The following is a 54181-nucleotide window of genomic DNA, read 5'->3' as shown; positions in this document are numbered from 1 at the left end:
CGCCGCAGCCGCCGGCATCGCTGCGCGTGACGACCGTGACGCCGCTGTCGCTCTGGCTGTTCGGTGCGGCGCCGGCGCCGCGCGCCGGCCTCGAGATCGAGCTGATCGTCGTCGATGCGGATGGCCGTCCGACGACGAACGCAGTCGTACAGCCGCGCCGGCTGCGAACCGACGCGAGCGGTTTCGCGGCGCCGATCACATTCCTCGCCGCCGAGGCCGGCGAATACCTCGTCCGCGCCCGTATCGCCGACGGCCCGCGCACGATCGAGGCCCACAGTCCGCGCCTGATCGCCTCGCCGCCGCCGGCGCGCTGAGAGGTCGCGCGCCGCGCGGCCACTTGAAACCTGTCGCACACCTGCAGCGCGCCGAGGATGCCGCCATGCGTCAGACGAGCACCGACCCCGGCATCGGCCGCCAACTTCCGTCGCGGCCGTTCACGCTTATACTCGGGCACAGGTACACGTGTGAGGAGCGGCGCGTGTCGACCGCCGGAATGTCCGTGGAGCAACCTGCGTCGTCGCGCGAACTCGCCGACCGCATCCGAGCCGGCGATGCGCGGGCCGAGCGCGAACTCTATCTGCGCTACGCGCGCGGCCTGCGCTTCCTCGTGCGCCAGCGCGACAATGACGACCAGCTCGCCCAGGACGTCGTGCAGGACTGCTTCCGGATCGCGCTGCCGCAACTGCGCAGCGGCCGGCTTGAAAATCCCGACGCGATCGCAGGCTTCCTGCGCAGCATCACGCTGAACCTGCTGTCGGAATACCAGCGCGCGGGACGCCGCCGTCCGGAGGACGACTTCGACGAGGACGCGGGCGACCTGCCGGTCGACGACAGCGCCGGCCCGCTCGAAGTCACGACGCGCAGCGAACGCCGCACGCTGATCCGCGCGCTCATCGCCGAGCTGCCGGTCGAGCGCGACCGGCAACTGCTCTGGCGCTACTACGTGCTCGATCAGGACAAGCCCGCACTCTGCACTGCGCTCGGCCTGACGCCGGCGCACTTCGACCGCGTGCTGCATCGCGCGAAGAACCGGTTCCGCGAGCTCGCCACGGCGCGCGGACTGGCCCGACCCATGGACGAATCATGATGCCGAACGCCACCGACGCCATTCCGCTGCTCGCCGCACTGCTCGCGCAGCCGGCCGAACGGCAGCGCCTGATCGCGCGCTACCTGCGCGGCGACATGGACGCGGGCATGCTCGCCGCGTTCGAGGAACGATTGCTCGACGACGCCGGCCTGCTCGACGAGGTCGAAACCGAAAAGGTGCTGCGGCAGGGACTGCGCGAATCGCCGCAGGCACTCGCCGCAACGACGACGCACCGCTGGCAGCTGCCGCTGAGCATCGCCGCGAGCGGCCTGTTCGGCGCGCTGCTCACCTACGCGCTGATGTCTGCGCCGCCAGCCGCACCGGGCGCACAACGCATCGCCGTCGCGCAGCTGCCCGCGACGCGCGGCGACGCGATTCCCGCCGACGCCGAAATCACGCTCGACGCGAGCGCGCGCCAGATCGTGCTGCGCGTTCCCGCGACCAACGAAGCCGGCCCGTTCCGCCTGCGCATCCGCGACGGCGCGACGCTGCTCGGCAGCTTCGACGACCTCAAGCCCGACGACAGCGGCCAGTTCGACGTACTCGTCGCGCTGCCGACCCCCGCAACGACACGGCTCACGCTCGACCTCGAAGCCTGGCGCGACGGCAGCTGGCGCCAGCGCCCGACGCGCACCTTGCAGCTGCGCAGACCGTAGTCGGATTGAGCCGCTGGCGAAGCCCAACGTCACGGTGATTCCGCGACGAAGAACCCGTGGCGAAGGAGAACGCTTGAAGCATCGTTTCAACGACAGGGCAAGCGATTCCTCCGCCAGACGTCCGCCGGAAACGACACCGCGATGCCGGGGTTCGCCCGTCGGGCCCACCGCCGGGCAACGCGCCGCCTATTTCTCGAACGCCGCGAAACCGGCCCAATAGTACGGATGCGCCGTGCGGCTGCGCTGCGCGAGCGCGTTCTGCGCGGCGGCGACGGCCGCGGCGGGTTCCGCGCCGTTGGCGAGTGCGTCGTAGAACGTGCGCATGAACGCGGTGCCGATCTCGTCGTCGACGCTCCACAGCGGCGCGACGACATGCTCCGCGCCGGCGACGAGCAGCGCATGCGCGAGACTCGCGCCGGTGCTGCCGGATTTCGAACTGCCGCTCGCGGTGTCGCAGGCGCCGAGCACGACGAGGCGCGCGCGCACGTCGGCCAGCATCAGATCGTGAAAGCTCACGACGTCGAGTCCGCGTTCGGCGTCGTCGGCCGCGACGAGCAGCGCGCTCAGGCCGGGCTCGTCGCGGCTCGCGAATCCATGTGTCGCAAAATGAACAATGCCGCCTTCGCGCGCGAGCGCCGCCAGCGTCCGGCGGCGCGTGAACGCGGTGCCGAGCCAGACCTCGGCCGGCCCATCGGGCCAGTTCGCCGCGATCGTGCGCGCTTCGAGGCGGCTGCCCGGCAGTCGCGGCAGGCTCGCGGCGCTGCGCGCCGCCGCCGAAGCGGCATCGACAGTGGGATCGGCGAAGGCCTGCAACGGCAGGCCGCGGCAGCAGGCCGGCGCTTCCGGCGCGCCCAGATCATCGATGCGTATCACTGCCGGAATCGCCGCGGCCGAGCCGCCCAGCAGCAAGGCCGGCGGCAGTTCCGCGAGCGGCCCGTCCGCAAGCAGGTAGTGGCGCGCGCCGTCGGCGACGCGCACGCCGTCGAATCCGGCGGCGGTTCGCACGGCTTGCGCAGCGACTGTGGTCGCACCGTCGCCGTGCGCCCGGTCCTGCACCGCGTGCAGCAGCGCCGCCGCCGCATCGCGCAGCTCGACCGCCGTACCGGCGGCCTGCTCGGCGAGACCGTCGCGGCGCAGCGTCCAGGTGAACACGCGACGCTCGCCGACGAAGCTGACGACGAGTGCATCGCCGTCGCGCAGCTGCTGCTGCCACGCGCGCAGCAGCGCGGGCGCATCGGCGACGCGCGGGCCGGCCTGGGTGCGCGCGTCGATCTGCTGCGCGCGCGCGAACAGGCCGGGCGCGGCCGAGACTTCGACGACGCTCTCGCGCTCGCGTATGCCCCAGCGCTCGCGCACGCGGTCGTTGACCTGCGCGAGCAGCGCGGTCTGTTCGGGCGTCGCGGCGAGCAGGGCCCGCTCGCCGCGGCGGGCCGCGAGATGCAGCGCGGCGATTTCGCCGAAGCGCGCGACGGCGGCCGCCGGCTCATCCGCGCGCGACAGGTCGAGCAGCCGTTCCAGGCTGCGCCGCGCCTGCGCGAGATAGCTCGTGCGATGCAGCGGATAGCTCTGCAGACTCGCGACGCGCAAGGCGCGCTGCACCGCAGTTTCGTAGTGGCGCCGTGCGGCGGCCCGTTCGCCGCGCCGCTCCGATATCTGCGCCTGCAGCGCGTCGAGATCGGCGAGGCCGAGCACGTCGTCGGCGCGCTGCGCCGCGCGGCGCGCCTGCTGCACGCCGGCTTGCGCCGCCGGCAGCGCGTCGCGCGCGAGCGCACGGCGCGCGAGCGCGATCGTCAGGCGCTGCCGCTGCACATAGGACGGCGCGTCGCCGAGCGCGCTCTGCGCGGCAGCGATCGCCTCGTCCAGCGGCACCGAAGCGCCGTCGGTCAGCGCGATTTCCGCGCGCAGCAGATGCAGCTCCGCCGCGGCCCCCTGTCCCGCCTTGCCCGCTTCGACGATCGCGAGCGCCCGCGCGATCGTCGAAGCGGTCTGCTCGGGCAGCTCCGCATTGCGTTCGGCATCGGCGAGATTGCGCAGTGCGAACACGGCGTTGTTCCAGTAGCCGCCGCGCTCGTAGGCCCGTGCCGCTTCGCCGAGGAACTGCCGCGCGCGCGCAAAATCGCGCAGCAGCAGATACGCGATGCCGAGCTGCTGCAGCGCGTTGGCGCGATACAGCGGATCCTGCAGCCGTTCGGCCAGGCTCAGTCCTTCGAGGTAGAACCGGATCGCCGCGTCGAGGCGTCCGCGCGCGCGCGCGACATCGCCGGCGACGAGTTCCGCGATCAGCTGCGGGCGCACGAAGCCGCCGGCACGCGCCTGCGCGAGCGCCGCCTGCACGTCGGCATCGGCTTCGTCGTAGCGGCCGAGCCGCTCGTAGGCATTGGCGCGGTTCGCACGGCTCAGCGCGGCTTCGGAAGGATTCGCCGCGGCGGTATGCAACGCGATCGCGTCGTCGAAACAGCGCACGGCCTCGCGCAGCCGCAGCAGATGCCGCACCGTGAGGCACAGGTCGTTCGTGACGTTGCCGACCAGCGTCGGATCGGCCCGCACGACCGCCTCCCCGCGCAGCGCGCGAAACGCGCGCTCGGCACCGACCAGATCGCCTTCGCGGCGCAGTTGCTGCGCCGCGCGATGCCGCGCGATCGCGCTTCTCAGGCGGTCGCCGATGTCGCGCCAGGCCTCGGCCGCAGCGACCGCATCCGCACGCGCATCCGCGGGCCGGCTCATGCGCGTGTACGCGAATCCGCGCGACTGCAGCGCCTGCGCGGCGAGCCAGGGCCAGCGCCGGCGCACGGCATCGCTGCGGCCGACGACGACCAGCGCGCTCAGCGTCGCCACCGCCTGCGCGCGCGCGAGGTTGCGGCTCTCCGCCTCGAGGCCGCCGTCTTCCGCGCGCGCCGAATCGGCTGCGGCACGCGCCAGTAGCCGCAGCGGCGCGAAATCCCAGCGCGTTTCGGTACACAGCAGCTGCAGGCGGACGCGTGCGCGCGACGTGCCCGGCACGACGGCGACTATCGACCACTGCGCATTCGCGTCGCCGTCGCTTTCGGCCGCCTGCCACGCACGGCCGCTCGGCGCCAGATCCCAGTCGCGCGACGTGGTGCCGAGCATTCGGCGGATCGTCACGTCGACGCCGAGTTCCTCGACGAGCAGCACGCCCGGGACGGCCGGCAGCGCGAGCTTCGCCGGCACGGCCAGATCGGACTCCGCCGCCGGCTCGTCGCAACGGATCGCCATATCCAGCGCGGTACCCCGCGCCGGTGCCGCAGCGCAACCGCATGCGACCACGAGACCGCGCAGCAGGCAGCGAAAGCGGCAAAGGAATGACGTGGCGCGCATGCCGCCACTTGTACCAAGTTGATGCGTACGACAACAGCCGGTCAAGACTGTTGCCGCATCCCACCCGAACTACCCGGAACCGAGGATTCCGCACAATCGGGTTCGAAGCGCGAAGCGGGAGCAAACCTCCCGCCCCTCGCTTCCACGTCCTTTTCCTCGCTTACGGATACTGTTCCTGCTTCTTCATCTTCTTGTGCTCGTCCCATTCGCCGCGCGACACCTTGCCGTCGCCGTTCGTGTCGACCTGGGCCAAGGTCACGTTCTGCGTCGTCGTACCGCGCTTGAACTCGTCCTTGTCGAGCATGCCGTTGCCGTCGCTGTCGACCTGATTGAACACCGGGATGTGTTCGCCGGTCGGCGTCTCGTCGCGGCTCAGCGGTTTGTTCTCGTTAGGCGCGGCGAATGCCGGCGCCGCCGCGAACAGCGCGGCAACGGCAAGCGCGAGCAGGGTCTTCGTCGTATGCATGAGTCTCTCCTTGCGGGTGATGACGCCATAGCGGCGAGACCCGTCAGCAGGATGCGTGCCGTGCGCGGACCTGCGCGCACGCGCGCAATTGCATCGACGCACCGTGCACGATAAGCGGTCTCCGGCAGCGCGCATGCAGGCTGCAACAGCGTGCGCGGCCGTGACGCGGCGCGAAATTGCTACAGCCGATTGCAGATATTTCCGTCCGTTCCGTCCCGATCGCACGCCGGCGCAGCAGGCACTGCAGCCTGGCAACGCGATGTCCGCGCACGTCGTATACAAGTGGCACGCGTGGCATATGTCTTGCTCCGACCGAGCGTCGCTTCAGTGGCGGCGCGATAAAAATCCGATCAGGAGAGAACCCATGCAACGATACGATCGCGAGCGCGAACTGCGCTCCTTCCGCGGACGCGACAACGAGTCGCGCATGTACGACCCGCGCGGCAACTACCGCAACGAGGAACGCTGGCAGTCGCAGGCGCAGCCGCAATGGCGCGACGAGGAAGGACCGAGTGCGAGCTATGCCGATCAGGGCGACTGGCGCGAGTCCTATACCGGCTACGACGACGGGGAAGGCTATCGCTCGGACTTCGCCCAGCAGCGCTACGGCCGCGGCCAGAACGTCGGCTTCGGCCGCGACTACGACGAACGCAGTCACGGACCGCGCGGCAGCTACGGCGCCGGCCGCGATTACGGCAGCGGCAGCGGCCAGTACGGCAGTTCACCTTATGAAGGCGGCCGTCCGCTCTACGGCGAAAATTCGCGCGGCGGCTGGTCGAACGACTCGATCCGGCAGGGCTATTCGAGTCCGCGTTCGTCCTACCAGGGCGGTCAGCGGCAAGGCCAGCGCAACTACGGATACGGTCCGTCGCAGGACTACGGCCGGGATCTCGGTCCGTCCTACGCGCGCAACGAACCGGCTTACGGCCGTCAGACCGGCGGCGCCTGGCGCGACTACGACGACAGCGGCCAGGGCTATGTCGGCGGCTACGGCAGCGATCTCGGCTACGGCGGCCAGCGCGAACGCAACACGAGCTACGGCCAGACGGGTTACGGCCAGCGCGACGACAGCCTCTACGGCGGCGGCAATCGCTTCGCCCAGGGCGGCGCGTATGCGGGCGATCGCTATGCGCAGGGCGCGAACTACGGCACCGGCCGCGAAAGCAGCTACGGCCGCGGCTATGACGAACTGCAGAACCAGCGCGGGCGCGGACCGAAGAACTACATGCGCTCCGACGAGCGCATCAAGGAAGACCTGAGCGAGCGACTCTCCGACGATCCGATGATCGACGCGGGCGACATCAACGTCGACGTGAAGAACGGCGTCGTGACGCTGAGCGGCAGCGTGGATGCGCGTCACCTCAAGCACCGCGTCGAGGATATCGCCGACAACTGCGGCGGCGTCAAGGACGTGGAGAACAAGCTCACGATACGCAAGGCCGGCACCGGCCAGAACCTGTCGGGTTCGCCAGGCGGCGGCAGCACGAGCGCCGGCTCGCGCAGCGACGAGAGCGGCAAGAAGCACTAGACGCGACGGCGCCGCGGCGCTTCGTCGCCGCGGCGCTCAGCGACCGTGCAATGCCATGAGTTGCGCAACGAGCCGGTCGCCCGCGTGCGCGCAGCGTTCGGCAAACGCCGCGGCCTCGTCGGTGCGTCCGCGTTCGAGCAGCGACTGCACCACGCTGGCCTGCAGGGTCAGCGCGTTGACCGTGTTGTTGATGTCGTGCCAGCACTGCGCGCCGAGCCAGACGCCACGCAGTGCCCGCGCCGGTCTCGCATGCAGCGCGAGCACGAGCGCGAGCGACTCGGCAAGCCGTTCGACGCAGACGCCGACGGCTTCCCAGCGTTGCGGCGCGCAGCGCACGTCGATGCGCACGAGCGCGAGACCGTCGTCGCCGCGCTCGACGGTGTGGTCGCGGGCATCGTGCGGATCGCGTGAGGCCGGACGTTCTACCGCACAACCGAGCGACGGTGCGGTCGCGCGCACCGCCGCGCCGTCGCAGAGCAGGCCGACGAAACGCGCCGCGCGGCGCATCGCGTGCTGCGGCTCGGCCAGCGCACGCATGCTGCGCAGCGGTGCGAGCCGCAGCCGCGCGATGCGCTCAGGCGTCAGCATCGTCGCCGTAGCGCGCGAGATGGTTGTAGATCGTCTTGACGCTGATGCCGAGCGCTTCGGCCGCGCGCGCCTTGTCGCCGGCATAGTGCTGCAGCGTTCGCAGCAGCATCTCGCGCTGCATGCGGTCAAGGCGCGAGCCGACCGGAAACACGAGGCAGCCGGCCACGTCCGCTCCCGCCGACGCCGCGTTGCGCAGCGGCGCCAGCCGTACGAGATTGCCGTCGCTCAGAATGAAAGCGCGGTGCACGGCGTTGCGCAGCTCGCGCACGTTGCCCGGCCAGGCATAGTCGACGACGCCGCTCCAGGCATCGGGCGCATAGCGCTTGTCGGCACCGTAGCGCTGGTTGAACTGCTGCAGCATCGCCTCGCCGATCAGCGCGACGTCACCGCCGCGCAGCCGCAGCGGCGGCAGTTGCAGCACGAATTCGCCGAGCCGGAAGAACAGATCCTCGCGCAGCTGTCCCGCCGCCATGGCCTCCTCGGCGCGCCGGTTCGTCGCGGCCACCACGCGCACGTCGAGCGCATGCTCGGAATCGCCGCCGACGCGGATCACGCTGCGTGTCTCGAGCACGCGCAGCAGATGCGCCTGCAGCGCCGGCGGCATCTCGGTGATCTCGTCGAGCAGGATGGTGCCGCCCTGGGCCTGTTCGAAATAGCCGCGATGCTGGCGCACGGCGCCGGTGAAGCTGCCGCGCTCGTGCCCGAACAGATGGCTCGCGAGCAATTCCGGCGCGACCGCGCCGCAGTTCACGGCGACGAACGGACCGCTGCGCCCGCTGAGGTCGTGGATCGCGCGCGCGGCCAGTTCCTTGCCGGTGCCGCTTTCGCCGACGAGCAGCACGTTCGCATGGGTCGGCGCGACGCGCCGGATCTGCCGGTACACGGCACGCATCGCCGGCGAATCGCCGACGAAGTCGCCGCAGCCGGAGACCTCGTCGCCGGCGGAGTACTGCGCCGACCAGACCGACTGCGCCTGTTCGAGCAGCGCGTCGAAGCGCGAGCGCTCCAGCGGTTTGACGAGGTAGTCGCTGACCGGCAGCCGCACTGCGCGCGCCGCAGTCGCGATCGACGCGTTGCCCGTGACCACGGCGACCGGCCCGCGTGATTCGCCGATCTCCTCGACGAGATCGAAGCCCGAACCGTCGGGCAGGCACAGGTCGACGAGGATCAGGTCGAAACGCCGGCGCTGCGTTGCGATGCGTGCCGCATCGAGACTGTGCGCGCCGCAGGATTCGAAATTGCGCAGTTGCGCCAGCGCCGTCGCCGCTTCGACGAAGCCTTCGTCGTCGTCGACCACCAGCAGGCTGGGCCGGCTCGAATGATCCATGCCGTCGTCCGTCGCTCTCCGGCAGACGAGTCTGCGCGCGCCGCGATTAAGAACGCGTCAAGCCGGCACTGCTGCGCGACGACAGGGGCGTGAAGGCGGACTCTGCGTTGGTATATCTGTTTATTTCGGGAATCGGGAACCGGAGCCGCCAGAGGCGAAGCCGTCTCCGCGCGCGCGAAGGAATCGATGCATCCGTCCCGCTCGCACGATTCCCGATTCCCGATTCCCGATTCCCCGCCCTACCCCCAGACTTCCCCCATCACTCTCGCGAAATTGCCGCCGAGGATCTTCTCGATGCGCGCATCGGAATGACCGCGGCTTGCGAGCAGCGCGGCGAGCGTGTCGAAGCGGTCGGGCGTGTTGAGGTCGGGAATGAACAGATAGAGGTCTTCGGGACGACCCTTCTCGAAGATGCCGTCCTCGACCATGTTCCGGATGAGTTCGCGGTTCTCTTTCTCGAAGGCCGGGCCGCGCTCGATCGGCGCGACGCCGAGGTCGGTGCCGATGCCGACGTGGTCCTCGCCGCAGACCTTGATCGCGTGCTCGATATGCCGCACGACGTCGATCGCCATCGGCTGCGTGTCGGTGCGCAGGTAAGGCCAGAAGATGATGCCGGCGACGCCGCCGCGGTCGGCCATCGCGCGCAGGTCGGCGTCATGCACGTTGCGCGGCAGGTCGGCGAGCGCGCGGCAGCCGGTGTGGCTGATCAGCATCGGCCGCCGGCACGCGGCGATGCCCTCGGAGATCGTGCGCGGCGAACCGTGGGCGAGATCGACGACGACCTTCTTCGCTTCCAGGGTTTCGACGACGCTGCGCCCGTAGTTGCTGAGGCCGGCGTTGCCGCTTTCCATGCAGCCGTCGCCGACGAGATTGCGGCGGTTGTGGGTCAGCTGGATCACGCGCACGCCGAGATCGCGAAACAGCGCGATACGGTCGAGATCCTCGCCGAGCGGCTCGGTGCCCTGGAAGCCGAGGATCACGCCGGTGCGTGCGCCGCGGCGCTCGAGCGTCAGGTCGGACTTGCCGCGCACGAGGTACAGGTGTTCGGCATGACGCTCGGCGATCGCGTTCCAGCGCCGCACCGTGTCCTTGGTGCGCTCGAACTGCGCGTCGTCGAGCCAGAAGCGTCCCTGCGGCGCCGCCGTCGTCAGCACGGCGCCGAGTCCGCACAGACGCTGGATCGCCAGCTCCTTCGCGGTCGCATCGGCGTCGTCCTCGGTGAAGATGACGCCGAAGGCGGATGCGCCGTCGATCGAGAACGTCTTCGCGTAAGGCGGCCATTGCGGCTTCTTCGCGCCGGACCCCGGCTTCTCCTGCGGCGCCGCAGCAACGCCGAACGCGGCCGACAGGCCCGCGACTCCCGCTCCGATCAACACGTCCCGCCGACTGACCATGCTCGCTTCTCCATTCTTGGCTGATGACTCGCGACTGGCCGGCGCCGCGCGGCGCCGGGATCGCCGGATTCTGCCGAAGCGAAGAAAAATACGAAAGATGCCGTAGACGCACGCGCCGATGCGGCGCGTCGCTCCGCGGATCGCCGGCGCGCCGCTGCGGAATCCGCTCGTGGCCACGGCGGATCCCCGCGCAGGCGGCCAGGCCGGCGCCCGCGGCGCATCCGCGTCGTTCCCGGACGCTGCGGACGCCGCAGCGCCGCCGCCCGTGATTTTCCGCAATGCACAACGGAACATCTGGACAAGTCACGAACGAGGACGCGACCCGCCCCATTCTCCTAACGTCTACGTACGAAGCGTTGCGTAATTGTCGCGGCGCTTGCTAGGCTCCGCGGCGCTTCCTTCCCTGCGGAGCTTCCCCGTGAACGAGACACTTCTGTCGCTGCGCCGCGCGATCGGCGTAGCCCTGGCCTGCGGGATCGTCAGTGCCGCCGCCGCCGAACCGCTGCAGCTGCAGCGTCGCTTCGAATCCCCGGCGGCTGTCGCCAAACGCACATCCGACGCCAAGGCGCTGCTGCTCGCGCTGCATCCGGAACTGACGGCCGGCGCGCTGCAGCCGGCCGGCAGCCGCGGCCGCGTCGAGCAGTTCCGCCAGACGGTAGCCGGCATCGAGGTCTATGGCGCGCGACTGACCGTGCTGCGCGATGCGCAGCGGCAGCCGCGCACCGCCGGCGGCAGCTACAGCGACAAGGCCGCCACGGCCGCACTGCCCGCCTTCGCGCTCGACGCGCGCGCCGCCGTGCAGCAGGCGCTCGACGGTCTCGGCATCGATGCGATCGCAAGCGCCGCAAAGGCCGACGGCAACGGCTACCAGCGCATCACGCTGCAGTCGACCGCCGAATTCCGCGCATTGCGGCCCGCGCGCGCAAAGCCGGTCTGGTATCCCGCGAACGACCGCCTGATCGCGGCCTACAGCGCCGAGGTCGTGTTCCAGCGCCGCGGCGACGCGCGTCCGACCGCATTCGCGCTCGTGATCTCGGCCGAGGACGGCCGCGTGCTCAGGCGCAACAGCCAGATCCACGATCTGGAACCGTTCTCCTACCGCGTGTTCGCCGGCACCGACGGCTTTCCGTATGTCGATCCCTACGGCTACACGAACCCGCATCCGACCGGCGTCGCCGACGGCTGGCGCCCGGTGGTTCCCGCGCCGATGAATCTCGTGACGCTCGGCGATGCCGGCACCGGCGATCCCTGGCTCGCCGACGACGCGACGCAGACGCGCGGCAACAATGTCGATGCGTTCTTCGCGGCCGAAACCCTGGTCGACGGCGAGTGCTACGGCGACGAACAGATGGAATTTGACGCCGAGGTCGGCGATTTCCGCGCGCAGACCAACGGGCCCCGGCGCTTTGACTACGCCTATGACGCGACCACGACGCTGACCGACTACCAGCAGTGCCTCGATCCGTCGGTGCCGATACCGACCGGCGATCCGGAACTCAACGCGAAAATCGTGCAGGGCTTCTATGCCGGCAACTGGCTGCACGACTATTTCCACGGCCTCGGCTATGACGAGTCCGCGGGCAACAGCCAGGCCGACAACTACGGCCGCGGCGGCATCGCCGGCGATCCGCTGATCGTGCTCGCGGCACAATTCTCGACGTATACCTATGCGCCGGCCGACGGCGAGAGCCCGGTGCTGACGCTCGGCTTCAATCCGCAGACGCGCACGCGCCGCGACGTCAGCGGCTTCGACCTCGGCGTCACCGCGCACGAATGGGCGCATACGATGTTCGGGCGGCTCACGGTATCGGGTTACCACGGCCAGCCCGGCGCAATCAACGAAGGCACGGCCGACTTCGTCGGTCTCATGGTCACGGTGCGCGAGCAGGACCGCCATGCGATGCCCGGCGAGCCGGACTTCTCGGCCGCCTATGCGGTCGGCGCCTATATGAATCTCGACTACGACTTTCGCGCCGACGACCTGCCCGCGGCCGGCTCGCCGGGCTATCCCGACAACAGCTACTACCACGGCATCCGCCGCTATCCCTATTCCAGCGACTTCCGGCGCAACCCGCTGACCTTCCGCCATATCAGCCTCGATCATCCGGTGCCCGCCGGCAGCGCGCCGTTCGACTGGAAGGCGCGCTCGCTGCTGAACGCGGAAATCCACACGGCCGGCGAAATCTGGACGACCGCATTGTGGCAATGTGCACGCAACGTGCTCGCCGCCGCGCCGTCGCCGCAGTTCGAGACGCGCAAGCGCGATTTTCTCGGCTGGCTCGTCAGCGGACTGAAGCTGTTTCCGACCGACGCGACGTATACCGAAGCGCGCACGGCCGTGCTCGCGGCGATCCGCGCCGACAGCGAAGCCGACTACCGACGCTGCCGCAGCGGCTTTGCCGAACGCGGCATGGGCGCCGGCGCGCTGTCGCCGCCGCGCGACTCGTTCAGCCTGCGCGGCGGCGTGGAGAGCTTCCGCGACCTCGAGCGCGCGCTGTCCGTGGTCTCGGTCCACCTGCGCGAGATCGGCGGCGACGCCGACGGCGTGCTCGATCGCGGCGAGAGCGGCGAAGTCGTGGTCACGCTGCGCAACAGCGGCTTCTCGGCGCTGGACCGCATCACGCTCGCGGTGCCGCCGATTCCGGGCCTGTTCGACCTGCCCGACCGCGTGTACCTGGAAAACATCGCGCTCGCGCCCGAGGAAACGCGCGAGTTCGCATTGCCGTTCCGCGTGCGCACGCATCGCGACGCGATCACGCTGCCGGTGCAGGTGTTCGCCTGGGACAACGCCCATCCCGAGGCCTTCGCGCTGACGAGCCGCGCGTTCGCGGTGAACTACGACCTCGTGCGCGACCGCCATGTCGACAGCGCCGCGCACGCGGCGACGTTCCGGCACGACTGGATCCGCGGCTTCGAGGACTACCCGCACGGCTGTGCGCTGTACATCTGCACTTATGCCGAAGGCGACCGGCTCGCCGACGTGCTCGACTGGCAGCGGCAGCGCTACGACGGCCGCTGGAGCTACGTCATGGGCGACGCGCAGCTCGCTGCGAACACCTGGCTCGCGACCCAGCCGTTCACCGTGTCGGCGACCGCGCCGCTCGAACTGCAGCTGCAGCACCACTACGACTTCGAGCGCGCGACGACCGTGCCCGGATACGGCCGCATCGAGATCCGCGTCGACGACGGTCCGTGGCAGAGCGTCCAGCCGCTGCTCGTCGCCGGCAACGGTCATTACGGCGGCGTGTCCGGCGGATGGCGCGACGAGACGCTGCGCTTCAACGCGAGCATCGCCGGCCGTCGGGTGCAGCTGCGGCTGCGCATGAATGTCGCGGGCACGTTCCGCGCGAACGACATGCACTGGGCGATCGCGCGCACCGAAATCCGCGGTGCGACGCAGGCGATGTTCTCGCGCGTCACCGGGGACTAGCCCGGGCCGGGGCGGTGCTCCGAACAGAAACCGGAGGGAAGCAGGTCGTAACTGGAGAAGGCGCGCATCAATGCGACCTCCAGTTACTACCTGTTTCCTTGCCCGATCGTGCGTTCCGATTGCCCAATCCTGCACATGACTTTCACCCGCCCGTCATCGAAGTTGACGGGCGTACGGAGCGGCGTCCATGCTTGCGCGGTCGACGACCGTGGCAGCACGCGATGCTCGATTGCGCCGCGGCTCGACTGCACATCCACCGAGCCACCTATCGGCAGCATCGGGAGCACACATGGTCAGCCTCACGCTCAACGGCAAGGCTCAGCAGTTCGACGTTCCCGACGACATGCCCCTGCTCTGGGTGCTGCGGGACATCGCCGGTCTCACCGGTACCAAATTCGGTTGCGGCATGGCGCAATGCGGCGCCTGCACGGTCCATGTCGACGGCACGCCGCTGCGGTCCTGCGTGATGCCGGTCTCCGCGGTCGCCGGCAAATCCATCACGACGATCGAAGGGCTCGCCGCCGACGCGAGTCATCCGGTGCAGCGCGCCTGGGCCGAACTCGACGTCGTGCAGTGCGGCTACTGCCAGTCGGGCCAGATCATGTCGGCCGTCGCGCTGCTCAAGGCCAAGCCCGACCCGACCGACGCCGACATCGACGCCGCGCTCAGCGGCAACATCTGCCGCTGCGGCACCTACCAGCGCATCCGCGCCGCCGTGCATCGCGCGGCCGAACTCGCGAAGGGCTGATCGCTCCGCCGCATTCACGTTTTCCAACGAGGCTCGCATGAACGCTCCCGTTTCGACGCGACTGTCTTCGCGACGCGATTTCCTCAAGACCGCGGCACTCGGCGCCGGCGGACTCGTCGTCGCCTTCTTCGTGCCCGGCGCGAACCGTCTCGCCGGCGCCACCGAAGCGCCGGCGCTGTTCGCGCCGAACGCGTTCCTGCGCATTACGGCCGACGATCGCATCACCGTGCTGCTCGCGCATTCGGAAATGGGCCAGGGCATCTGGACCGCGCTGCCGATGCTGATCGCCGAGGAACTCGACGCCGACTGGAACCGCATCACGGTCGAGCATGCACCGGCCGCGCCCGATTATTTCGCGGTCGGCATGCCGATGCAGTTCACCGGCGGCTCGTCGTCGACCTGGACCGAGTTCGAGCGCTATCGGCGCGCCGGTGCGACCGCGCGCGCGCTGCTCGTCCAGGCGGCCGCGACGAAATTCGGTGTGAAGGCGAGTGCGTGCCGCACCGAGAACGGCGAGGTGATTGCCGGCGACAAGCGTGCGCGCTACGGCGAGCTCGTCGTGGACGCAGCGAAACTCAAGGCGCCCAAAGAAGTCCCGCTGAAAGACGCGAAGGACTGGAAGCTCATCGGCAAGCCGACCAGGCGTCTGGACACCGCCGAGAAGATCGACGGCCGCGCGAAGTTCGGCATGGACGTGCAGTTCGACGGACTGCTGACCGCCGTGGTCGCGCGCTCGCCGGTGTTCGGCGGCACGGTGACCTCGTTCGACGCGACGGCCGCCAGGCAGGTGCCCGGCGTGCGCGACGTCGTCCAGGTGCCGAGCGGCGTGGCCGTGATCGCCGATCATTTCTGGGCGGCCAAGCGCGGCCGCGATGCGCTCAAGGTCGACTGGAATCTCGGCGCGAATGCGAGCCTGAACACCGACACGATCCGCCAGGACTACGCGAAGCAGGCCGGCGGCGAAGGCCTACCCGCCGCGAAAGCCGGCGACGCGGCGGCCGGGCTCGCGAAGGCCGCGACGCGCATCGAGGCCGAATTCGCCGTGCCGTATCTCGCGCATGCCGCGATGGAACCGCTGAACTGCTCGGTGAAGATCACGGCCGACGCCTGCGAGATCTGGACCGGCACGCAGTTCCAGACGCTCGACCAGGCCGTCGCCGCGCGCATCACCGGACTCAAGCCCGAGCAGGTCACGATACACACCATGTTCCTCGGCGGCGGCTTCGGCCGGCGCGCGACGCCGACCAGCGATTTCGTGGCCGAAGCGGTCGAGGTCGCAAAAGCCGCGGGCAAACCCGTGAAGACGGTCTGGACGCGCGAGGACGACATGCGCGGCGGCTACTACCGTCCGGCCTTCGTCCACCGCGCGACCGTCGGTCTCGACGCCGCGGGCAAGCCGGTGGCCTGGCAGCATCGCATCGTCGGCCAGTCGATCCTCGGCAATTCGCCGTTCAAGATGATGATCAAGAACGGTATCGACGCGACCTCGGTCGAAGGCGTCGCCGACTCGCCGTACATCAAGGACATCGCCGACCATCGCGTCGACCTGCATTCGCCCGAACTCGGCGTGCCGGTGCTCTGGCTGCGCTCGGTCGGGCACACGCACACGGCCTTCGTCATGGAAAGCCTCGTCGACGAACTCGCGAAGGCCGCCGGCAAGGATCCGCTGGCCTATCGGCAGGAGCTGCTGCAAAAGCACAAGCGCCATCTCGGCGCGCTGAATCTGGCCGCGGAGAAAGCGGGCTGGGGCTCGGCGCTGCCGCAGGGCCGCGCGCGCGGCCTCGCCGTGCACGAATCGTTCGGCAGCTTCGCCGCGCAGGTCGCCGAGATCTCGATCGTCGACGGCGCGATCCGCGTGCATCGCGTGGTCTGCGCGATCGACTGCGGGATTGCGGTGAACCCGGCCGGCATCGTCGCGCAGATGGAATCGGGCATCGTGTTCGGCCTCAGCGCCGCGCTGCACGGCAGGCTCGACCTGAAGGACGGCCGCGTGCAGCAGTCGAACTTTCACGACTACCGCGTGCTGCGCATGAACGAGATGCCGCAGATCGAGGTGCATGTCGTGCCGAGCACCGACAAACCCGGCGGTGTCGGCGAGGTCGGCGTGCCGCCGGTCGCGGCGGCCGTCGCCAACGCGCTGTTCGCGCTGACCGGCGAGCGCCAGCGCGAGCTGCCGCTGCGTGCCAAGGCCTGAGGAGAACGCCATGAACGCCCGTCTTCCCGTGCTCTGTGCGCTGATTGCCCTGGGTCTGAGCGGCTGCGGCGGCAGCGGTCCGAGTCCGGCACAGCGCCAGGCCGCCGTCGATGCGTTTGCGACGGTGCAGAAGGTGTTCCAGCATCCGCGCTGCCAGAACTGTCACATCCCGGGCGACGCGCCGCTGCAGTTCGACGCGGGCCTGCCGCATCAGATGGGCGTCGTGCGCGGGCCGACCGGACACGGCGCGCCGGGCCTGCCGTGCTCGACCTGCCACGGCGAGGCGAACGCGCCCGAAAGCTACGGTCCGAATGCACCGCCGGGCGCGCCGCACTGGGCGTTGCCGCCGCCGGAGCACCGCATGGTCACGATAGGCCTGAGCGCACCGGCGCTCTGCAAGATGATCCAGGACAAGAACGAGAACGGCGGACGCGACTTCGCCGCGCTGCTCAAGCATGTCGGCGAAGACAAGCTCGTGCTGTGGGGCTGGAACCCCGGCGGCACGCGCGCGCCGGTCTCGGTGCCGCATGCGGAGTTCGTCGCGAAGTTCAAGCTCTGGGCCGACGCCGGCGGGCCCTGCCCGGCGAGCTGAGCGCGCGCGACCGTTGTCGGATTCGGCGCCTTCGTGCGTCTAGGACAGAACCGTCCACGACCATCAAGGTATCCGCATGCGCAATTCCCTGCTCCGGCTCGCCCTCGGACCGGCCCTGCTGCTCGCCTGCGCGGGCGCCGGCGCGCAGCAGACCGTCAGCGGCGGCAGCGGCGTCGACTATCAGCCGTCGGTGCTGCGCGCGGCGAACGGCGACATCGTCGCCGCGTTCGAACGCCTGAACGCGAGCGCGTTCGGCGATCTCTGGATCACGCGCTCGGCCGACGGCGGTGCGAACTGGTCGACGCCGGCCCCGATCGTCGCAACGAGCGCGAACGAGCGGCATCCGGCGCTGCTGCAACTGCCGAACGGGTCGTTCCTGCTGTTCTATCTCAAGGGCACCGGCGCGACGTCGACCTACCGGCTGTATCGCGCGACCTCGCCCGACGGCGCGACCTTCACGGAACAGGGCCAGCTGGCACTCGGCTGGGCCACCGGCGGCGAAGTGAACCCGCACGTGATCCGCCATCCCGACGGCACGCTGACGATGACCTACCAGCGCCTCGGCAGCGGCAGCTACGTGGCGCAGTCCGCCGACGACGGCGCGACCTGGGACCAGCTCAAGACCGTGCTCGCGTCCGGCAGCCAGCTGCCGCGCATCGCGTTTCGCGCGAGCGACGCACGCTATCTCGCGACCTATCAGGTCGGCTCGTCCTCGCTCGACGTGTTCGCCAAAACCACGACCGACGTGCGCGACTGGAGCGCCGCGCCGGCCACGCTCGAAAGCGACGGCGACAACCACGACTCGCTGCCGGTCGTGATGCCCGACGACCGCTTCGCCGTGTTCTACATCCACGCCGACGGCAGCCAGTACGACATCTACTCGCGCCGCTCGGCCGACGGCGTCGCGTTCGAACCCGCGCTGCCGCAGGAAATCAGCGCCGGCGCCAGCGACGTCGAGCCGCACCCGCTGGTCGGCGATTCGGCCTCGACGGTCGATCTGTACTGGGGCCGCGAGGCGCCGGCCGGCTCCGGCGACTACGACATCGTGCATCGCAGCAACGCCGTCGTCGCCGACGCGATCTTCGCCGGCCGGTTCGAGTAGCCGGCGCCGGCCTCGAAAAAACTTCTCCATAGCTTGCGTAGTGCACAGGCATACTTGTGCACGCCCGCCGGCCGGCAACTGTTCGTCACGCTGCCTGCACTATCGTACGGTCGCACGGTTGCTAGAATCGGGCCGCCCCTCAGGGACACTTCCGACGGCATCCGGAGCGGAGATGAATGCGGGCATCGACATCGGCCTGATCGGCAGTGCCGCCATGATCCGCGCCGCCAGCGGTCTCGTGCGCAGCAGCGGACGGCTGCTCGCGCTGGGCGACCTCAGGACGGCGCTGCGCGCGCTGCCGGCCGTCGCCTGCGACCTGCTGCTCGTCGAGGCCGCCGATCCGACCTCGCCCGACTATGCCGATCTCGGCGATATCGCGCCGAACACCGCGTGGATCGCGCTCGACCACGGCGACGACGTCACGCGCGGCCGGCGCTGGATCGAGATCGGCGCGTCGGCCTGGCTGTCGCTGCCGACGCTCGACGCCGCCACGCTGCAGCGCGTCATCGCGCAGACGCTCGCGCTGCGTGCCGGCGTCAACGCGATGCGGCTGCAGCGCGACGACCTGCAGGCGGTGTTCGACTACGCGCCGCTGCCGATGTGGGTGTACGACCGCGTGACGCTGCGTTTTCTCGCGGTCAACGACGCGGCGATCCGCAGCTACGGCTGGTCGCGCGAGGAATTCCTGCGCATGACGCTGTATGACATCCGTCCTGCCGAAGACCACGCGTCGCTGCAGAACGCGCTGAGCCAGCGCGACACCGACTTCGAAAGCACCGAGGTCTGGCGCCACCGCAGCGCCGACGGCCGCGTGTTCCTCGTCGAGCTGACCTCGCGCGAGCTGCGCTACGCCGGCCGCGAGGCGCGCCTGGTCATGGCGCGCGACGTCACCGTCGAGCGCCAGGCCATCAAGACGATCGAGACCAGCGAGCGGCGCTTCCGCGACCTGTTCGAGCAGAGCCTCGGCCTGATCTGTACGCACGACTTCGACGGCGTGCTGCTGTCGATCAATCCGGCCGCCGCGAACGCGCTGGGCTATCGCGTCGTCGAGCTCGTCGGCCGCTCGATGCTCGACGTCGTGCCGCCGCCGCTGCATTCGCACTTTCTCGAATACCTGCGCCGCATCGCGCGCCACGACGCCGACTCGGGCCTGTTCTACATCCAGCACCGGGACGGCAGCCAGCGCGTCTGGGAATACAACAACCGCGTGCTGCACGACGAGCACGGCGCGCCGTTCGTCATGGGCTACGCGCTCGACATCACCGACCGGCGTCTCTACGAACACCGGCTGCGCGAACAGCAGGCCGAGCTCGAAGCGGTCAACGACGCCTCGCCGATCGGCCTGTTCCGCGCCGACCTCGGCGGCGCGTTCCGCTACGTCAACCGCGCCTTCGAGCGCATGTCCGGCCAGCGCAGCGACGAGGCCGCCGGCGAGGGCTGGCTCGCGGCCGTGCATCCCGACGACCGCGAGCGCGTCGCCGACGCCTGGCGCACCGCGGTCGCGGCGCGCGCGCGCTTCCAGTCGCGGCACCGCCTGCGTCCGGACAGCGGCCAGACCGTCTGGGTATCGGCGCTCGCCGCGCCGCTCGTCGTCGAGGGCGAGATGACCGGCTACACCGGCAGCGTCGAGGACGTGACCGCGCGGCATCTCGCCGAGGAACAGCTGCGCCGCAACGAACAGCGTCTGCGCACGATCGCCGACGCGATGCCCGCGATGATCGCCTACGTCGATGCGGGCCTGCGCTTCCAGTTCGCGAACGCGGCCTACGAACAGGTCTACGGCGACGAGCGCGGCCGCATCGTCGGCCGCCACGCGCGCAGCGTGCTCGACGATGCGACCTACCGCCGCCGCGAGCCGTACCTGAAGCAGGCGCTGGCCGGCCAGCGCGTCGTGTTCGAGGACGAGGAACGCCGCGGCGGCAACTACACCTGCCTGGAGATCACCTATATCCCGCAATGGGACGACGAGCGCCGGCAGGTGCTCGGCATCCATGCGATGGCGCAGGACATCACGCGCAAGAAAGTCGAGGAGCAGCGCTGGATCCAGGCCGCCGAGCAGGACAGCCTGACCGGACTCGCCAACCGCGCCGGCTTTCTCGTGCGCCTCGAACGCGCGCTCGTGCGCAGCCGCGACCAGCACTCGATGCTCGTCGTGATGTATCTCGACATCGACCGCTTCAAGCAGGTCAACGACACGCACGGCCACGCGGTCGGCGACACCGTGCTGCGGATCTTCGCCGAGCGCCTCGCGAGCGTGCTGCGGCCCTCGGACATCATCGGCCGCCTGGGCGGGGACGAATTCACCGTGATCATCGAAGGCATGCGCCGCTCGCAGTACGCGGCGGCCGCGGCGGCGAAGATCGTCGCCGCGATGCGCAAGCCGTTCGTGATTCCGGATCACGACCTCTCGCTCGCGCTGAGCACCAGCGTCGGCGTCGCCGTGGCCCAGAACGACGCCGCCATGACCGCGGCGGAACTGCTGTCGATGGCCGACGCGGCGCTCTACGAGACCAAGTCGGCGGGCCGCGACGGCTATCGCGTGCGCATGACCGAGAATGCGGCATAGCGGCTCGCTGGCGCGCGGCGAATGCTCTTCACACGCCGCGCAGATCGGCGAACCAGTCCCTGGCCTGATACCACCAGTAGCTTGCCTGCGCGCCGAGAAAACCGAACGGGCGCATCGCAGAGACGAGACCGTAAGGTGCGAAGCGCTGCCACGCCGTGTCGTCGTTCGCGATCGCGGCGGCCAACAGTTCGCCGGCGACCGTCGTCGGCGCGACGCCGTGGCCCCCGAACGCCTGGGCGAACCAGATGCCATTCGGTTTGCGGCCGATCTGCGGCATCTGGTGGCGCGCATAGCTCATGAGGCCCGACCAGGCGAAGTCGATGTGCACGCCGGCGAGCTGCGGATAGACCTTCAGGAGGTCGCGATACAGCAGGTCGCGCACGCGCCCGGGCGCGCGGTCGCGGATCGAGATGCGCCCGCCCCAGAGCAGGCGCGAGTCCGGCAGCGGCCGGTAGTAGTCGAACGCGAAGCGCGTGTCGTAGACCGCGGCGCGCGTGTTGATGCATTCGCGCAGGCGCGGGCCCAGCGGCTCGGTGACCATGACGTACGTGGCGATCGGCAGGATCGCGCGGTCGACCTGCGGATCGAGTCCGGCGAGATAGCCGCCGCAGCAGAGCACGACGTGTTCGGCTTCGATTTCGCCGCCGGTCGTGCGCATGCGCCAGCCTTCGCCATGGCGCTCGACCGACTGCACCGGCGAGTGTTCGTGTACGGCAACACCCTTCTGCGACGCGGCCTGTGCGAGGCCGATCGCATAGTTCAGCGGATGCAGGTGCACGGCGTCGCGCTCCCAGAGCGCGTCGCCGTAGCGTTCGCTGCGCAGCAGCTCGCGCACCGTCGCACGAGGCACCCAGTCCCACTGCACGCCGAAATTTTCCGCGAGGAACCGCTGGCGCTCGCGCAGCACGCCGGGATCGCTGAACCAGTTGGCCCAGATCACGCCTTCGTCCACCATCGCACACGGAATGCGGTATTTGCCGACGCGCGAGCGGATCAGCTGCACGCCGCCGAGCGTGCTCAGGAACAGCGCCTTCGCACCGTCGACGCCGAGCTGGCGCACGAGCGAGGCTTCACCGAGCGAATAGCCGGCGAACACGAAGCCGCCGTTGCGTCCCGACGCGCCGAAACCGACCGTTTCGGCTTCGAGCAGCGCGACGTCGCCGACGCCGCGTTCGGCGAGTCCGAGCGCCGTGTTGAGTCCCGCATAGCCGCCGCCGATCACGACCACGCGCTTGGCATGCCGGCCCGCAAGCGGCGCGAAGCCGCCGTAGGCCGTCGCCGTCGCGCGGTAGTAGCTGGCCGGCAGTTCGGTCATTGCGCGCGCGTTTCCTTGGACAGGCCGTCGACTTCGAGGCCGACCTGCAGCCAGCCGAGACTGAGGCCGATGCGCTCCGCGTCGGGATCGCCCCAGACGTAGCTCAGCATCTTGCCGGTCGCGTCTTCGATCACGGCAAGACGCAACACCTCGGCGTTGCTCTCGCGATAGGTCAGGCGCGCAAGTTCGAGCGAATAGCCCGACGCGGCGCCGTCGCGGTATTTCAGCGCGACGCGGCCACCCTCGGTGTGCAGGCGCAGGTCGCGGCGCAGGTGCCAGTCGTTGTTGTCGGGCGAGGCCTTCATGCCGCCGCCGTTGAGCGCGTCCCAGCCGGTGAACCAGCGCACGCGCTGCGACAGCGTCGCCGCATCGATGCCGCGCGCCTGATCGGCGACGGTAACGACGCGCAGGCGGTCGTTGACGAGTTCGAAGCGCAGCGGCAGCAGTGCGGCGGTCGCGCCGATTCCCGGCAGCAGCGCGCTGCAGGCCGACGGATCGGCGGCGAACGCGAGCCCGTTGCGCGACGCGGCGGCCTTCAGCGTGCAGGCTTGCAGCGGCGCCCACGACTTGTCGTCGATGCGCACGCTCTTGCCGGGGTTCTGGAACACCGCCTCGGCCTCGGCCGACAGCGGGCGATACGGTACGAATCCATTTTTCTCATTGACGAGAAGCCAGCGCGCTTCCTGCACCGGCGTCGTGTCGGGCAGCACGAGACGCCAGAGCAGCTGGCCGCGGTCGCCGCCCGGATGGCTGATCCAGTGATGGATCGCGGGCGCCGCGTTCGTCGCGGGCGCCTGCTTGCCGCCGGCCGAGGCGATCCAGCGCTCGGCATGATTGTCGTATTCGCCGGCGAGTTCCTGCGGAACGGCGACGGCTTCGGCCGTCGGGCGCGCCGGCAGCGCGCCGCAGGCAGTCAGCAGCATTGCGGCGGCCGCCGCAAGGCACAAAGAATGGCGCATGTGTCCTCTCCAGAACCGTTGATGCAACCCTACACGCGATCCAGAGCCTGGGCGAGATCGGCGATGAGCACGTCGGCGTCCTCGAGCCCGATCGACAGGCGCACGAGATTGACCGGCACCTGGCCCGAACGCGGCGCGGCGACGTTGGTATCCGGCGGATAGACGGCCGCGACCGGAAACAGCAGCGATTCGTAGCCGCCCCAGGAGACGGTCATCAGGAACCGCTGCAGCGCATCGCAGAAACGCTCGACGGCCAGCGTGCTGTCGCAGCGGATCGCGAACGACAGCAGTCCGCTCGCGCCGGCGGTCTGCCGCTCGGCGAGTGCGAACTGCGGGTCGTCGGCGTCGTGCGGATACCAGAGGCGCTCGACTTTCGGATGCGCCTTCAGGAACGCGACGACGGCCTGCGTCGTCGCGGCGATCTGGCGCAGGCGGATCGGCAGCGTGCGCAGCCCGCGGATCATGAGCCAGGCATCGTGCGGCGACAGCATCGCGCCGAGCGTCATGTACGGCCCGTCGAACACTTCGCGGATCAGCGTCTTGCTGCCGCAGAGCACGCCGGCGACGACGTCGCTGTGGCCGTTGAGGTATTTCGTCGCCGAATGCGCGACGAGATCGATGCCGAGCGCGATCGCGCGCTGGTTCAGCGGCGTCGCGTAGCTGTTGTCGAGCAGCGTGCGGACGCCGCGCGCGCGCGCGAGCGCGGCGACCGCGGCGAGATCCTGCTGCTCGTAGGTCATCGTGTTCGGACTTTCGAGCACGATGAGCCGCGTCTGCGGCGTCAGCGCCGCTTCGATCGCGGCCGTGTCGCGCGCATCGACGAAGCTGTGCGCGACGCCGAAGCGGCCGAGGAAATCGCGCACGAGGCTGCGCGTCCACGAATACGGCTTCTGCACGCAGACGACGTGATCGCCGCTGCGCAGTCCGGCGATCACGCCGGCCGCGATCGCCGCAGCGCCCGAGCCGAACAGCAGCGCGTCTTCGGCGCCTTCGAGCGCGGCGAGCTTCTTGCGCAGGATCTCGACGGTCGGGTTGTTGCCGCGCGTGTACAGCGTGGAGTCGAGTTCGTCGGCGAAGCCCGCGCGCATGGCCGCGACCGATTCGAACGCGAAGATGGAGCTCTGGTAGACCGGCGGCGCAACCGCGCCGCGATGGCGCGCGCGATCCTCCTCACCGAGGTGATTGAGGATGTAGCTGAGATCGTGCTGCTGCATCGCCGCGGCTCCCTGCCCTGCCCGGTCCGATTATTTCGTCGCGACGAATTCGCGCGTCGCCGCAGCGAGCGCCGGATCCTGCAGCGCGAAGTGCATCGTCGCCTTGACGAGACCGAGCTTGTTGCCGCAGTCGAAGCGCTCGCCCTCGAAGCGGTAGGCGAGCACGCGCTCCTGCTTGAGCAGCGCGTCGATCGCGTCGGTCAGCTGGATTTCTCCGCCGGCGCCGGGCTTCGTCGATTCGAGCAGCGAGAAGATGCGGCCGGGCAGCACGTAGCGACCGACGACGGCGAGGTTCGACGGCGCCTCCTCGGGCTTGGGCTTCTCGACCATGAGCCTGATCAGCGCGGCGCGCTCGTTGATCGCCTGCGCGTCGACGATGCCGTATTTGTTGGTCTGCTCGCGCGGCACCTCTTCCACGGCGATCACGCCGGAGTTCTCGAACGCGGCGAGTTCGGCCATCTGGCGCAGCGCGCTCGCGCCGCTGTTCCAGATCAGATCGTCGGGCAGGATCACGCCGAACGGCTCGTTGCCGACGACCGGCTTGGCGCAGAGCACGGCGTGGCCGAGGCCCAGCGCCTCGGGCTGCGTCACGAACACGCAGCGCACGTGCTTGGGCAGCACGTTCTGCACGAGCGACAGCAGTTCCTTCTTGCCGGCCTGTTCGAGCTTGGTCTCGAGTTCGTAGGCCTTGTCGAAGTAGTCGGCGATCGCGTGCTTGTAGCGGTTCGTCACGAAGATCAGCGTGTCCGCGCCGGCGTCGACGGCTTCGTCGACGGCGTACTGGATCAGCGGACGATCCAGCACCGGCAGCATTTCCTTGGCGACGACCTTCGTCGCCGGCAGGAAGCGCGTGCCGAGACCGGCAACCGGAAAGACGACCTTGCGTAGACGTTGCGACATGCGTGCTCCTGCGGATCAGTGAAACGACGGGCCGCGCGGGCACGGAGCCCGATGGCCGGAACCAGTGGACGGTCGCGCGGCGCTCACTGCCGCTGCGAACGCTCGAACGCGACGACGGCCCCCTCGTCGGCGGGCCGGAACGCGAAGTCCGGCAGCAGCGCGGCGACGCAGCGGCGCAGCTGGTCCTCGTCGAACTCCTGCACGGCCTGCGTCGCGCGCGCGAGCTGCGCATTGAGGAGTTCCCAGCTCATGCTGCGCGGCTGCGCGAGAAAGATCTTCACGTGCGCCGTGCTGCGGTAGTTCTCGAGCGGATGGAACAGTTCCTCGAACAGCTTTTCGCCGGGGCGCAGGCCGGTGTACGCGATCTGGATGTCGCGGCCCGGAATCTTGCCGGTCAGCCGGATCATCTGCTCGGCAAGATCGCGGATCCGGATCGGCTCGCCCATGTCGAGCGCGAAGATCTCGCCGCCCTTGCCGAGCACTTCGGCCTGCAGGATCAACTGGCAGGCTTCCGGAATCGTCATGAAATAGCGCGTGATCTCCGGATGCGTGACGGTGACCGGGCCGCCGCCGCGGATCTGTTCGCGGAACAGCGGCACGACCGACCCGGCCGAATCGAGCACGTTGCCGAACCGCACCGTGATGAAGCGCGTCCGCGAACGGCCGGCGAGATTCTGGCAGTACAGTTCGGCGACGCGCTTGGACGCCCCCATGATGCTCGTCGGGTTGACCGCCTTGTCAGTGGAGATCAGCACCATGCACTCGACGCCGTGGCGGTCGCAGGTATCGGCGACGCAGCGCGTCGCGAGCGAATTGTTGCGCACGGCCTCGCGCAGCTGTCCCTGCAGCAGCGGCACGTGTTTGTAGGCAGCCGCGTGGAACACGACCTGCGGACGCACCGCGGCGAACACGTGCTCGCAGGTCGCCGGGTCGCCGGCGTTGCCGATGCGCGCGTCGAGGATCAGGTCGGGCCAGGCCGCGCGCAGTTCCTGTTCGATGCGATAGAGGTTGTATTCGGACAGTTCGAGGATGGTCAGCGAACTCGCGCCGAGCCGCGCGACCTGGCGGCAGAGCTCCGAACCGATCGAACCGCCGCCGCCCGTCACGAGCACGCGCTTGCCGGTCAGGCCGCTGCGGATCGCGGTCCAGTCGAGCTGCACCGGATCGCGGCCGAGCAGGTCTTCGATCGCGACCTCTTTCAGCTCGTTGAACTGCGAGCGGCCCGAGACCACGTCGTCGAGACGCGGCACGGTGCGGAATGCGAGGCCGGTCGATTCGCAGAGTTCGACGACGCGGCGCATCTGCGCGTTGCTCGACGACGGCATCGCGATCAGCAGCATCTGCGCGGCCACTTCGCCGGCGATCTGCGGCAGTTTCTCGAGCGTGCCGAGCACGGGCACGCCGTGCAGCTTGGCGCCGCGCAGCTGCGCGTTGTCGTCGACGAAACCGACGACGCGATAGCGGTTCTCGCGCCGGAGGTCGCGCGCGAGCGTTTCGCCGGCGCGGCCGGCGCCGAGGATCAGCACGCGCTGGCTCGGGCTGTCGTTGAACAGGTCCAGGCGCGAATCTTTCCAGAACCGGTAGCCCAGGCGCGGTGCGCCGAGGAACACGACGAGCGCGGCCGGATAGATCAGCAGCACGCCGCGCGGCACGGTCGAGAGGCGGTTGTAGAGAAACAGCGTGATCGCGACGAGCACCGCGCCGATCGCGCCGGCGCGCACGATGTTCCAGAGATCGGGCAGGCTCGCGAACCGCCAGAGTCCGCGATAGAGGCCGGTCCACCAGAACACCGTCGCCTGCACCGCGAGCAGCACGACGACTTCGGGACCGGACCAGATGACCGGCTGCGGTTCGGGCAGCAGCGTATTGCGGATCGCATAGGTCGCGACCCAGGCCACCCAGACCATGGTCAGATCGTGCGCGACGACGGCGAGCCGCGGATGGATGCGCGCGATGCTGCGGCGGAACATGTCAGGCATGCCGGCGCACTCCGGCGAGTACGGCCCGGCGCGCGCGGCACCAGAGCGCGATGCCCGCTGCGTAGGTCAGCACGACGGTCGCGGCGGCGACGCCGACGCTGCGGCTCGTCGCAACGAGCAGCGCGAGCGGAGCGGCCAGCAGAAGATTCCATGCCATGTAGTAGCTCACGACCCGGGCATGCGAACCGCCGCTGCGCACGAGCCACTGATAGAGATGTTCGCGGTGCGCACTATACCAGCGGCGTCCGCGCCAGAAGCGCTGCAGCAGCGTCGCCGTCGCATCGATCGCGAACGCGCTGACGAGCAGCAGACCGGCGGCGATCCAGCGAGGTTCCCGCAGCGCCGCCCACCAGAGCACCGCCGCGATCAGCAGTCCGAGCGCGCCGCTGCCCACGTCGCCGAGGAAGATGCGCGCGCGCGGAAAGTTGAACGGCAGGAAGCCGAGGCAGGCCGCGGCGAGGATCGCAGGCACGTCGTTAAGACCGTGTTCCAGCCCGACGCGCCCGAGCAGCGCGGCCATGCCGAATACATAGGCGGACTGCAGCGTCAGCAGTCCGTTGATGCCGTCCATGAAGTTGTGCAGGTTGATCGACCAGACCGTGCTCAGCACGATGAGGCCGAGCAGCGCGATCGATGCCGGCAAATCCGGTGACGAGGGCACGAGGCCGTAGAGCACGGCGGCGAGCAGCACGGCGGCGGGTATCTGCACGGCGATGCGCGCGCGCGCGCTGAGCGCAGCATGGTCGTCCCACCAGCCGATCGCGGCGACGAGGATCAGCGAGGTCGCGAGCAGCAGACCCGGCAGCGGCGCGATGTCGAGTAGCGGACCGGCGCAGCCGAGCACAGCGGCGACGATGGCGATGCCGCCGCCGCGCGCGGTCGGCACGCTGTGCGAGCGGCGCTGTCCCGGCTGATCGAGCAGCCGGCGTCGGCGCGCATAACGGATCGCGAGCGCAGTCGCCGCCGCCGCCACCAGCAGCGCCTGCACGACGCGCAGCGCAAGTGTCGTGTCCACGCGCTATTCGTTGGCGACGCCGTGGATCGGCCGCACCGAACCCCAGCTCTTGCAGCTCGGACACTGCCAGTGATGCGCCTTCGCACCGAAGCCGCAGCGGTTGCAGCGGTACATGGCCTGCCCTTCGACGAGCTTGCGCGCGAGATCCTGCAGGATCAGCAGGTTTTCGCGCGCCTCGCCGGTCGAGTTGTGCAGCGTCGCATTGATGAGCGCCATGAGGCCGCGCACCGACGGCCGCTGGCGCAGCTGGCGCGTCAGGAAATCCACGGCCACCTGCTCGCCCTGGTTGCGCGCATAGAGCTTGGTCAGCGCGAGCACCGGCGAGATGCCGTGATAGCGCTCGATGATGCGGCCGAGGAATTCCTCGGCGCGCTGCATCTGCTGGCTCTTGGCGTAGGCGTCGAGCAGCAGCGGCAGGATTTCCGGCACGAAGTCGACGTCGTGCTCGGCGACCTGCTCGAACGCGGTCACGGCTTCGGCATAGCGTTCCTGGTCGGCCAGCACCTGCCCCTGCAGCATGCTCGCGCGCACATTGCGCGGCGCGCACTCGAACGCGGACTGGATGTGGGCGGCGGCGGCATCGAATTTTTTCTGCGCGCGCGCTTCGGCGGCAAGTTCGCAATGGAACTGCGCGATCAGCGCGCATTGCGATTCGCCGGTCATCTGTTCGAGCAGTCGCGCATGCGCGATCGCCTTGTCCCAGTCGCGCTCGTGCTGGTAGATCGCGATCAGGTGCTTCAACGCCGAGGGCGCGTGAGCGCGCATCGCAACGAGATCGGAGAACAGCGTCTCGGCGCGATCGAGCAGGCCGGCGCGCATGTAGTCCTCGCCGAGTTCGAGCAGCGCCACGGTCTTCATCGCGTCGCTGAGGTCTTCGCGCGCGATGAGGTTCTGGTGCACGCGGATCGCGCGGTCGACTTCGCCGCGGCGGCGGAACAGATTGCCGAGCGCGAGGTGCGTCTCGACCGTGTCGCGGTTGATCTCGGCGAGCTTGACGAAGACTTCGATCGCCTTGTCCTGCTGTTCGTTGAGCAGGTAGTTCAGACCGCGGAAATAGGTGCTGGACAGCGCGCTGACGCGCTCGCCCGAGGTGCGCGCGCTGGAGCGCCGCGCGATCCACCAGCCGGAGAAGGCGGCGACCGGCAGCAGCAGGAACAACAGATAGAGCGGATTCATGCCGTCGCTGTCATTCCTGCGTTCGCGACAGCGCCGGCGGCTCGTCGCGCCGCGCGAGTTCGCGGCGCTGGCGCGAAAGACGCCGGCGCAACGGCATCACGACCGCGAGCCAGAGCACGAGTCCGCCGACGAGCCAGCCCGCCAGCAGCGCGGCGAGCAGCGCCGCGGCCTTCGGCAGATTCGCGTGAAAGAAATAAAAGTCGAGCGCCACGCTGTCGCCGTTGAGTGCGCCGAACACGGCACCGACGGCGGCGAACAACAGTGCGGCAACTATCCAGAGGATACGCATGGGACATCCGGTTCAGGGCGCCGCGGTGCCGCAGGGCCGGCAGCAGGACGATGATTCGGTAGTTTAGCGAACGAAGGCGGCCGCTTACGCAAGGTTTCGATGCGACCCGTGCAGACCGGGCGCCCTCGCCGGCAGGTGCGGCGGTACCGCGCGGGCTGCAAGGATTTTCGCGTCAGCGGATCGGGTCCTCGGACTGGTTCACGCGCTCGCGCAGTTCCTTGCCCGGCTTGAAATGCGGTACGTGCTTGCCGGGCAGCGCGACGGCTGCGCCGGTCTTGGGATTGCGCCCCATGCGCGGCGGGCGGAAATGCAGGGAAAAGCTGCCGAAACCGCGTATTTCGATGCGCTCGCCGCCCGACAGGGCCTGGCTCATCTGCTCGAGGAGATTCTTTACCGCCAGCTCGACGTCGTTGAACGCAAGATGCTTCTGCCGGTCGGCCAGGGCCTCGATCAGCTCGGACTTGGTCATGGTGGGTTCGGCTCCGCCGGGTAGAGTTCCGTTACGGAACGCGAGCTTAGCGCATTCCGCGAATCCATTCACGCATTACTGCCCTGCAAAAAGAATGGCGGCCCTGAGGCCGCCATTCTCGTCACACAGACAGCGGAAACGACCTACTTCTTGAGCTGTTCCTTGAGCAGCGCGCCAAGCTTGGCGGTGCCCAGCGTGCTCGACTGGTATTCCTCGAGCACCGAAGCGAGCTCTTCCTCGTCCTTCGCGCGGATCGACAGCTGCAGCGTGCGGCCCTTGCGGTCCATGCCGATGAACTTGGCTTCGACCTTGTCGCCGACCTTCAGATGCTGCGTCGCATCGTCGATGCGTTCCTTGGCGATGTCGTTCGCACGCAGGTAGCCTTCGACGCCGTCGCCCAGGTCGATCGTCGCGCCGCGCGCGTCGACTTCCTTGACCGTGCCGTTGACGATGCTGCCCTTCGGCGAGCCGGCCATGAACTGACCGAACGGATCCTGTTCGAGCTGCTTGATGCCGAGCGAGATGCGTTCGCGCTCCGGATCGACCGCGAGCACGACGGCTTCGACTTCATCGCCCTTCTTGAACTGGCGGACGAGGTCTTCGCCGGTAGCCTGCCAGGAGATGTCGGACAGGTGGACCAGACCGTCGATGCCGCCGTCGAGGCCGACGAAGATGCCGAAATCGGTGATCGACTTGATCTGGCCGCGGACCTTGTCGTTCTTCTTGTGGATCGCCGCGAAGGTTTCCCACGGATTGGACTGGGTCTGCTTGATGCCGAGCGAAATGCGGCGACGCTCTTCGTCGACGTCGAGCACCATGACCTGCACTTCGTCGCCGACCTGGACCAGCTTGCCCGGGTTGACGTTCTTGTTGGTCCAGTCCATTTCGGAGACGTGGACCAGGCCTTCGACGCCCGGTTCCAGCTCGACGAAGCAGCCGTAGTCGGTGACGTTGGAGACCTTGCCGAACAGGCGCGTGCCGGTCGGGTAGCGGCGGGCGATGTTGACCCACGGATCTTCGCCCATCTGCTTCAGGCCGAGCGAGACGCGGTTGCGCTCGCGATCGAACTTCAGCACGCGGACGTCGAGTTCATCGCCGACGTTGACGACTTCGGACGGATGACGGACGCGCTTCCACGCCATGTCGGTGATGTGCAGCAGACCGTCGATGCCGCCGAGGTCGACGAACGCACCGTAATCGGTGAGGTTCTTGACGACGCCCTTGATGACGGCGCCTTCCTGCAGCTTCTCGAGCAGCGATTCGCGCTCGGCGCTGAATTCGCTTTCGACGACCGCGCGACGCGAAACGACGACGTTGTTGCGCTTGCGGTCGAGCTTGATGATCTTGAACTCGAGTTCCTTGCCTTCGAGATAGACCGGATCGCGCACCGGACGCACGTCGACGAGCGAGCCCGGCAGGAATGCGCGGACGTCCTTGATGTCGACGGTGAAACCGCCCTTGACCTTGCCGCTGATGCGGCCGGTGACGGTGGCGTTGGCTTTCTGGGCTTCTTCGAGTTCGTCCCACACGAGCGAGCGCTTGGCCTTCTCGCGCGACAGGACGGTCTCGCCGAATCCGTTCTCGAGCGAATCGAGAGCGACCTTGACTTCATCGCCGATCGACACTTCGAGCTCGCCGCGTTCATTGCGGAACTGCTCGATCGGCACGATGCCTTCGGACTTGAGGCCGGCGTTTACGACGACGACGTCGGACTTGATGTCGACGACGACGCCCGTAACGATGGTACCCGGCTTGAACTTGATTCCCGCTTCGCTCTGTTCAAACAGCTCGGCAAAACTTTCGGTCATGTTGATTCCAGAATGGAAATAAGCCGCAGCTCGCGCGCCTTTGCGACGTCGCGACTACCGGCTTGCCTGTTGGGGCGCCTTTGCTGACGCCATGGAGTTACCCGCGAGGTGCGGGACCGTTTTTCCCTTTGTGCAAAAACGAAGAAGGTGACGGTCAGCCGTTCTGGATAAGGCCAAGAACCTTGTCCACGACGGCGTCGACGGGCATCCCGGTCGAGTCGATCAAGACGGCATCCGATGCCGGCTTCAGGGGAGCGACGGGACGTGCCGCATCGCGGGCGTCGCGCGCTTCGATCTCGCGCAAAAGGGACGTAAGTGTAACGGCAAGCCCCTTGTCCTTCAACTGCTTATAGCGGCGCTTCGCGCGCTCCTCGGCGCTCGCCGTCAGGAACACCTTGAAGGCCGCGTCCGGGAAAATCACCGTGCCCATGTCGCGGCCGTCGGCGACGAGGCCCGGCTGGCGGCGGAAGCTCAGCTGCTTGTCGACGAGCGCGGTGCGGACGGCAGGAATTGCCGCGATGGCGGACGCGACCGCGCCGACGGTCTCGGTGCGCAGTTCGTCGGTCGCGTCGTGGGAATTCACGTAAACCCTTGTTTCGCGTCCGTCTTTGGGATCGCGAAACGTGATCTTCGTGGTCTCCGCGCAGCGCGTCATCGCGTCGTCGTCGGACAGGTCGAGCCCGGCCATCGAGGCCGCATAACCGACCGCGCGATACAGCGCGCCCGAGTCGAGCAGGTGCCAGCCCAGCCGTTCGGCGACGATGCGCGCGATCGTGCCCTTGCCCGAGCCGGACGGCCCGTCAATGGTCAACACGGGGGCGGGCTTGTCGGATCGGCTCATGGGGGCTCGGCAGGCGGGGCAAACCGCGAGAGTCTAGCAGCTTGCCGGAAGCGGATTGCTCCCGCGTCGACGAAACGCGCGCGGCCGCGGCCGGCTCAGCCGGCACGCCAGTCACTTCAGGCGGAACCCGCAACCGTTGGCGAGCTCGACGAAACCGGGGAACGAGGTCGCGACATTCGCGCAGTCGCCGATGCGCACGTCGCCGTCGGCGATCAGGCCGGCGACCGCGAAGCTCATCGCGCAGCGATGGTCGCCGGCGCTGCCGACGTCGCCGCCGGAGAACCGGCCGCCCTCGACGACTGCGCCGTCGGGCGTCTCCTCGATCGCGATGCCGAGCGTGCGCAGGCCTCGCGCCATGACGGCGATGCGGTCGGACTCCTTGACCCGCAATTCGGCTGCGCCGGTCACGCGCGTCGTGCCTTCCGCGGCGGCCGCGGCCACGAACAGGATCGGGAACTCGTCGATCATGTCCGGCACCAGCGCTACGGGCACATCGATGCCCCGGAGCTTCGCGTGCCGCACGCGCAGGTCGGCGACGGCCTCGCCGCCGAGTTCGCGCGGGCGTTCGAGCGTGATGTCGGCGCCCATCCGCTTCAATGCATCCAGCAGGCCCGTGCGGCGCGGGTTGATGCCCACTTCGCGCACGAGCAGGTCCGAGCCGGGCACGATGCTCGCGGCCACGAGGAAGAACGCCGCCGACGAAAAATCCGCCGGCACGACGACCGCGGTCGCGCGCAGCTGGCTGCCGCCGCTCACGCGCGCCTCGCCCGCGGAGAATGCGACCGGCCAACCGAACGCCGCGAGCATGCGCTCGGTGTAGTCGCGCGTCGGATGCGGTTCGCGCACCGTGGTTTCGCCCTTCGCGTAGAGCCCGGCGAGCAGCAGCGCCGACTTGACCTGCGCGCTCGCGACCGGCAGCGCGTAGTCGATGCCCGCGAGCGCGCGCCCGCCGTGTACGCGCAGCGGCGGCAGACCGCCGTCCTGCGCATCGATGCGCGCGCCCATGCGCGTGAGCGGTTCGATGACGCGGCGCATCGGCCGGCGCGACAGGGATTCGTCGCCGGTCAAGGTCGTGTCGAAGGCCTGGCCCGCCAGAATGCCGGTCAAGAGGCGCATGCCGGTGCCGGCATTGCCGCAGTCGATCGCCGCGGCCGGTGCATTGAGACCATGGAGGCCGACGCCGTGAACGACGCGCTCGCTCGCGCTGGGCTGTTCAATCTGCACGCCCATGGCCTCGAACGCGCGCGCGGTCGCCCGCGTGTCCTCGCCTTCGAGAAAACCGCGGATCGTCGACATGCCGTCGGCGAGCGCGGCGAACATCACGGCACGATGCGAGATCGACTTGTCGCCCGGCACGCGGATCTCGCCGCCGAGCGCACCGCTGCGCGCGCTGATCCAGGTTTCGTTGCTGCCGCTCATGCCAGTGCCTCCAGCAGGCGCTCGCTTTCGCCGCGCGTGCCGACGCTGATGCGCAGGCAGGTCGGCAGGCCGTAGCCGGCCATCGGACGCACGACCACGGCATGCGAGAACAGTTGCGCCTCGACCTCGCGCGCATCGCGCGCGAAATCGACGAGCAGGAAATTCGTCTGCGACGGAAACACGCGCAGGCCGCGTGCGCGCAGCCGCGCCGCGAGCCATTCGCGTTCGCTCGCCGTCTCGTCGCGGATGCGTCGCGCATGGGCGGTGTCGGCGAGTGCTGCCTCCGCCGCAACCAGCGCGAGGCTGTTGACGTTGAAGGATTCGCGCAGACGCTCGATCACTGCGATCGCGTCGGCCGAACCGACCGCGTAGCCCACGCGCAGTCCGGCCAGCGCATAGGCCTTGGAGAACGTGCGCGTGACGATCAGATTGTCGTGCCGCGCGCAGCCCCGCCGCAGCAGGCGCACCGCCGAACTCGTACCGGGCTCGGTCACGTATTCGGCGTAGGCTTCGTCGACCACGACGACGACGTGCGCCGGCAATCCGGCCAGGAAACGATCGAGCGCAGCATCGTCGAACCAGGTTCCCGTGGGGTTGTTCGGGTTCGCGACGTACAGCAGCCGCGTGTCCGGCCGCACGGCTGCAGCCATGGCGTCGAGGTCATGGCCCAGCGGTGCGTCGACGTGATCAGCCGGCAACGCCGGTACGCAGATCGCCTGCGCGCCGGCCGCAGCCGTGCCGATCGCGAACACAGCGAAACCATACTGCGAATAGACGACCGACGTTTTCGCGTCGGCGAAACACTGCGCGATGAGCATCAGCAGTTCGTGCGAACCGTTGCCGAGCGCGATCTGCACCGGATCGACGTCGAGCTGCGCCGCCAGCGCGCGCTTGAGTGCGCCGCCTTTTGGATCCGGATAGCGATATATCTCGGGCAATGCCGCCGCGATCGCTTGCGCAACGCGCGGACTCGCACCGAGCGAGGTTTCGTTCGAGCCGAGTTCGACCAGACGCTCGCCGTACTGCTCGCGCAGCGCCGGCAGATCGTGACCCGGGTCGTACGCGCGCAGCTTGCTCAGCGCTGTGTTGGCCAGACGCGCGACGTCCCCGTTCACAGCAGCGCCACCGGATAGGAGCCGAGCACCTTCACCTCGGCCGCGCGCGCGCTCGCGAGTTCGATCGCCGCGGCGACGCGCACGTCGGCGACATGGCCCTCGATCTCGACGAAGAACACATATTCCCATTTTCCCGTCCGCGCCGGACGCGATTCGATCTTGGTCATCGAAAGGCCCTGATCAGCAAACGGCGTCAGCAGTTCGTAGAGCGCGCCGGGCTTGTCCTTGACCGACATCAGCAGCGACGTCTTGTCGTGGCCCGACGGCGGGAACAACTCGCGGCCGATCACGAAGAAGCGCGTCGTGTTGTCGGGCCGGTCCTCGATCTGGCGCGCAAGCACCTTGAGGCCGTAGATGTGCGCGGCGGTCTCGCCGGCGATCGCCGCCGCATCGTCCGCGGTGCGCGCGCGCCGCGCGGCCTCGGCATTGCTCGACACTGGAATGCGCTCGGCCTTCGGCAGGTTAGCGCGCAGCCACGCCTTGCACTGGCCGAGCGACTGCGGATGCGAATAGACGCGCTCGATGTCTTCCAGGCGCGTCGTGCGCGAAAGCAGGTGCTGGTGCACGCGCAGTTCGATTTCGCCGCAGATCTTCAGCGGCGAGGTCACGAACAGGTCGAGCGAGGAATTCACCGTGCCTTCGCTCGAATTCTCGATCGGCACGACGCCGAAATCGGCGCTGCCCGCGGCGACTTCCTGGAACACCTCGTCGATCGTCGCGAGCGGCAGCCCCTTGATCGAATGGCCGAAATGCTTGAGCACGGCCTGCTGGCTGAACGTGCCTTCGGGGCCGAGGAAGCCGATCTTCAGCGGTTCCTGCTGCGCGAGGCAGGCCGACATGATCTCGCGGAACAGCCTCACCATCTCTTCGTTGCTGAGCGGGCCCGCGTTGCGGTCGACGACCATGCGCAGCACTTGCGCCTCGCGCTCGGGCCGGTAGTAGTCGACGGCGGCCTTGAGCTCGCCCTTGGCCCTGCCGACCTGCTGCGCCCAGCGCGCGCGTTCGGCGATGAGCTGCTGGATGTCGCGATCGATCGCGTCGATGCGTGCGCGGGTCTGTACGAGGTCCAGCGGCGGCGGTTGTTCGTCTGCGTTCATTGCACTTCCGTAGTCCAGCGCCTGAGCTTATGCGAGTTGGGCGCAGCGGCGGATATGTGATTGCGCGATATGGCGCACTAGAAAAGCTTGCCGGGATTCATCACGCCGTTCGGATCGAGCACGCGGCGGATGCCGCCCATCAGCGCGATTTCCTCGGCGCTGCGCGCGCTGTGCAGGTACGGCTTCTTGACGAGGCCGATGCCGTGCTCGGCCGAGATGCTGCCCCCATGGCGCATCAGCACGTCGCACATCAGTTCGGTGACGCGTTCGCACTCGGCAATGAAGGCGGCATAGTCGGCGCCTTCGGGCTTGACGATGTTGATGTGCAGATTGCCGTCGCCGATATGGCCGAACCAGACCACGTCGAACTCGGGATATTCGTGCGACAGCAGCGCCTGCATGTCGCGCAGGAACGCCGGCACGGCGGCGATCCGTACGGAAATGTCGTTCTTGTACGGCTTGTGCGGCGAAAGGCTTTCGGTGATGCCTTCGCGCAGGCGCCAGAGACTCCTGGCCTGCGCCTCGCTCCGGCTGACGACGCCGTCGGTGACCCAGCCGCTTTCGAGACAGTGTTCGAACACCGCGAGCGCCTCGTTCTGCTGCGTTTCGTCGGCCGCATCGAATTCGGTGACGACGTAATACGGCGAAACTTCCGCGAACGGGTTCTGCGCGCCGTGCGCGGTGACGTGATGCAGCGCGCGGTCGGTGAAGAACTCGAACGCGCTCAGGGCCAGGCGCGCGCGGCAGGCACCGAACACCTGCATCAGCGCATCCATGTGCGGCACGGCAAACAGCAGCACCTGCGACGGCGGCGGCGGGTCGGTCAGCGCGAGCGTTGCTTCGACGACGATGCCGAGCGTGCCTTCGGATCCGACGAACAGATGGCGCAGGTCGTAGCCCGTCGCGTTCTTGACCAGCGCGCGATTGAGATCGAGCAGTTCGCCCTTCCCCGTTATGACCTTCAGCCCGGCAATCCAGTTGCGCGTATTTCCGTAGCGAATCACGCGGATGCCGCCGGCGTTCGTCGCGACGTTGCCGCCGATCTGGCACGAGCCGCGCGCGCCGAAATCGACCGGATAGATCAGGCCCTGCTCGCGCGCCGCATTGTGCACCGCCTCGAGCGCGATGCCCGGCTGTACGGTCAAGGTGCGGTCGACCGCGTCGAACGCGAGCACGCGATTCATGCGTTCGAGGCTGACGACGAGTTCGCCGTTGGCGGCGACCGCGCCGCCGGACAGTCCCGTGCGTCCGCCCGACGGCACGAGCGCGATGCCGTGCGCGTTGGCCCAACGCACGATGCCCTGCACTTCGGCAGTGTCGGCGGGCAACGCAATCGCGAGCGGCGCCGGCGTCCAGCGCCGCGTCCAGTCGCGGCCGTAGTGCTCGAGATCGCCGGGATCGGCGGACAGCTTCAGCGAGGGCAAGGATTGGCGCAGCGCGTCAAGGGCGGACGTGTTCATGCGGGCTCGTCTCACAGGGTCGGGCGAGCCTGCCAGTGATGGCATTAGCCGTCCAGTGTTGCATTGCGGCACACTGGTCCGACGGGCATAGTTCCGTTTCGCCGCGAACCGAGAACGGCTGCCGCGCCTACCCCAATTTCCTGACGCGATCAAACAATGAAGAAGACGTCTTACCCGAAACAAGACATCCGCGTGTTGTTGCTCGAAGGCGTCAGCCGCAGCGCCGTCGAAACATTCCAGAACGCCGGATACACGCAGATCGAATTCCACGAGAAGTCGCTGCCCGAGGACGAACTCAAGCGCCGCATCGCCGAAGCCCATCTGATCGGCATCCGTTCGCGCACCCAGTTGACCGCCGACGTGCTCGAACAGGCCAAGCGCCTGATCGCGGTCGGCTGTTTCTGCATCGGCACGAACCAGGTCGATCTCGCCGCCGCAAAGGCGTCCGGCGTACCCGTGTTCAACGCGCCCTACTCCAATACGCGCAGCGTCGCCGAACTCGTGATTGCCGAGGCGATCCTGCTGATGCGGCGCATTCCGCAGAAAAACGCCGAATGCCATCGCGGCGGCTGGTCCAAATCCGCGGCGGGCAGTTTCGAGGTCCGCGACAAGGTGCTCGGCATCGTCGGCTATGGCCACATCGGCACGCAGGTCGGCCTGCTCGCCGAAGCGCTCGGCATGCGCGTGATCTTCCACGACATCGAGACCAAGCTCGCGCTCGGCAACGCACGCCCGGCGCTGAGCCTCAACGACCTGCTCGGCCGCGCCGACGTCGTCACGCTGCACGTGCCCGAGACGCCGGCCACGCAGCTCATGATGAATGCCGAACAGATTTCGCGGATGCGTGCCGGCAGCGCGCTCATCAACGCATCGCGCGGCACCGTCGTCGATATCGACGCGCTCGCCGCGGCGCTGCGCACCGGTCATCTGTCCGGCGCCGCGGTCGACGTGTTCCCGGTCGAGCCCAAGGGCAACGACGACGCGTTCGTCTCGCCGCTGATCGGCATGGACAACGTGATCCTGACCCCGCACATCGGCGGCAGCACGCTCGAAGCGCAGGACAACATCGGCATCGAGGTCGCGAGCAAGCTCGTGCGCTACAGCGACAACGGTTCGACCCTGTCGGCGGTCAACTTCCCCGAAGCCTCGCTGCCCGAGCACCCGCACAGCCGCCGCCTGCTGCACATCCACAAGAACGTGCCCGGCATGCTCTCGCGCATCAACGACCTGTTCTCGCGCGAAAACGTCAATATCGACGGCCAGTACCTGCAGACCGATCCCGCCGTCGGCTACGTCGTCATCGACGTGTCGATGCCGGAGGAGCGCGCCGCCGAACTCAAGGAAGCGCTGGCGGCGATTCCGGGGACGCTGAGGGCGCGCGTCCTTTATTGAGGAAAAAGGGAGAGGAGCGAGAAAAGAGTGGTAGCCGCCCAAGCCAGCCGCTATGCTTCGCCGTTTGCCTCCAGTGGCCGAGCCCCGAGGCGGGCTTCCACTCCTTTCTCACGCCCCTTCACTCTCCACTGCCCCCATGATCGCCTTCCGTAACTTCGCCCTGCGCCGCGGCGAACGCCTGCTGCTGTCCGACGTCGACCTGACCCTTCACGCCGGCGCGCGGGTCGGTGTCGTCGGCCGCAACGGCTGCGGCAAGTCGAGCCTGTTCGCGGCGATCCAGGGCGAGGTCGAACCGGACAGCGGCGACCTGGACCGGCCGACGCGGCTGCGCATCGCGAGCGTCGCCCAGGAAACGCCGTCGCTGCCCGATGCGGCGATCGACTTCGTGCTGTCCGGCGATACCGAAGTCCACGCGATCCTGCGCGCCGAAGCCGAGGCCGCCGAGCGCGAGGACTGGGACGCGGTCGCGCAGGCGCATCAGGAACTCGCCGCGATCAACGGATACGACGCGAGCGCACGCGCGGGACGCCTGCTGCACGGCCTGGGCTTTCATCCGGATACGCACCAGATGCCGGTGTCGGCATTTTCGGGCGGATGGCGCGTGCGCCTGAACCTCGCGCGCGCGCTGATGATGCCGAGCGACCTGCTGCTGCTCGACGAACCGACCAACCATCTCGACCTCGACGCCGTGCTCTGGCTCGAACAGTGGCTGCTCAAATACCCGGGCATGCTGCTGATGATTTCGCACGACCGCGAATTCCTCGATGGCGTCAGCACGCACACGCTTCACCTGCACGACGGCCGCGTGAAGCTCTACACCGGCGACTACACGAGCTTCGAGCGCCAGCGCGCCGAGCAGCTGCGCCAGCAGCAGATCGCATTCGAGAAGGAACAGGCCGAGCGCGCGCATCTGCAAGCCTTCATCGACCGCTTCAAGGCCAAGGCGAGCAAGGCGCGCCAGGCGCAGTCGCGCGTCAAGCGCCTGGCCAAGCTCACGGGCACTGAAGCGGTGCGCGCGGAGCGCCAGATCCGCATCAATTTCGATGCGCCCGTGAAACTGCCGCATTCGCTGCTGCGCCTCAACGACACCGACGCCGGCTACGGCGACGCGCGCATCCTGCGCGACGTCGGCTTCGGTCTCGAGGCCGGCGATCGCATCGGCCTGCTCGGCCCGAACGGCGCGGGCAAGTCGACGCTCGTCAAGACGCTGGTCGGCGAGCTGCCGCTGCTGCTCGGCGACCGCATGGCGCACAAGGACATGCAGCTCGGCTATTTCGCCCAGCACACGGTCGAATCGCTGCACGAAGGCATGAGCCCGATCGACCACCTCAAGGAAATCGCCCCCGGCGTCGCGACGCAGGAATTCCGCGACTTCCTCGCGCGCTGGAATTTCCCGGGCAACCGCGCGTTCGAGGTCATCGACAATTTCTCCGGCGGCGAGCGCGCCCGCCTCGCGCTCGCGCTGATCGCCTGGAAACGGCCGAACGTGCTGCTGCTCGACGAGCCGACCAACCATCTCGATCTCGAAATGCGCGAGGCGCTGGCCGAAGCGCTCAGCGACTTCGACGGCGCGATCGTGCTCGTGTCGCACGATCGCCACCTGACCGGCCTCGTCTGCGACAGCTACTGGCGCGTCGCCGACGGCAAGGTCGAAGCCTTCAACGGCGACCTCGACGAATACGCCGCGTGGCTGCGTTCGCGCGGCAGCAAACCGGCGGCGAAAGCAGCCTGACAGGGAGACACGCGGGTGGGGCTGAGCCGCAGGCGAAGCCCAACCGTCATCCGTTGCGCCGCGCGAAATCCTTCATGAAATCGACGAGGGCATCGACGCTGCCTTGCGAGACGGCGTTGTACAGCGACGCGCGCATGCCGCCGACGAGCTTGTGCCCCTTCAAGGCGAGCAGGCCCGCATCCTTGGATTCCTGCAGGAACGCCGCATCGAGTTCGCTGCGCCGCAAGGTAAAAGGCACGTTCATCCACGAGCGCGCGGCCGGATCGACCGGGTTCGCGTAGAAGCCCGACGCGTCGATGTAGCCGTACAGCGTCTGTGCCTTGCGCCGGTTGCGCGCTTCCATCTCGACGAGGCCGCCTTCGGCCTTGAGCCACTGGAAGATCAGTCCGGCGAGATACCAGCCGAACGTGTTCGGCGTGTTCAGCATCGAGCCCTGCGCGGCGTGCTCGGCGAAGTTGAAGATCTTCGGCATGTCGTCAGGGCAGCGCGCGAGCAGGTCTTCGCGCACGATCACGACGACGATGCCCGACGGGCCGATGTTCTTCTGCGCGCCGGCATAGATGAGGCCGAAGCGCGACACGTCGATCGGCCGCGACAGGATGGTCGAGGACATGTCGGCGATCAGCGGCACGTCGCCCACATCGGGAATATCGAGGAACTCCACGCCGCGGATCGTCTCGTTCGGCGTGTAGTGGACGTAGGCCGAATTCGGATCGAGATCCCACGACTCGCGCGGCGGAATCGCCGTGTGCCGGTTGCCGGCCGAATTCGCGGCGACGTGCACGCGCGCGAGCGTACCGGCTTCGCGCACGGCCTTCTCGCCCCAGTCGCCGGTCACGACGTAGTCGATGCGCTGCTCGCGGCGCGCGAGGTTCATCGGAATCTGCGCGAACTGCTGCGTCGCCCCGCCCTGCAGGAACAGCACTTTGTAGTTCGCCGGAATCGCGAGCAGCTCGCGCAGGTCGGCCTCGGCCTGCTCGGCCATCGCGATGAATTCCTTGCCGCGATGGCTGATCTCCATGACCGACGCGCCGGCGACGCCCCAGTCGAGCATTTCCGCCTGCGCGCGGCGCAGCACGGCTTCGGGCAGCGCGGCCGGGCCGGCGCTGAAATTGTGTCCACGACTCAAGGCAGCGGCTCCGCGACGACGAGTCCCGCATTATGCCGCGCGAACGCGCGCACGCCAGGGCGATTCGGTGATATCGCGAGGCAGGACGCGGACCGCGTCAGGCGCGGCGCTTGAGCGCGGAACCCGAGGCCAGCACCTGTTCCATCGCGTCGGCCGCAAGCGCGGGCGCATAGAGAAAGCCCTGCGCGGTGCCGCAGCCCATGGCCATCAGCAGTTCCGCCTGGGCCTGCGTCTCGACCCCTTCGGCAGTCAGCGACAGGCCGAGGTCTTCGGCGAAGCCCGAGATCGTGCGCACGATCGCGCGATGGCGCCGGTTCGCTTCCATGTCGCGCACGAAACTGCGGTCGATCTTCAACGCATCGAACGGCGAGGACGCGAACGAATCGAGCGAGGAATAGCCGGTACCGAAATCGTCGACGACGAGACTCACGCCGAGGCGCTTGACCTCGGCCAGTATCGCCTCGGCATGCCCGCGCCCCGCGCGGAACACGGTCTCGGTGACTTCGATCGCGAGCGAGGATGCCGACAGCCCGGTGCGGGCGAGCACGCGACCGATGCCGACGGAAACGTCGCGCTCGGCGAACTGGCGATCGTCGACGTTCACGTTGACGCGCAGTCGCGCGTAGGCCGGATAGCGCTGCTGCCATTCGCAGAGCTGGCGGCACGACTCTTCGAGCACCCACCAGTCGATCGCGACGATCAGGCCGGTTTCCTCGGCGACGCCGAGGAACTGCGGCGGATACAAGAGCCCGCGCTGCGGATGCGCCCAGCGCAGCAGCGCCTCGCAGCCGACGACGTTGCCGCTGCGCAGGTCGACGACCGGCTGGTAGTGCACGCGGAACTCCGCGCGCTCGACCGCTTCGCGCAGATCCGTCTCCAGCCGCAGGCGCTCGCGCGCGGCCTGATGCATGGCTTCGTCGAATACGACATAGGCCGACTTGCCGCGCGCCTTCGCGCGGTACATCGCGGTGTCGGCGTCGCGCAGCACCTGTTCCGGGGTTTCGTAGCCCGCGCGTCCGGTGACGATGCCGATGCTCGCGCCGGAGTAGATGCGATGGCCGCCGAACGCGAACGGTTCGCTGACTGCCTGCAGCAGCCGCTGCGCCAGGCGCTCCGCCTCCTCGACCGTACAGACCGGCGGCAGGACCGTGAACTCGTCTCCGCCGTAGCGCGCGAGTACCGAGCCCGGCGGTACCGCGGCGCGCAGACGCGCCGTGATTTCCACGAGCAGCCGGTCGCCGGTCGCATGTCCGAGACTGTCGTTGACGAGCTTGAAGCCGTCCAGATCGAGAAACAGGATCGCGTAGCGGAAATCGTCGGCGATGCGCGCATCGTGCAGCCGCGCGACGAGATAGCGCTCGAACAGCACGCGGTTCGGCAGACCGGTCAGCGCGTCGTGGGTCGCGTTGTGTTCGAGTTCGCTCTCGAAGCGATGCCGCTCGGTCACGTCGCGTGCCGTGCCGCTGAAGTAGTTGCCGTCTTCCAGCTGGATCGGCCCGGCGCTGACGCTGATGCGCAGCTCCCGCCCGTCCTTGCGCCGCAGCAGCGTCTCGTATTCCAGCGGCACCGGATCGCCGCGCTGGCGCGCGGCCAGCCGGTCCTCGACGATGGTCCGCCCCGTTTCGGTCGTCAGCTCGGTCCAGTGCATGCCGATCAGCTCGCGCTCGTCGTAGCCGGTCAGCGCCGCAAACCGCTGGTTGACGTAGATGTAGCGCGCGTCGCGCATCACGTAGACGCCGATCTGCGCATGTTCGACGAGCGTGCGGTAGCGCTCCTCGGAACTCAGCAGCGCGCGTTCGGCGTCGCGGCGCGCGGTGATGTCCTGCACCGAGCCTTCGAGGCTGCGCACGCCGCCTTCGCTGTCGCGCACGATGTGGATATTGACCGAAATCCAGATATTCCTTCCGTCCTGCCGCCGCAGCCGCACTTCCTCGTCGTCGACGCGGCCGTTGGCCTGCAGCAGCTCGAAGATGCGCTGGCGCGCGTCGGGGTCGACGCGCAGATCGTCGAAATGCCGCAGCTGCAGCAGCATCTCGCCGCGCGACGCATAGCCGAGCAGCCGCGCGAGCGCGGCGTTGGCTTCCACGACGCTGCCGTCGGCGCGGGTCTGAAAGAGACCGACGACCGAGTGGCTGAACAGCTGGCGGTACTTGCGCTCGGCTTCGCTCAACGCCTGCTGCTGCGCGCGTTCCTCGGTGATGTCGCGCGCCGTGCCGGTGCTCGCGATGTCGCCGTTGTAGACAACCGGGTCGGCGCGCACCTGCACGAGCCGGCGCGAACCGTCCTTGCACAGCATGAAGATCTCGTAGCCCTGCACTTCGCGCGACCCGCTTTCGCGCGAGGCGCGGCGCTGCTCCTGCGCTTCGCGCGACTCCGGCGCGACGAGGTCCATGTAGCTGCTTCCGGTCAGCTCGGCGACCGCATAGCCGAGCATGCCGGCCATCGCGTCGTTGATGAAGACGATCCTGCCGCGCTGGATCAGGAACACGCCGTCGCGACAGTTGTCGACGAGGATGCGATAGAGCTCCTCGGACTGGCGCAGCGCGCTCTCGGCGGCCTCCTGCCGCGTGATGTCGACGATGGAGCCTTCGTAGAACAGCAGACGCCCGTCGGGGTCGTGCACGGAACGCAGGTTCTCGCTGATCCAGATCGTCGTACCGTCGCGCCGGCGCACGTGCGAGCGCCGGTTGCTCAGCACGCCGTCGCGGCGGATTTCCTCGAGCACGCGTTCGTAGTCCTCGCCGTCGACGTAGACCTCGCGCGAGGAGTGTCCGAATTCGCGCAGCATGGCTTCGGGCGACGGGTAGCCGAAGATCTGCGCCATCGCCGGATTGACGTCGATGAGGCCGCCGGCCGGCAGGCTGCGATAGATGCCTTCCGCCGCGGCGAGAAACAGCGAGCGATAGCTCGACACATCCGCCGCGACGGCGACGGCATGCGGCTGCTCGTCGAGATCGCGGCCGATGCAGATCACGCGCGTACGTCCGTCGAGGTCGAACATCTCGCAGTTGGATAGCATGCGCAGCACGCGTCCGTCGCGCGCGACGAATTCGAACGGCTGGTCGCAGAGCCTGCCCTGGCTGCGCAGGTTGGCCCAGAGCAGCGCGCGTTCGTCGAGGTTGCGCCAGAGACCGATGTCGATCGGACGCTTGCCGATCAGTTCGTCGCGCGAATAGCCGAGTGCCTTCTCGACGGCGGGACTGACATCGACGATGCAGCCGTCGCCCGCGTCCAGCAGCACGATCAGGCTGGCCGAGTAACGGAATGCCGCTGCAATGTGAGGTTCCCCGTGCACCATCACTCGACATCGACCGGTTTCGCGCCAGTATAACGACGGCTGTCGGCGCCGCCAGCGCTCGATGACGGAACGTCGAAAAACGTCGACGGCGATTTTCGGAGGCCTCCGCGAAAGATCGCTGCGGCGGACCCGGTCTGGTCCGGAAACGAGGTCCGACATGAAACGATTCCGCAGCACGCCGATCGCCGGCTCAGAGATCACGCCCGAATCCGTCTACCTGCGCCGGCGCGAGTTCCTGCGCACGCTCGGACTCGCCGCGCCGCTGCTCGCGACCGGTTGCGGCGGCAGCGAGCCGGGCCAGGCCGCGCCCGCGGCCGCTCAGCCCAGCGGCACGCCGCTGTCGGCCGCGCGCAACGACCGCTGGAAGACCGACGAGGAACTGACGAGCTGGAACGACGCGACGACCTACAACAACTACTACGAGTTCGGCACGGCCAAGGCCGCGCCGGCGCGCAATTCCGGCAAGTTCCGACCCGAGCCGTGGACCGTCGAAGTCGCCGGCCACGCCGAGGTCATCGGCCGTTTCGCGCTCGAAGACCTGCTCAAGCCGCACACGCTCGAGGAACGCGTCTACCGGCACCGCTGCGTGGAGGCCTGGTCGATGGTGATTCCGTGGGTCGGCATTCCGCTCGGCGAATGTCTCGCGCGCTTCAAGCCGACCTCGCGCGCGAAGTACGTCGCCTTCACGACCGTGAATCGTCCGTCGGAAATGCCCGGCCTCGCCTACCCCGTGCTCGACTGGCCCTATCGCGAAGCACTGCGCATCGACGAAGCCATGCATCCGCTGAGCCTGCTCGCGGTCGGCCTCTACGGACGCGAGCTGCCGAACCAGAACGGCGCGCCGTTGCGGCTCGTCGTGCCGTGGAAATACGGGTTCAAGGGTGCGAAGTCGATCGTGCGCATCGAATTCTGGGAACGCCAGCCGGAGACGTCGTGGAATCTCGCCGCAGCGAACGAATACGGCTTCTATTCCAACGTGAACCCGGCCGTCGACCATCCGCGCTGGACGCAGGCGAGCGAACGCCGGATCTCGGGCAACGGCGGCAGCCTGTTCGCGCGCCGCGTCGCGACACTGCCGTTCAACGGCTATGCCGAGGACGTCGCCTCGCTCTACGCCGGCATGGATCTGCGCACGAACTTCTGATGAAGAAACCGACCGAAACCCAGATCGTCATCGCCAAGTTCGCTGTTTTCGCGCTGTGCCTCGCACCGTTTCTCGTCCTCGCCTGGGACGTCTACGCACAGACCCTGGGACCCGACCCGGTCGCGATGCTCGAACACCGCACCGGCGACTGGGCGCTGCGTCTGTTGCTGGTCACGCTCGCGGTGACGCCGCTGCGGCAGCTCACCGGCGTCTCGGCGCTCGTCCGCTTCCGTCGCATGCTCGGACTGTTCGCGTTCTTCTATGCCAGCGTGCATCTGTCGATCTATCTCTTCATCGACCTCGGCGGCTTCTGGCGCCAGCTCTTCGGCGAGATCGTGAAGCGGCCCTACATCACCGCGGGCTTTCTCGCCTGGCTGCTGCTCGTGCCGCTCGCGATCACCTCGACCAAGGGCATGATGCGCCGCCTCGGCCGCCGGTGGTCGCAGCTGCACAGACTCGTCTACGCGATCGGCCTGTTCGCGGTGCTGCACTACCTGTGGCTCGTGAAGTCGGGCCAGGAGATCGCGGTGCGCGAGCCGCTGATCTATCTCGCGATCTATCTCGTATTGATGGCGTTCCGGCTGCCGTGGCACCGGCTCCGGCGAACGCGCGAAGTGTCGTAGGTCGGGGTGAGCCGCAGGCGAACCCCTACCCCGATTTCAGAAGCCGAACAGCAGCAGCAGCGCGATCGCGCCGCCGATCGCCGCGGCGGCGCCGATCAACCACCAGATTTCGTTGCGGCTGGCCGAGGTATCGGCTTCAGGCTGCGCCGTTGCGGGCTTGGGCTTGCCGGCCGGCGGATCGGGCAAGGTCACGGCCTGCATGGTCTGCGTGATGGCCGGCGCGAAGCCCGGGCTGCGTTCCTCGACGAGTTCGCCGCGCAGCGGCAGGCCCGGCGCTTCGAGCAGGAAGCGGTTGCGGTCGAATGCGATCTGGTCGCCCGGATGCAGCACCGCGTCGCGGACCTGCACGCCGTTGACGAACGTGCCGTTGGACGAGCCCAGATCGCGCAGGTAGATGCCGTCGCCGTTGTTCTCGATCATCGCGTGGCGGCGCGACATCTCCGGCTCGTCGAGCACGAGGTCGCATTCGCTGCCGCGGCCTATCGTGAGCCGGCCGCGCACTGCGACGATGCGGCCGAACTGCGCGCCGGACACGCCGCGCAGCACGACTTTCGACGGAATCGTGCGTGCGCGCGTCTCGGCATCGGCGGAATTCGGGCTTTCGCTCGGCACGGACGTGCGGATGACTTCATCGCGCTCGGGCTTCACGACGATCTGCACCGTGTCGACGCTGAGCACATCGCCGAGCCGCACGATGCCCTTTTCGCGCACGGGACGCGCATTCAGATGCGTGTGCGCGCTCGGATCGAGCACGCTGAGCGTGAGGCCGCGGCCGTCGATCTCCAGACGCGCGTGATGCGGCGCGACGCCGTTGCCGCCGAGCACGACCTGATTGTCCCGATCGGAGCCTATTCCACAAACGCCGGGGGCCAGCACGAAATCGGGGTGCTCGCCGTTCGGAAAGCTCAAGCGCGCGCGAATTTCCATCAGCTGACCGGCCCACTCCGTTGATTGACGCGGTGGCAATTTAGCATGAGCCGCCCCGGGGATTACCAGCGCGCGGCCACGTCGAACAGCACGCGGTCGGTGTGCTCGGGCAGCCCGTCGCGCTGTTCGTGGAAGGCCGCGAGCCGCAGGCTCCAGCGCTCGTCGATGCCGTAGCCGATCCACGGCATGAAGCCATGCGTGAAACTGTGGAACCACCAATCGTCTTCGTTGAATGCCGCAAGCACGGCGTCGCGCTGTATGCGCTGGTTCGAATAACCGATTTCCCAGCCGCCGGGACGCAGCCGGCTGCCCAGCACGAGGCTGAAGCGCGCACCGTCGCGCTGGTCGTCGGCGCCGAGATTGCGCACGAGATCCACGCGCGCCTCGAGCGGCCATTCGCCGACCGCGGTGCGGCCGACGAGCTGCAGGTCGAGCAGCCGGTAGTCGCTGAGCAGCGGTCCGTTCGCCGGCACGCGCCGGTTCGTGCGCGTGAGTCCCTGGCGCGTCAGCTGGCCGAGGTCGGAAAAGTCCAGGTAGCTCAGCAGCACGGACGCATTTGTCGGCGCGCCTTCGTGCCAGCGCCAGGCCAGCTGCGCCGCCGCGATGCGCGTGTCGTCGTCGTAGAGATGCTGCGCAGCGAAGCCGCCGGCGACGAGCTGCAGACGACTGTAGTCGCCGAGTGCGAAGGACTGGTCGATGCTGACGCCGGCCGGACGCAGGTCCGCATCCCAGGTCAGCGGCGACAGTTCGAGCGGAAACGCGGTCTTGCCGATCAGCACGCGCGTGTTCTCGCCGGGCTGCCAGCGCAGCCAGAGCTGATCGACGTTCGCGTGGTCGCTGCGCTCGTTGTCGTTGTTGATGCGGTTGTCCGCGTTGTCGTCGCTGCCCTGCGCGAGTTCGATCGCGGCTCCGAAGCTCAGCTGCGGCATCGCGGCGAATTCGCCGCCGAGTCGCCCGCGGCCTCGCCAGCGGCTCACCGTGCGATCGTTCGGCAGGCCTTCGACGTGGTCGTAGCGCGCCAGCAGGTCGCCGAACCAGGTCCAGCGCGACGCAGGCGCGGCCTCCTCGGCGGAGGCATCGAGGATGCTGTCATGAGCCGGTGCGACGTCGGCGAAGACGGCAGCCAGGGCGAAGGCGAGGCAGGCCAGTGCGGGAGCGGCACGCACGGTCAGGCCCGCAACTGCGCGAGTGCAGCGGCGAGATCGGCCGCGCTGGCCGGCCGCTCGGTGCGGTTGCGTTTGAGGCAGCCCAGGATCAGCGTCTCGAGTTCAGGCCGGATTTCCGGCCACAGTGCCGACGGTCGCGTCGGCTCGGCTTGCATCTGCGCCATGTAGATCTCCATCGTGTTCGACCCGCTGTAGGGGAGCGCGCCGCAGAACATCTCGGTCATGAGAACGCCGCAGGAATAGATATCCGCACGTTCGTCCACTTCTTCACCGGCCAGCTGCTCCGGCGCGCAGTAGTTCGGCGTGCCGAGGAAGGTGCCGGGCTGGGTGTGTCCGGGCGTTGCGCGCCGCGCCGGCCGCGCGATGCCGAAGTCCATGAGCTTGGCGTTGCCGTTCGCTTCGAGGATCAGGTTCTCGGGCTTGATGTCCCGGTGCAGCACGCCGACCTCGTGGGCGGCCGCGAGACCCGCGGCGAGCTGGCGCGCGATGCGCAGGCCGGCCGAATACGGCACGCGCTTGGCCTCGCGCAGCAGATAGCGCAGCGTCATGCCGCGCACGTATTCCATCGAGATGTACGGCAGGCCGTTGACCTCGCCGAAATCGAAGGTGCGCAGCACGTTCGGATGCGTGATGCGCCGCGCGAGCTTGATCTCGCTCTTGAGCCGGTCGAGCTGCTCGGCGTCGAGCAGCGCGCCGGGCTTGAGCATCTTGAGCGCGACCACGTCGTCGAGTTCGAGATCGTGCGCCTTGTAGACGACGCCCATGCCGCCGGCGCCGAGGATCGACAGCACGCGGTAGCGGCCGCCGAGCGTCGAGCCCGGCGGCAGTTCGCCGCTGTCGCGCACAGCGCGCGGGACCGGTGCGGGCGTCGTGCGCGGCGACGTGGCTGCGGCACCGCGCGGCACGGTCGCGTTGTTCTCGAAGTCCGGCGCGGCCGCAGCCGGTGCCGGCACGCGGCTCAGCAGGTCGCTCGTCGGCGCGTAGTACTGCTTGCTGCTGAAACCGCCGGTCGCCACGGCCACGGCATCGGCGCCGTATTCGCTGCGCAGCGTTTCGCCGCTGCTGCGGCCGGCCAGTGCCTGGCCCGGCGCCGCATCGCAGAGCAGCCGGTCGATCTGCACCTGCACCGCGCCGATCAGGCGCGAATCGCCGCCCGCATCGGCGAGTACGACCGGACCGTCGGCGAGCGCCGCGGCCGGCGGCGGTGTCGTCGCGAGTTCGCCGCGCAGCACACCGAGCGCATCGGCGAGCCGGCGCGGACCGCTGAAGGCCAGCGTCCAGCGCGCGCCGGGACCGCGCAGGCACAGCGCGCCCGACTGCGCCGCGAGCGCGGACAGCCGTGCGTGCACGTCGGCATTGCCGTCGACGACCTGGTCCGGCGGCGTCTGCGCCGGCAGGGTCAGCAGATGGCGGTATTCGAGCCCGAGCAGCACCGCGGCTTCGCGCCGCGCCGGCAGGACCGGCGTCATCGGCTGCGTGTGCACGGTGACGCCCGAGCCCTCCTGGCCGGGCTCGGGCAGGAAGCGCGCGAGATTGCCGACGTAGCCTTCCATGTCGCTCTTTTCGCGCAGGTCGGAGAGCAGCGAGTCGAACGCGCGGGAGAGCCGTGCGAGTTCGTCGCTGCCCTGCGTGCCCAGCCGCGTCTGGAAATTTCCGGCGGCGGCCTGCTCGGCCGCGGCGGCCATCGCCGACACCGGCCGCAGGATGCCCTTGGAGATCAGGTACGACAGCGGCAGCGCGAGCAGCATCGTGATGAGACCGCCGAGCACGACGCTGTTGAGGATCGCGCGATAGCTCGCGACGACCTGCTGCGAGGAGGCGAGCACCATGACCTGGCCGAGATCGGCTGCGTCGGCGGCGGCGGTCGGCGACACGCGCGCGACCCAGTCCTGTCCGCCGAGATCCAGATGCGCGCCGTCGCCGCCGGCGCTCTTCGGCGGCACGCCGCCGATCGCGATGGATTCGCGCAGCGCATCGGCGATGGGCGCGTCGAGCGAGGTCGCGACCAGCGCCGGCTTGCCGCCGAGCGGCATCCAGAACGCGACTTCCGCGCCGCTGACCTGCGCGACCTTCTTCGCGAGCGCATCGTCGACGACCTGCGCCAGCAGCAGGAATCCGACGACGTTCTGGTCCTGCGCGAGCGGCACGATCGCGGCCTGATAGAGCTTGCCGTCCATGCGCCAGTAACCGCTGAGCGGACGCGCCTCGGCCAGCGCCGGCGCGACGAGCGGATCGGCCGCCAGCGATTCGGTGAAGGCTTCGGTCTGATCGGTGCGCGCGAGCACCTCGCCCTTGCCGTCGAGCAGGATGCCGAGCGTGAAGCCGATGTCCTTCTGCCGGTCACCGAGCAGATCGCGCATCGACATCGTGTCGGGCGCGGCGTCGCCGCCGAGGCCCGGAAGATTGCTCGCGCTGTTCGCGTCCGCGATGTATTTGACGAAGCTCGCATCGGAGGCGACGAGGCGCAGGCTCAGTTCCAGTTGTTCGAGCCGGTGCTGTTCGAACTCGCGCTGCGCGGCTTCGCTCGTCGTCAGCGTCTTGCCGATCGCGCGGTCAGCGACGCGGTTGCCCTGCACGTAGGTCACGACGGTCGCCGCGCTGACCGCGAGCACGATCATCAGCGCCATCGCGAGAAAGAAGCGGATCGCGAGCGGCAGCGCGAAGCCGCGCTGACGCCGGTGCCCCTCAATAGCCGCCATCGCTGCTCCTGCCGTAGGGTTTGCCGAACTTGTTCATGTGCGGCGGGATTTTCTTCTGCGCGAGTTCGAGCGTGACCGAGACCGGGTCGGACTTGCCGGCGACGACCTCCGCATGCCACGGCGTCGCGCGGTCGAGCCAGATCACGAGATCGCCCTTCCCCGCCGGCAGGTCTTTCAGGCGGAACTTGCCCTGCGCGTCGGGACGAACGAAGAACGGCGTGTCGAGCACGAGGATGTGGCCGACCATCGAGTGATGCACGTTGCAGTACACGCGCACGTAGCCCGCATGGTCGAAACGCTGCGCCTTGCCCTCGCCCTGCCCGTACAGACCGATGTCGAAGCCATTGTCTTTCGAGGTCGAGAACGCGTTGTGGAGAATCGGGTCCTGGTTCGGAAAGCGGACCTCGCTGCCGACCGTGACCGGCAGGATGCGCGGCGAGAACTGCTTGCGCAGCGTGATCATCTCGACCGGCTGTTTCGCCGGCGCCACCGGCACGGGCGTCGTCGGGCGGAAATACACGACGGCCTCGGCGGCCTCCTCGGGACGGAGTTCCTTGCCGTCGAGCGTCAGCGTGACGCGGCCTTCAATCGTTGCGGCACTCGCGGCGCACGGCGCCAGCAGGATCGCCCACAGCAGCGTTCTCGGATGCACGTCAGCCCGTCCCTTGTCGTTTGCGCGTGTCGTTGGGCCGTCCCCGACGGCTGGCTTGAAAACAGCGCCTCCGCCGCAATCACCGCCGCATGCGGCACTGCGTCACGCCGACTGCGCGGCCTCGGGCATCATAGTGCAAAGCTCCCGGGCCACAAGCCTCGTCTTTTCTTCAAGCGGAACCCAGCAATGCCCTCGATCGACATTCGCCACAAGCACGCAAAGCCCGTCAAGGAAGCCAAGATCGCCGTGACGGAGGTGGCCGAGGAAATTTCCCGGAAGTTCGACCTGACCTGGGGCTGGAAGGGCAACGTGCTGCACTTCGAGCGTTCCGGCGTGAACGGCAAGATCGCGCTCGAAAAGGGCCTCGTGCACGTGACCGCCGAACTCGGCTTCCTGCTGTCGATGCTCAAGCCCGCGGTCGAGAAGGAAATCGAGAAGCGCCTCGTGCAGCACTTCGGCACGGCCTGAGCCCTTCGACCATCGGCCGGGTTGGAGGCCTGACGCGGCCGACTACAATCGGCCCGACACTCCGACAGCGGATCGCCATGCTCGTCATCCAGGCCGCCAGCCAACCGCCCAAGCCGCGCCGCCGTCCGCGCATCGGCCTCGCCGTCGCCGGCGGTGGTCCGCTCGGCGGCATCTATGAACTCGGCGCGCTCTGCGCGATCCAGGACGCGACGCACGGCCTCGACACGAACGCGCTCGACGTCTATGTCGGCGTGAGTTCCGGCGCGTTCATCGCAGCCGGACTCGCGAACCGGCTGAGTCCGGCGGAGATGTGCCGCATCTTCCTGACCAGCGAATCCCATGAAGCGCGCTTCCGGCCCGACCTGTTCGTGCAGCCGGCGCTGCTTGAATACCTGCGCCGCAGCTGGCGCGCGCCGGGCGTCGTCGCCGAGTGGCTGCTCGACATCGCGCGCCGCCCGCTGCAGCAGACCCTGACCGACAACCTCGTGCGCCTCGGCAGCCTGCTGCCGACCGGCCTGTTCGACAACGAGCGGATCGAGGCCTTCCTGCGCGGCGTGTTCACGCGCAACGGCCGCAGCAACGATTTCCGCACGCTCGATCGCAGGCTCTACGTGATCGCGGTCGAACTCGACAGCGGCAAGGCCGTGCGCTTCGGCGCGCCGGGCTACGACGCGGTGCCGATCTCGCGCGCGATCCAGGCCAGCTCCGCGCTGCCCGGCCTGTATCCGCCGGTCGCGATCGACGGCCGCTACTACGTCGACGGCGCGCTGCAGCGCACGCTGCATGCCTCGGTCGCGCTCGACGACGGCGCCGATCTCGTGATCGGCATCAATCCGCTCGTGCCGTTCGACGCCAACGCGGTCGGCGACGCGACCGCGAGC

At 68.6% G+C, this 54181-nt stretch carries 41 protein-coding genes and 1 pseudogene; 16 read left to right on the top strand and 26 right to left on the bottom strand.

Annotated features, from left to right (window positions below; genetic code table 11):
- From VLF18_RS21165 to VLF18_RS21155, 3 genes are all read left to right on the top strand, one after another.
- On the top strand, positions 1-314 hold a 314-nt coding region (locus VLF18_RS21165; RefSeq protein ID WP_325281615.1), incomplete at its 5' end, for a hypothetical protein.
- A 185-nt stretch (positions 315-499) separates the two neighbouring features.
- The gene (locus VLF18_RS21160; protein WP_325281614.1) at positions 500-1087 is read left to right on the top strand and encodes a sigma-70 family RNA polymerase sigma factor; all 588 of its coding nucleotides are present in this window, start codon (positions 500-502) and stop codon (positions 1085-1087) included.
- Positions 1084-1743 carry a hypothetical protein gene (locus tag VLF18_RS21155; RefSeq protein WP_325281613.1) on the top strand — a complete coding sequence of 220 codons (660 nt, stop codon included), beginning with the start codon at positions 1084-1086 and terminating at the stop codon, positions 1741-1743. Before VLF18_RS21160 ends, VLF18_RS21155 begins: the two co-directional genes overlap by 4 nt.
- A gap of 186 nt (positions 1744-1929) precedes the next feature.
- Here VLF18_RS21155 and VLF18_RS21150 read toward each other — a convergent pair whose 3' ends face one another.
- Together VLF18_RS21150 and VLF18_RS21145 are read right to left on the bottom strand one after the other, a co-directional pair.
- Positions 1930-4977, bottom strand: a complete 3048-nt coding sequence (locus tag VLF18_RS21150; protein ID WP_325281612.1) for a CHAT domain-containing tetratricopeptide repeat protein — start codon at positions 4975-4977, stop codon at positions 1930-1932.
- A 262-nt stretch (positions 4978-5239) separates the two neighbouring features.
- Entirely contained in the window at positions 5240-5545 is a 306-nt protein-coding gene (locus VLF18_RS21145) for a hypothetical protein (RefSeq protein WP_325281611.1), read from the bottom strand.
- A 364-nt stretch (positions 5546-5909) separates the two neighbouring features.
- Here VLF18_RS21145 and VLF18_RS21140 point away from each other — a divergent pair, with 364 nt between their 5' ends.
- Positions 5910-7073: a BON domain-containing protein gene (locus VLF18_RS21140; RefSeq protein WP_325281610.1), complete on the top strand. Its 1164-nt coding sequence runs from the start codon at positions 5910-5912 to the stop codon at positions 7071-7073.
- A gap of 36 nt (positions 7074-7109) precedes the next feature.
- Here the strand turns inward: VLF18_RS21140 and VLF18_RS21135 are convergent, their stop codons facing one another.
- From VLF18_RS21135 to VLF18_RS21125, 3 genes are all read right to left on the bottom strand, one after another.
- Positions 7110-7661, bottom strand: a complete 552-nt coding sequence (locus tag VLF18_RS21135; RefSeq protein WP_325281609.1) for a hypothetical protein — start codon at positions 7659-7661, stop codon at positions 7110-7112.
- Positions 7648-8988, bottom strand: a complete 1341-nt coding sequence (locus VLF18_RS21130; protein ID WP_325281608.1) for a sigma-54 dependent transcriptional regulator — start codon at positions 8986-8988, stop codon at positions 7648-7650. Before VLF18_RS21130 ends, VLF18_RS21135 begins: the two co-directional genes overlap by 14 nt.
- 239 nt (positions 8989-9227) lie before the next feature.
- The gene (locus VLF18_RS21125) at positions 9228-10382 is read right to left on the bottom strand and encodes a dipeptidase (RefSeq protein WP_325281607.1); all 1155 of its coding nucleotides are present in this window, start codon (positions 10380-10382) and stop codon (positions 9228-9230) included.
- Between the two features lie 418 nt (positions 10383-10800).
- Between VLF18_RS21125 and VLF18_RS21120 the strand changes: the two genes are divergently transcribed.
- From VLF18_RS21120 to VLF18_RS21095, 6 genes are all read left to right on the top strand, one after another.
- Positions 10801-13812: a M36 family metallopeptidase gene (locus VLF18_RS21120; RefSeq protein ID WP_325281606.1), complete on the top strand. Its 3012-nt coding sequence runs from the start codon at positions 10801-10803 to the stop codon at positions 13810-13812.
- 289 nt (positions 13813-14101) lie between these two features.
- Positions 14102-14560 (top strand): (2Fe-2S)-binding protein, encoded by a 459-nt coding sequence (locus tag VLF18_RS21115; protein ID WP_325281605.1) that lies wholly within the window; start codon positions 14102-14104, stop codon positions 14558-14560.
- A 37-nt stretch (positions 14561-14597) separates the two neighbouring features.
- Positions 14598-16754, top strand: coding sequence for a xanthine dehydrogenase family protein molybdopterin-binding subunit (locus tag VLF18_RS21110; RefSeq protein ID WP_325281604.1), 2157 nt, complete (start codon positions 14598-14600; stop codon positions 16752-16754).
- Positions 16755-16764: 10 nt separating this feature from the next.
- Positions 16765-17346 carry a hypothetical protein gene (locus VLF18_RS21105; protein ID WP_325281603.1) on the top strand — a complete coding sequence of 194 codons (582 nt, stop codon included), beginning with the start codon at positions 16765-16767 and terminating at the stop codon, positions 17344-17346.
- A gap of 76 nt (positions 17347-17422) precedes the next feature.
- Entirely contained in the window at positions 17423-18448 is a 1026-nt protein-coding gene (locus VLF18_RS21100; protein ID WP_325281602.1) for a sialidase family protein, read from the top strand.
- Positions 18449-18620: 172 nt separating this feature from the next.
- A complete protein-coding gene (locus VLF18_RS21095; protein WP_325281601.1) occupies positions 18621-21014 on the top strand; it encodes a PAS domain S-box protein in 2394 nt (797 codons plus the stop codon).
- Positions 21015-21042: 28 nt separating this feature from the next.
- On the opposite strand, the gene VLF18_RS21090 is transcribed toward VLF18_RS21095, so the two are convergent.
- The 15 genes from VLF18_RS21090 to VLF18_RS21020 form a co-directional block, all read right to left on the bottom strand.
- Entirely contained in the window at positions 21043-22329 is a 1287-nt protein-coding gene (locus tag VLF18_RS21090; RefSeq protein WP_325281600.1) for an FAD-binding oxidoreductase, read from the bottom strand.
- Positions 22326-23288, bottom strand: coding sequence for a hypothetical protein (locus VLF18_RS21085; protein WP_325281599.1), 963 nt, complete (start codon positions 23286-23288; stop codon positions 22326-22328). The genes VLF18_RS21090 and VLF18_RS21085 overlap by 4 nt, the downstream gene beginning before the upstream one ends.
- Before the next feature lie 29 nt (positions 23289-23317).
- Positions 23318-24502: a trans-sulfuration enzyme family protein gene (locus tag VLF18_RS21080; protein ID WP_325281598.1), complete on the bottom strand. Its 1185-nt coding sequence runs from the start codon at positions 24500-24502 to the stop codon at positions 23318-23320.
- A gap of 30 nt (positions 24503-24532) precedes the next feature.
- Entirely contained in the window at positions 24533-25402 is an 870-nt protein-coding gene (galU, locus tag VLF18_RS21075) for a UTP--glucose-1-phosphate uridylyltransferase GalU (RefSeq protein ID WP_325281597.1), read from the bottom strand.
- A gap of 83 nt (positions 25403-25485) precedes the next feature.
- A complete protein-coding gene (locus VLF18_RS21070; RefSeq protein WP_325281596.1) occupies positions 25486-27381 on the bottom strand; it encodes a nucleoside-diphosphate sugar epimerase/dehydratase in 1896 nt (631 codons plus the stop codon).
- Positions 27374-28396 (bottom strand): glycosyltransferase family 4 protein, encoded by a 1023-nt coding sequence (locus VLF18_RS21065; RefSeq protein ID WP_325281595.1) that lies wholly within the window; start codon positions 28394-28396, stop codon positions 27374-27376. The genes VLF18_RS21070 and VLF18_RS21065 overlap by 8 nt, the downstream gene beginning before the upstream one ends.
- A gap of 3 nt (positions 28397-28399) precedes the next feature.
- The gene (lapB, locus tag VLF18_RS21060; RefSeq protein ID WP_325281594.1) at positions 28400-29572 is read right to left on the bottom strand and encodes a lipopolysaccharide assembly protein LapB; all 1173 of its coding nucleotides are present in this window, start codon (positions 29570-29572) and stop codon (positions 28400-28402) included.
- A gap of 10 nt (positions 29573-29582) precedes the next feature.
- Positions 29583-29861 carry a lipopolysaccharide assembly protein LapA domain-containing protein gene (locus VLF18_RS21055; RefSeq protein WP_325281593.1) on the bottom strand — a complete coding sequence of 93 codons (279 nt, stop codon included), beginning with the start codon at positions 29859-29861 and terminating at the stop codon, positions 29583-29585.
- 172 nt (positions 29862-30033) lie between these two features.
- Positions 30034-30330 (bottom strand): integration host factor subunit beta, encoded by a 297-nt coding sequence (locus VLF18_RS21050; RefSeq protein ID WP_133821022.1) that lies wholly within the window; start codon positions 30328-30330, stop codon positions 30034-30036.
- A 143-nt stretch (positions 30331-30473) separates the two neighbouring features.
- A complete protein-coding gene (rpsA, locus tag VLF18_RS21045) occupies positions 30474-32144 on the bottom strand; it encodes a 30S ribosomal protein S1 (RefSeq protein ID WP_325281616.1) in 1671 nt (556 codons plus the stop codon).
- Between the two features lie 148 nt (positions 32145-32292).
- Positions 32293-32979: a (d)CMP kinase gene (cmk, locus tag VLF18_RS21040; protein WP_325281592.1), complete on the bottom strand. Its 687-nt coding sequence runs from the start codon at positions 32977-32979 to the stop codon at positions 32293-32295.
- Positions 32980-33090: 111 nt separating this feature from the next.
- Positions 33091-34398 (bottom strand): 3-phosphoshikimate 1-carboxyvinyltransferase, encoded by a 1308-nt coding sequence (gene aroA / locus VLF18_RS21035; RefSeq protein ID WP_325281591.1) that lies wholly within the window; start codon positions 34396-34398, stop codon positions 33091-33093.
- Positions 34395-35513, bottom strand: a complete 1119-nt coding sequence (gene hisC / locus VLF18_RS21030; RefSeq protein WP_325281590.1) for a histidinol-phosphate transaminase — start codon at positions 35511-35513, stop codon at positions 34395-34397. The genes aroA and hisC overlap by 4 nt, the downstream gene beginning before the upstream one ends.
- The gene (gene pheA / locus VLF18_RS21025) at positions 35510-36610 is read right to left on the bottom strand and encodes a prephenate dehydratase (protein ID WP_325281589.1); all 1101 of its coding nucleotides are present in this window, start codon (positions 36608-36610) and stop codon (positions 35510-35512) included. The genes hisC and pheA overlap by 4 nt, the downstream gene beginning before the upstream one ends.
- Positions 36611-36687: 77 nt before the next feature.
- On the bottom strand, positions 36688-38070 hold the full coding sequence (locus tag VLF18_RS21020) for an FAD-binding oxidoreductase (protein ID WP_325281588.1): 1383 nt from the start codon (positions 38068-38070) through the stop codon (positions 36688-36690).
- A 156-nt stretch (positions 38071-38226) separates the two neighbouring features.
- On the opposite strand from VLF18_RS21020, the gene serA reads away from it, so the two are divergent.
- Entirely contained in the window at positions 38227-39462 is a 1236-nt protein-coding gene (serA, locus tag VLF18_RS21015) for a phosphoglycerate dehydrogenase (RefSeq protein WP_325281587.1), read from the top strand.
- Positions 39463-39598: 136 nt separating this feature from the next.
- Positions 39599-41188 (top strand): annotated as a pseudogene (locus tag VLF18_RS21010) (ABC-F family ATP-binding cassette domain-containing protein); the annotation flags it as partial.
- A 52-nt stretch (positions 41189-41240) separates the two neighbouring features.
- On the opposite strand, the gene serC reads toward VLF18_RS21010, so the two are convergent.
- Both serC and VLF18_RS21000 read right to left on the bottom strand, forming a co-directional pair.
- Entirely contained in the window at positions 41241-42323 is a 1083-nt protein-coding gene (gene serC, locus VLF18_RS21005) for a 3-phosphoserine/phosphohydroxythreonine transaminase (protein ID WP_325281586.1), read from the bottom strand.
- A 97-nt stretch (positions 42324-42420) separates the two neighbouring features.
- Positions 42421-45618: a PAS domain S-box protein gene (locus tag VLF18_RS21000; RefSeq protein ID WP_325281585.1), complete on the bottom strand. Its 3198-nt coding sequence runs from the start codon at positions 45616-45618 to the stop codon at positions 42421-42423.
- 160 nt (positions 45619-45778) lie between these two features.
- On the opposite strand from VLF18_RS21000, the gene msrP reads away from it, so the two are divergent.
- Both msrP and VLF18_RS20990 read left to right on the top strand, forming a co-directional pair.
- Entirely contained in the window at positions 45779-46765 is a 987-nt protein-coding gene (gene msrP / locus VLF18_RS20995; protein ID WP_325281584.1) for a protein-methionine-sulfoxide reductase catalytic subunit MsrP, read from the top strand.
- Positions 46762-47388, top strand: coding sequence for a sulfite oxidase heme-binding subunit YedZ (locus tag VLF18_RS20990; protein WP_414717253.1), 627 nt, complete (start codon positions 46762-46764; stop codon positions 47386-47388). Before msrP ends, VLF18_RS20990 begins: the two co-directional genes overlap by 4 nt.
- A 36-nt stretch (positions 47389-47424) precedes the next feature.
- Here the strand turns inward: VLF18_RS20990 and VLF18_RS20985 are convergent, their stop codons facing one another.
- The 4 genes from VLF18_RS20985 to VLF18_RS20970 form a co-directional block, all read right to left on the bottom strand.
- Entirely contained in the window at positions 47425-48297 is an 873-nt protein-coding gene (locus VLF18_RS20985; protein WP_325281582.1) for an FHA domain-containing protein, read from the bottom strand.
- An 80-nt stretch (positions 48298-48377) separates the two neighbouring features.
- On the bottom strand, positions 48378-49481 hold the full coding sequence (locus VLF18_RS20980; protein WP_325281581.1) for a putative porin: 1104 nt from the start codon (positions 49479-49481) through the stop codon (positions 48378-48380).
- Positions 49482-49483: 2 nt separating this feature from the next.
- Positions 49484-52180 (bottom strand): serine/threonine-protein kinase, encoded by a 2697-nt coding sequence (locus VLF18_RS20975; RefSeq protein ID WP_325281580.1) that lies wholly within the window; start codon positions 52178-52180, stop codon positions 49484-49486.
- Positions 52167-52832, bottom strand: a complete 666-nt coding sequence (locus tag VLF18_RS20970; RefSeq protein WP_325281579.1) for a hypothetical protein — start codon at positions 52830-52832, stop codon at positions 52167-52169. The genes VLF18_RS20975 and VLF18_RS20970 overlap by 14 nt, the downstream gene beginning before the upstream one ends.
- A gap of 186 nt (positions 52833-53018) precedes the next feature.
- Here VLF18_RS20970 and VLF18_RS20965 point away from each other — a divergent pair, with 186 nt between their 5' ends.
- On the top strand, positions 53019-53300 hold the full coding sequence (locus tag VLF18_RS20965) for a polyhydroxyalkanoic acid system family protein (protein ID WP_325281578.1): 282 nt from the start codon (positions 53019-53021) through the stop codon (positions 53298-53300).
- A gap of 77 nt (positions 53301-53377) precedes the next feature.
- On the top strand, positions 53378-54181 hold an 804-nt coding region (locus VLF18_RS20960; protein WP_325281577.1), incomplete at its 3' end, for a patatin-like phospholipase family protein.

Origin of the sequence: Tahibacter sp. (assembly GCF_035481375.1) — a bacterium.
GTDB lineage: Bacteria > Pseudomonadota > Gammaproteobacteria > Xanthomonadales > Rhodanobacteraceae > Tahibacter.
This window is presented reverse-complemented; position numbering and strand designations above follow the sequence as displayed.

Coding starts and splice junctions, on each gene's coding strand:
- galU (WP_325281597.1), bottom strand. CDS start 25,402: ATGTCGCAACGTCTACGCAAGGTCGTCTTTCCGGTTGCCGGTCTCGGC.
- VLF18_RS21080 (WP_325281598.1), bottom strand. CDS start 24,502: ATGCAGCAGCACGATCTCAGCTACATCCTCAATCACCTCGGTGAGGAG.
- VLF18_RS21110 (WP_325281604.1), top strand. CDS start 14,598: ATGAACGCTCCCGTTTCGACGCGACTGTCTTCGCGACGCGATTTCCTC.
- VLF18_RS21085 (WP_325281599.1), bottom strand. CDS start 23,288: ATGCGCCATTCTTTGTGCCTTGCGGCGGCCGCCGCAATGCTGCTGACT.
- VLF18_RS21020 (WP_325281588.1), bottom strand. CDS start 38,070: ATGAACACGTCCGCCCTTGACGCGCTGCGCCAATCCTTGCCCTCGCTG.
- VLF18_RS20975 (WP_325281580.1), bottom strand. CDS start 52,180: ATGGCGGCTATTGAGGGGCACCGGCGTCAGCGCGGCTTCGCGCTGCCG.
- VLF18_RS21130 (WP_325281608.1), bottom strand. CDS start 8,988: ATGGATCATTCGAGCCGGCCCAGCCTGCTGGTGGTCGACGACGACGAA.
- VLF18_RS21105 (WP_325281603.1), top strand. CDS start 16,765: ATGAACGCCCGTCTTCCCGTGCTCTGTGCGCTGATTGCCCTGGGTCTG.
- VLF18_RS21100 (WP_325281602.1), top strand. CDS start 17,423: ATGCGCAATTCCCTGCTCCGGCTCGCCCTCGGACCGGCCCTGCTGCTC.
- msrP (WP_325281584.1), top strand. CDS start 45,779: ATGAAACGATTCCGCAGCACGCCGATCGCCGGCTCAGAGATCACGCCC.
- VLF18_RS21140 (WP_325281610.1), top strand. CDS start 5,910: ATGCAACGATACGATCGCGAGCGCGAACTGCGCTCCTTCCGCGGACGC.
- VLF18_RS21125 (WP_325281607.1), bottom strand. CDS start 10,382: ATGGTCAGTCGGCGGGACGTGTTGATCGGAGCGGGAGTCGCGGGCCTG.
- VLF18_RS21055 (WP_325281593.1), bottom strand. CDS start 29,861: ATGCGTATCCTCTGGATAGTTGCCGCACTGTTGTTCGCCGCCGTCGGT.
- VLF18_RS21150 (WP_325281612.1), bottom strand. CDS start 4,977: ATGGCGATCCGTTGCGACGAGCCGGCGGCGGAGTCCGATCTGGCCGTG.
- VLF18_RS21115 (WP_325281605.1), top strand. CDS start 14,102: ATGGTCAGCCTCACGCTCAACGGCAAGGCTCAGCAGTTCGACGTTCCC.
- aroA (WP_325281591.1), bottom strand. CDS start 34,398: ATGAGCGGCAGCAACGAAACCTGGATCAGCGCGCGCAGCGGTGCGCTC.
- VLF18_RS21050 (WP_133821022.1), bottom strand. CDS start 30,330: ATGACCAAGTCCGAGCTGATCGAGGCCCTGGCCGACCGGCAGAAGCAT.
- serA (WP_325281587.1), top strand. CDS start 38,227: ATGAAGAAGACGTCTTACCCGAAACAAGACATCCGCGTGTTGTTGCTC.
- VLF18_RS21070 (WP_325281596.1), bottom strand. CDS start 27,381: ATGCCTGACATGTTCCGCCGCAGCATCGCGCGCATCCATCCGCGGCTC.
- VLF18_RS21135 (WP_325281609.1), bottom strand. CDS start 7,661: ATGCTGACGCCTGAGCGCATCGCGCGGCTGCGGCTCGCACCGCTGCGC.
- VLF18_RS21095 (WP_325281601.1), top strand. CDS start 18,621: ATGAATGCGGGCATCGACATCGGCCTGATCGGCAGTGCCGCCATGATC.
- VLF18_RS21155 (WP_325281613.1), top strand. CDS start 1,084: ATGATGCCGAACGCCACCGACGCCATTCCGCTGCTCGCCGCACTGCTC.
- VLF18_RS21145 (WP_325281611.1), bottom strand. CDS start 5,545: ATGCATACGACGAAGACCCTGCTCGCGCTTGCCGTTGCCGCGCTGTTC.
- lapB (WP_325281594.1), bottom strand. CDS start 29,572: ATGAATCCGCTCTATCTGTTGTTCCTGCTGCTGCCGGTCGCCGCCTTC.
- cmk (WP_325281592.1), bottom strand. CDS start 32,979: ATGAGCCGATCCGACAAGCCCGCCCCCGTGTTGACCATTGACGGGCCG.
- VLF18_RS20965 (WP_325281578.1), top strand. CDS start 53,019: ATGCCCTCGATCGACATTCGCCACAAGCACGCAAAGCCCGTCAAGGAA.
- pheA (WP_325281589.1), bottom strand. CDS start 36,610: ATGAACGCAGACGAACAACCGCCGCCGCTGGACCTCGTACAGACCCGC.
- VLF18_RS21090 (WP_325281600.1), bottom strand. CDS start 22,329: ATGACCGAACTGCCGGCCAGCTACTACCGCGCGACGGCGACGGCCTAC.